We start from the raw sequence: 57671 nt of genomic DNA, 5'->3' as shown, positions 1-57671 counted from the left end.
GTGATGCGGTTCAACCAGTCGCTGCGCGGCCTGTCTGTCGGCGCTCCCGTCGACCTTCGAGGCATCGCGCTGGGGCAGGTGACGGACATCGGTATCGAATATAACGAAAAGGAGAAGAGTTTCAGCATGAAGGTATCGATGGCGCTGTATCCCGACCGGCTCAGCCGGCGCTCCAACGAAGCGCTACCGGCTCCGAACTCGCAGGGTGGTCATGAGTTGCTGGAAAACCTCGTCATGGAGGGAATGCGCGGTCAGTTGCGAACCGGCAACCTGCTGACAGGCCAGCTATTCGTGGCGCTCGACATGTTTCCGAAAGCGCCTCGGGCGAGCGTCGATGTTCATCGCAATCCTATTGAACTGCCGACTGTGCCTAACACCCTCGACGAACTTCAGGTGCAGATTGCCGATATTGCGAGGAAGCTGAATCAGGTGCCGTTCGACAAGATCGGAGCCAATCTTAACGGCGCACTTGAAAACGCCAACAAGCTGTTCGGGCACATGGACACAGAGATCGTTCCGCAAGCCCGCGACACACTGGCGGCCGCGCAGAAAACCTTCAGTACCGCCGAAACGACGCTCCGGCAGACCGCGCCCCTGCAGTCGGACATCCAGGATGCGATGCAGGAAATGACACGCACCCTGCAATCCCTCAATGCGCTCGCCGATTATCTGGAACGTCATCCCCAGGCGCTCCTGTTCGGCAAGAAAGGAGACCAACGGTGAAACTGATCCAATCCCGCGCGCGGCGCGCGATCGCCCGTATTGCGACCGTCATGGGTCTGGCCGCGCTGAGCGCCTGTGCTTCCCCGCCGGCCCGCTTCTATACCCTCGGCACTGACAGCGAACCGACGCGTGCAAACGTTACGGTCAGTCCGGCCTTCCGGATCGACATGCGCACAGTGAAGGTGCCGGTTTCAGTCGCAAGGAGCCAGTTGGTCGTACACGTCGATGCGGCGCGCGTCAGGATTCTGGAAAACGAGCGCTGGGCATCGCCGCTTGCAGACGAGATCCGCAATGCGCTGCTCGCGGCCGCGACTCGACAGGCGGGCGGCCCCGACACGGACCAGTCTGGTCACGCCGAGGACGCTCGCACGTATCAGGTCTCCGTCGACGTGCAGCGTTTTGAATCGTGGCCGGGCTCACACGCGCTGCTTGACGTCACCTGGAGTGTACGCAAGTCGAACGACTCACGAACATTGACGTGCCGCAGCATAGTCAGCCAGCCCGTATCGGCCGGCTACGATGCACTCGTCAACGGCCATCGAGTCGCAGTGAGAAGGATAGGCACTCAAATTGGCGAAGTCGTCCGGGAATTTTCGGCGGCGCCGTTCGAGTCCGCCGTTGCACCGGCGCGCATCCCTGCGAGTACGAGAAGTTCGGCGTTGTTATGCCCGGCTCTAGCAGGCTGAACCGATACAGGAATTGGTGCCTCACGCCGACAAGGAGCGCCAGCTGATTGCTAGCGTCGAGGCTTTAGCAGGTGATTGAGTTTAATCGCTAGCGGCCCGAGCGGGCTTCTCCGCCGGGCCGCACCCGGCTGACTTCAGGCCGATCAGACCGATGGCGCCGGACCTCTTGATTCAATCGGCGTCGACAGTCTCCTCCACGACCGGCAGCGGACGCGCTGCAATCTTCTCCGCCTCCGCGCGCTTGAGTCCGAGTGTCTGCAGCAGCATTGCTGCAGTACGCTCAGGGAAGTTCTCCCCGCTAAAGCCAAGCTCCTTGAGTACGCTTGCCGCGGGCGCGCCCGGTGCGACGAAGTTCAGCTCGGCGGCGATTGCACAGAGGACCGTACCGGCCACCGCAAGAAATCCGATGAACGGGTCGGCGACCACAAAGCGCTTCGCGGCAATGCCATTCACCATGTCGCGCAGCAGCCGCTGGCCCAGTCCGCGGCTCATCGCATGCGTCGGAATAAACCCTTCACGTACCAGGAAACGTCCCCACACGGGGTCTTGCTGCGCACGCAGGACCGTATGACGCACGGAGACAGCGATCACCTCGGCCGGGTCGGAAAGGCCAGCGGCGAGGCGATCCATCATGTTAGCGAAATCCTCGAACACCTCGTCGACAAGCGTCGCGTAAATCGCCTCCTTCGATTCAAAGTGGTTGTAGAACGAGCCAAAGCCGACATCAGCGGCTTCGGTGATTTCATTGATCGCCACGCCCTCCATGCCTTTTTCGGCCATCAGCCTGAGGGCGGCGTCGAGCAGACGGGCACGCGTCTCGCGCTTGCGACGCGCACCGCGCGGCTCGCGTTGTTCGGGAATGGCAACCGGGGCGATTGGCGCCGCACGGGTAGGACGCTTTGTAGTGTTCGGCATGATGGATCCAAGCTTTGGTTATGCCTAAGTATAGATCGTAATGTCTAGGTTGACAAAACGCTCACGAATGACTTTAATGTCATTAAAGGCGACCCGAAGGCCGGCCTTACATACAAGTACAACAGACAACATCTGGAGTGACTGTGGAGACAGCAGCAAAGGACGGCGCCGCGCCGTCGAGCCGGCATGAACAGGTTCGTCCGCCGATTGGCGCATTACCGTCGGTGGTTGACGTCTTACTGGTGGGTTGCGGACCCGTCGGTGCAACGATTGCCAATCTACTGGCGCGCTACGGCGTGCATGTATTGATTGTCGACAAGTCAACCGAGGTTTCCATCGCGCGCCAGGCAATCGAGCTAGATAACGACGCGCTGCGCATCCTTCAGCTTGCGGGCATTGGGGAGCACGATCTCGAGACCAGCACAATTCCATATGTGCGGATGAGAACGCCCATGCTGGGGCAGGTCGGCCAAATCAGTTCGGCGAGCCGCCTGGATGGCTATCCGAAGCCCGTCACGTTGTACCAGCACGAACTCGAGCGGTGCCTGCGGGCCCGGCTCGAGAAATACGACTGTGTGCATATCGCGCCAGGTGTCGAACTGGGGAGCTTCACGGAAGAAGGCGACCATGTGCTCGCGTCGCTGGAGCTTGATCGCGGCCGCTCTCACATCGTCCGGGCGCGCTACGTGGTCGGTGCAGACGGGCCGTATTCGCTGGTTCGGCAGACTATGGGGCCGCACTTCTGGGGTAAGACATTTGCCGAGAAATGGCTCGTTGCCGCTGCGCGGCATCTTTCGCGCCCAGCCGAAGATATCGAGTTCATCTCCGATCACCGTCGGCCAAACCGATACATGGTCGCGCGCAGCGGGCGTGAGCGCTGGAAGTTCATGCTGCAGCCGGACGAGCGCCACGAGAACATGAAAGCCGAGGTCCGCATACGCGAGATTGCCGCTCCATCGGGCAACCCGGAAGACACGATGATCGAGCGCAAGGCGGTGTATCGCTTCCGAACGCGAACCCTTAATGCATTCAGCCGGGGGCGTGTGTTCTTCGCGGGCGACGCCGCGCACATTAGGCCTCCATCCGTCGGCCGAGGGTTGGCCGCGGGACTGCGAGATGCCGCCAATCTGTGCTGGAAGCTTGCATGGGTGGTGCAGGGGCGAGCGGATTCACGCATTCTCGACACTTACGACGAGGAGAGGCGGCCCCACGAGAAGGCGATAACAAAGCTCGCAAGATTCATGAGAAAGCTCGTCACGCCGCGCAATGGCGGCATTGACTCGTGGGCTCATGGGCTAATGCAATTCTCGCCACCGGTGCTCCCGCTGCATGCGCAGCCCGAGGAATCGCAGATCCAGCCGAAAAAAACAACTAGAAGAGGTGTGTTTGTCAAAGGCCGCTCGCCGACGAAGCTTGTGCGCGGCGCAGTCATTGGGCAGGGGCGGGTACGTGGTTCGGATGGCAAGGCGCGTCCGAGCGACGAGGTGTTCGGGCAGGGCCTGGTGCTGATTGGATTTGGCACAGACGCCCGAGCCTCGCTTGATTCTTCTGAGGCAGCAGCCTTCGCGCGTGCCGGCGGAAGCACTGTGCAGATCGCACACCGTGGAGAGCGGCCGCATCTCGCTCGGCATGACAGCTGGGAGGACCTCGACGGTGTGTTCCTTCCGCGTCTCGTACCGGTTGGTTGGGCCGCCGTGGTGCGGCCCGACAAGACCGTCGTTCACGATGGCCCGGCGACCGATGCGTCGCGGCTCGTGCGCGAGAGTCTTTCCTTGCTCGGTCAGCACTGCTGGGTCATGCAGTGATCGCGAGGCCGCATGCCATCTCGAAACCCCATTCACACCGTGTGATTTCTTATCGCCATGAACCTGACCACTGTACAACCAGCCCGTCACCCCGATCCTACGACGAAAGCGTCGGCATTGGCCTATCTGATATTCGACCGGCCGGATCTCGAGAAAGCCGAGCAATTTCTCAATGACTTCGGGCTCCGAACGGTATCGCGCGGTGAAGCGCTCCTGCTGCTGCGGGGAACGGGTGCTTCACACTTCTGCTATGTCGTCCGGAAGGCCTCGAAATCCCGGTTCGTTGGTTTTGGGCTACAGGTCGACAACAGGGCCGAGCTTGATGCACTTGCAAAACTGCCGGGCGCCTCGGACGTCGAACGCTCGCCCCTGCCCGGCGGCGGCTATACGGTACGGCTGACCGATCCTTCAGGCTTTCGCGTCGACGCGATATGGGGCCAGCAGCCAGCTTCGACGTTGTCTCATCGGCCACCCTTGCCGTTCAACTCCGTGGATGCGACGGTCCGGATCAACGGCACGCAGCGACCGCCCGAAGGCGCGCCGGAAATTATCCGGCTCGGACACGTCGTGCTCGAACTCGTTGACTATCAGGAAACCTGCGCGTGGTATACGCGGCATTTCGGCTTCATCCCCAGCGATGTGCAGGTGCTTCCCGATGGTTCGCCCGCCGTCGCGTTCATGCGGCTCGATCTCGGCGACAAGCCAGCCGATCACCATACGCTCGCGCTTGCACAAGGCTTCGTGCCCACCTACAGCCATAGCGCGTACGAAGTCGTTGACGCCGACGCGATTGGCATGGGCCAACGCATTCTGCGCGACCAAGGTTGGACGCACGCGTGGGGGATCGGCCGACATATCCTGGGCAGCCAGGTGTTCGACTACTGGCAAGACCCATGGGGCGACAAGCACGAGCACTATTGCGACGGCGACCTCTTTACGGCGGACGCGCCGACGGGTGTCCATGCCGTGAGCCGCGAAGCGATGGCCCAATGGGGACCGACGATGCCACGCAGCTTCACGAAGCCCAGGTTCACACCCGCGAGCGTCGTGGCACTTTTCAGAAACCTGCGCCGCAGCCCCGACCTGACGTTGAGCAAGCTGCGCACGTTGGCGAAGCTTTTCGCCTGAACCACCCCACTTTCATAGAATCCGGAGATCGATAAATGGCACTTCACGTTCTGCATTACCTTCATGATGGCCGCGCCCAGTGGGGCGTAGTCGCCAATGGCGCCATCACGCCGATTCATGGCGAATTCAAGTCGACCGCCGAGTTTATTGAAGCCAATCCCGTCGAACGGCTGGCGGTACTGGACGGTTCTCCGATTCCCGAATCGGATGTGCAATGGTTGTCGCCCGTGACCGCCAACCAGCAGTTCATCTGCCAGGGCGCGAATTATCGCCAGCATATGATCGACTCGGGCGTGGACCCGGACGTGAAGAAATTCAACATGATCTTCACGAAGGCGACGAGCTGCATCGTTCCTGCCGACTCGCCCCTCGTGAAGCCCAGGGAGGTGCAGTTCCTCGACTACGAGATCGAACTCGGTCTTGTGCTCAAACGCGACGTCACCTCCCGCGAAACGGTCACCGACGAGAACCTGCATGAGTACATTGCCGGCGCCGTGATCGTCAACGACTACTCCGCGCGTGATATCCAGATTCCGCAGATGCAGTTCTACAAGGGCAAGAGCTACCGCACGTTTGGCCCTGTCGGCCCTTACCTTTGCCTCCTTGAGAAACATGATATTCCGAAGTTGAAGGAGCTCGTGCTGACACTGACGGTCAATGGAACCGTCCGCCAGAACGACACGACTGCGGGTCTCGTCTATGGGCCGGCAGAGACCTTGACGGAGCTTTCCGGCGTGCATGATCTGCGCATCGGTGACCTGCTCGCGACCGGCACGCCATCTGGCTGTGCACTGAGCATTCCATCGCCCGAAAAGCAACGCGCCGCGGCGCAGCTGCCTGAAGCGGAAAAATGGCGTCTTTTCCTGAAGATGCAGGCGGACAGGCCGCAGTACCTGAAGGTGGGGGACGTCGTGGAGGCGCATATCGTCAGCCACGATCGCTCGATCAATCTGGGCGTGCAGCATAACGTCGTTGTGGAAGAGGCAGCATGAAAGGCATCGCAAACGTAGACGAAGTCCTTGCCATCGAAACGCAAGGGCTGCCGGCGGATCTCCCGTCGAGCACCTACGAGATGATCTGCCGGGGCGCGGCGATTAATCCATCGGCACCGGCACTTTCGTTCTTTGCAACGGCCGACGACTATCGGAACGCCGAGTGCTGGACGTATAGTGAACTCGTCCGAGATATCACGCGCACCGCGAACATGTTCTCGCGCCTCGGAGTACAACGCGACTCAGTCATCGCATATGTTCTGCCCAACCTCCCTGAAACGCACTTCGTGATCTGGGGTGGGGAGGCCGCCGGAATTGTCTGCGCGATCAATCCATTGCTTGAGCAGGAAGCCATCGGCCAACTCCTCAACGCTGCAGGCGCCAGCGTGCTGGTAACGCTGGCGCCGTTTCCCGGAACTGATCTTTGGCAAAAGGTACAAGCGGTGCTGCACAAGGTTTCTTCGCTGAAGGATCTGGTGCTCGTGAATCCGGCCGAACGTGTGACGGGTTCAAAACAGTCCGCGACGCGGATGCTGCAGCGTAACGAGTGTTCAAGGCTGCACGGCGAGGGCGGCGTGCGGGGCGCGGTTCCTGCGCATATCGAGATCCACGACTTCGGCGTTGCCATCGCGCAGGAGTCGGGAACGGCACTTCAAGGCGCGCGGCACATTGGCGCCGACGACGTGTCGTCGTACTTCTGTACGGGCGGGACGACCGGCCTGCCGAAAATTGCGATGCGCCGCCACGGCAATGAGGTGGCGAATGCCTGGAGCACGGGTCAATTCTTCGGCGACAGCGTCGGGCCAGGCAAGACGCTTTTCTGCGGACTGCCACTCTTCCACGTGAATGCCGTCATGGCAACGGGTCTCCTGCCTTTTTCCAAAGGCGCCCAGGTCGTGCTCGGCACGCCACAAGGCTATCGCGGCGATGGCGTTGTCAAACGTTTCTGGGAAATCGTCGAGCATCACCGCATCAATTTCTTCAGCGGTGTCCCGACGCTTTATGCGGCGTTACTCGATATTCCTGTCGGCGAGCACGATGTGAGTTCGCTGGAGTACGGACTGTGCGGTGCGGCTCCCATGCCGGTCGAAGTTTTCCGGACCTTTCAGGAAAGGACGCGCATCCGGATTCTCGAGGGCTATGGCCTGACCGAGGGGACCTGCGTGAGCAGCGTCAACCCGCCGCTGGGGCAGCGCAGGCTGGGCTCAATCGGGCTGCGCATTCCGGGCCAGGCGATGAAAGCCGTCATCGTCGACGCTGACGGGCGATATGTACGGGATTGCGAGATCGATGAGGTCGGCCTGCTGACTATTTCCGGCCCGAACATTTTCCTCGGGTATATCGTGCCCGAGCAGAACAAGGGACTGTGGCTGGACCTCGGCGATGGCAGGTGCTGGCTCAATACCGGCGACCTCGGTCGATGCGATGTCGATGGTTATTTCTGGCTTACTGGTCGAAAAAAGGAAGTGATCATTCGTGGCGGTCACAACATCGATCCGGCAGCGATCGAGGAACCGCTCTATCGCCATCCCGCCGTCAAGATCGCGGCGGCGGTCGGTCGTCCCGATGCACACGCCGGGGAGTTGCCGATTGCCTATGTCCAGCTCAAACCGGGTGCAACCGCGACTGAGGACGAACTCGCCGAGTTCGTGCGACTCGAGATAGGCGAGCGCGCGGCACTGCCTAAACGGATCAGAATCCTGGATGCGATGCCGTTGACAGGCGTGGGCAAGATTTTCAAGCCGGGGCTGAAACAGCGCGAAACGGTAGACGCGTTACAGTCGGCACTCGTGGAGGCTGGCGTCGAGGGAGCAACCGTTAGGATCATTGAAGATACTTCGCGCGGGCTTTCGCTTCACGTCGAACTTCCCGACCCCGCGCTCGAAGCATTGGCGACTTCCGCGCTCGGGCGCTTTCCGTTCGCATTTTCGCTTTCGGTTGCCGCGAGGCCATCGCGGAGCGAGCAATGTTGATGTACCAGCGGCGATAGAGAGTTAAACGCTCGCGTCGGTTTAGAGGAAAGAGGATGAATACTGCTTCAGAAAGGTCCTTGCGTTCGCTTGTTGAAAAATGGCTTGGGCCAATATCGGGGACTGCGGTTCGGATTACCCGGTTCGGTCGTGCGGGCACAAACCAGAGACCCTATGTGCGTATCGAGCTACTGCTGCCGACAGGGCCGGTTGGGTTATTTTTCTTCCGGCACCGCGACGGTGCGTGGTGCGTATTCCCGCCCGAGACTGAACGTTTGGCGATGCGCGCTTACTAGCGTGCTGGGCGATGGAGGCATGCTGTACCAGCAACTATTCCAAAGGCAGAGAACGAATAATTGGACGGTTTAAAGTCTCGACACCAGGAGGTACGAAGAATAGAAAGGGTGATAAGGATAACGCGAAAGCGTATTTCCACATAACGTGTACGAGGCAGTAGCGGTGTTCTAAACATTCGTGCCTGTTTCATGTCATTTAGTAAAACGACCTAATCAGACATAACCGGCGGACCTGATAAGCGGTCGAAGCCTATGAGGAACGACGCAACGACCCCAGACGGAGCGCCGCATCGGTTCCACAGGAAGCACCACGGGTTCACAAAAATGCCCGGGCAACAAGACAGGAGAAGACACGTGAGGAATTACAGACGAATGATCAGCTCTGCCGGCATGGCGGCTTGCCTCTGCTCGGCTGCGCTGACCGACAATGCAAACGCCCAGTCAGCGGGAAGCATTACGCTGTCCACAGGATGGCTTCACATCGCGCCACAGGGCGACGCAACGCCACTCATTGTGGAGAGTATTGGCGGCGAAACGGTGAATCGCCAACTAGCCGGTAGCGGGGCGCATGCGACGTCAACGAATACGGTGGGAATTACCACCGAGTACTACGTCACGGACAACATTGGCGTCGCGATGCTTCTGGGACTGCCATTGACAGTAAATCTGGTTGGCGATGGGACGCTGGAGAAGTATGGCAACCTCGGCTCGACGAGGCCAATGCCGCCCGCCATCGAACTTCGATACCACCTGTTTTCGGCCGGCTCGAAATTCCGTCCATTCATCGGTTTGGGTGTGAACTATACGTGGTTCACCCAGGTTCGGACAACCAATAGCCAGTTTGTCACTGATAGCGTTGGTCCAGGTGGTTCGGCACACGCAACACTTAGTTCATCGTGGAATCCGGTATTCGAGATCGGGGCAAGTTACGCCATTACAAAACACTGGTCTGTCGGAACCTCTGTGAACTATATGCCGGTGAAGACCAACCTGACGTTAGACGGACACACCGCGACTGGAACGCAGATCGTTTCCAAATCGACGCTCCGGCTCGATCCCCTGAGCGTCTTCCTGAACGTCGCCTACACGTTCTAGCGCGTACGACTCGTTAATGCACCGATCGAGATTTGAATGCCCATCGAAGACATCGACTACGTTATTTTTCGCGCCCCGGGCCTGGCTGCGGTCCGCGACGTCATGCCACCGCTAGCGCACCCCGCTTCCCTTTGGATCGAATAATGAAACGACAGGTCCTCAAGACTATTCTTTTTGCTTTGCCCAAGGTTCTTGACCTGACGGCACGCCGCTTTCCCGCTTATCGTGATCGCCTGAAGGAGCGCGATCTCGTGGCCTGGATCGGACTCGCGGATCAAAGCATCGGTCGCGTCATCAAGTTCAGGAACGGACGCGTCCGTTCTAGCGCCGGCAGGCATCCGCGGCCCGACGTGCGCATGGTCTTCAAGGATGTCGCCACCGCCCTGAAGTTTCTTTCTCCCAATCAGGACCAGGGCGAAATCATCCACGCTGCCAAGAACTTCAAGGTGGTCACCGAGGGCGAGGACGAACTGCTGGTTTGGCTCATGCAGACCCTGAGCATGATGCGGACCGTCGGCCTGCCGATGGGCACGCCTTTGCGCGACGGCACCCGCCGCTTCACCACCTGCACCAACGGCGGGCCTCTGTTCGTCTACGTCAAGGATGGCCGCGTCGTTCGGGTGACGCCCATCGAGCTGGACAGCACGGATGCGCCAAGTTATGTGATCGAGGCGCGCGGCCGCCGTTTCAGCCCGCCACGGCGTGGCCTGGTCGCGCCCCACGCGTTGACGCTCAAGTCGCTGGTCTATTCCGACAAGCGCATCCTTCATCCCATGAAGCGGGTCGACTTCGACCCTGACGGCGAACGCAATCCCCAGAACCGGGGCAAATCCGGCTATGTGCGTATCAGTTGGGACGAGGCCCTGGACATTGTCGCCAGGGAAATCAACCGGCAGAAGCGCGTTCACGGTCCCGGTTCCATCACCTTCCCGATGTCGTCCCATCACCAGTGGGGCAACGTGGGTTACTACCTCAGTGCGCTGACGCGCTTTGCCAACCTGATCGGCTTTACCCGGGTTGCGGCCAATCCGGATAGCTGGGAAGGCTGGTACTGGGGTGCCATGCATCATTTCGGCAACTCGATGCGCGTCGGCGTGCCATCCGGCTATGGTGGCGTCGAGGATTGCCTGAAGGAAGCCGACATGATCGTCTTCTGGTCCTGCGACCCCGAAAGTACCAACGGGGCCTATGCGGGATTCGAGGGGACTCCGCGGCGCCTGTGGGCCAAGGAACTCGGCATTGAGTTCGTTCATATCGACCCGCACTGCAACCCGACCGCGCAGTTGCTGGGCGGGCGCTGGATTCCGGTCCGACCGCAAACCGATGCTGCTCTCGCCACCGCCATCATGTACGTGTGGGCCGTGGAGGGCTTGTACGACGAGGATTACATCGCCACCCGCACGACCGGTTTCGACGAGTGGAGGGCCTATCTTCTGGGCGAATCCGACGGCGTTCCCAAGACGCCCGAGTGGCAGGAGGGCGAAACCGGCGTGCCCGCCAAGGACGTCCGTGCGCTTGCGCGCCGATGGGGGAACAGGAAGGTCCATCTCGCGGTCGGGATGACCGGCGCGGGATTCGGCGGCGCGGGCCGCGGTGCGACCGGAGCGCAATGGGCGCGCTGCATGATCATGATGATGGCGATGCAGGGCTGGGGTAAGCCGGGGGTCAATTTCGGCTGCCTTGAAGCCGGGGTGCCCCACGACCTCCATTTCTATTTTCCCGGCTACGCGGACGGCGGCATATCCGGCGACCTGGCGTGGACCGCCAATGCGGTGAACAATTACCAGCGCATGCCGCACATTCTGTCCATGAATCCGGTCAAGCAAATGGTCCCGCGGCAGCAACTGCCCGACGCCATCATCAACGGCCATGCGACGGGCTACCTCTGGGACGGCATGTCCCAGGAAGCCCAGTTCGCGCCGTTCAGCTACCCCATGCCCGGATATTCGCCGATCCACATGATCTACCGCTACGGCGGGTCCGCCTTCAGCACAGTGACGAATTCCGGACGCTGGGCTGAAGCCTACCGGCACCCGAGCATCGAGTTCGTGGTCAACCAGTCGATCTGGATGGAGGGCGAGGCCCAGTTCGCCGACGTCATCCTGCCGGCGTGCACCGCGCTGGAGCGCTGGGACATCGGCGAATGGGCGAATTCCGGCGGCTACGCCCATCATGGGTTTAGCACGGTCAATCATCGCGTGATGACGCTGCAGCACAAGTGCATCGAGCCTTTGGGCGAGTCCCGTTCCGACTACGACATCTTCACTGCCATCCTGACCCGGCTGGGCCTTGGCGGGGTGTTCACCGAGGGATGCAGCGAGCTGGACTGGGTCAAGCGGGTCTTCGACTCGTCGGACCTGCCTGATCACGTTTCGTGGCGCGAGTTCTGCCGCAAGGGCTATTTCGTCGTGCCGCCCGAAAAGCCCGAGTTGCGCCATCCGGTGGACATGCGCTGGTTCGCGGAGGGACGGCGCAAGGACTTGCAGGAACCCCATCCGCTGCCGTCCCAGTTCGCCGAAAAATTCGGCATGGGCCTGCAGACGCCGAGCGGCAAGCTGGAGTTCGTGCCCGAGTTGCTGAAGCGGCACACTGCGGACAATCCCGAGCGACCACCGCTCAACCGATACATCCCGTCCTGGGAGGGGCTGCGCTCGGACCTGGCCCAGCGTTATCCGCTGCAGTTGATCGCCACTCACAGCCGTTACAGCTTCCATACCCATTGTGATGGCAAGAACTCCTCGGTCAACAGCATCGATGACCATCGCGCGCTGATTGGTGGCCATCGCTTCTGGCTGCTGAGACTTAGTCCGACCGATGCGGCCGTTCGAGGCATTGACCATCGCGATCTCGTCAAGGTGTACAACGACCGCGGCGCGGTGATTTGCGCAGCCGACGTCTCGCCGCTGCTTAGCGCGGGAGTGGTCAAGTCGTATGAGGCGAGCGCCGAATTTCAGCTGGTCGAAATAGACGGCGAGTGCGTCGAGATTGGCGGTTGCATGAACATGCTCACCCCCGACCGGCCTCAAACCGCCGGCACGAGCAGCATGAGCCCAAATTCCTGCCTGGTGCAGGTCGAGAAGTGGCAAGGCACCGAAGCGTTCATGCTCGGTCGCGCCGCGTGAGGAATTTCGAATGAGCAAGTGGAACCTGATTATCAAAGTGGGGCGTTGCGAGAACTGCCAGAACTGCGTGATCGCCGCGCGGGACGAGCATGTCGGCAACGACTTCCCCGGTTATGCCGCGCCCGCCGCCGCCAATGCCGACAGCCCGATCCGGATCCTGCGCCGCGTCCAGGGCGACTCGCATATGGTCGAAACCACGTATCTGCCGGTCATGTGCAACCACTGCGACGAAGCGCCTTGCTTGCGGGTGGGCGGCGACGCCATTCGCAAGCGCGCCGACGGCGTCGTCATCATCGATCCGGACAAGGCTCGAGGCCGCAAGGACATCGTGAAGTCCTGCCCGTACAAAGCGATCGTCTGGAACGATGAGCTGCAACTGCCGCAGACCTGGATTTTCGATGCCCATCTGCTCGACCAGGGCTGGCCGCAGCCGCGTTGTCAGCAATCGTGCCCCACCGACGTCTTCGAGACGGTCAAGCTCGATGACGCTGCGATGGCCGAGAAGGCCCAGCGCGAGGGGCTCAAGGTCTTGCGGCCTAACCTGGGCACGAAACCGCGCGTGTGGTACAGCGACCTCGAGCGCTGGGAAACCTGCTTCATCAGCGGAAGCGTCAGCGCGCGGATGGGAGATGTGGTCGAGTGCGTCACGGATGCGGTCGTAGCCCTTTACCTCGGCAATCAGAAGGTGGCGGAGACTGTCTCTGACTGCTTCGGCGATTTCCGCTTCGGTGGTCTCACCAAGGGAAGCGGTCTTTACAGAGTCGAAATCCGTCATGCCCTCGGCAGCGCCTGGCGCAAATGCGAATTGGGCGAAAGCGTTTACCTTGGGGAGCTCAGCCTCGCACAGTCGACAAACGGTATGGAAGTCGCGTGATCGTGGGCACCGCAACGAAGCTGCTTGGCATGAGACGGGCGGACCGCTCACGCTTCGGTATGACGGTTCCGATTTCCTCTCACGTGCCAGATTTCGTCAACTTTATTGACAACAAAATCAGATATGAGTGTAATGTCACATAAACCGCGAGACGGCCTGATCGGGCGTCGACGGATCATTGCGAAACCCGTCATCTGAGAAGCATGCCGATCTGGCGGCACCGCAGATGTCGGCCTGACCGGTACTTTATGCCATGAAGCGGGAACGCCTGACACGGGCACAGCGCAGAGAGCAGACGCGCGAATGCCTGCTTGAGGCGGCGCGGAAGATGTTCGTTAAAAAGGGATTCGCCGCGACAAGCGTGGAGGACATCGCTGAGGCGGCTGGCTATACGCGCGGCGCGTTCTACTCAAACTTCGGCGGCAAGCCGGATCTGCTGATCAGGTTGTTGCGCCGCGACGACGATAGGGCGCGGACGAATCTCCTGGCGATGATGGAGAAGGGCGGCACGCCCGATGAAATGAAGGACCGCGCCATCGCGTACTACAGCCAATCTATTGTTGAACACGATTGCTTTCCGCTTTGGGTCGAGGCCCAGTTGCTCGCGTGCCGGGACACCCCGTTTCGGGAGCGCATCAACGCCTTCCGGCAGGAGAAGCTGGAACAGATCAGCGTGTACATCCGCATGCTTTCGGAGCGCAACGGCAGGCCGTTGCCCCTGCAGGCCGAGGCTCTCGCGGTTGGCCTGGTGAGCCTGTGCGAGGGCGTACAGTTCTTCAGGATGTGCAGTCCGCAAACGGTGAGCGACAAGGTGCTTCAGACAGTGCTTGCCGGATTTTTTTCGTGCGTGTTGTCGCGACAGCCGGAAGAAACAGACTACGACAATCATCGCCCGGACGTACCCATGGGCGCACCGTAGCGACTCATATGACTGAATGGACTGGCACAGCCCAATTCCCGCGGCAGCCCCTTCCGGGTGAACGCGGCATGGCGGCGCCGAGTTGTCGCCAAGGCGACGCAACCGCTCGATAAGTTACCGCGGGCATCAGTCGGAGGCATCGACAGGTGTCACTCCACCCCCGCTCGCCACAACAGCACATTGGCGCACCCCAAGCACCATCGGCTGTCGATCGAGACGACCCGAAAGGCACGGCGTCAAGGCTTGCTGTAGCCGGCTAGACGTACCGCTACCTCCATTTTCAGGCAGCGCGCAGCATTTCAATTCCCGACGTGCAAGAAAGAACCGGATGAGTTCGGGGCCAACCCGCCGTTCGTGTTTTTTGCATCTGTCACTCATATCTGACATGCAAACCATATATGATTGCATTGTCAGTAGTGACGTGAAAGCGTACAATCCACGCGTCGATGAAACGTGCGATCCGAAAGTCGTTATGACTGACGGCGCGCGGGTCGTCAACGCTACTCGTGATGGGCGCGGAGGTCTCGATACGTGGGTGAATCAGTGAAGGATATAGTCTCCGGACAGGCGCTCGGGTTGCGCCAGATGTTCGCCAAAAGTGCTGCGCGTGTGGTCGCTGTCACAGGCGGCTCGAAAGGAGTCGGCCGTACGGCTGCCGTTGTCAACCTCGCGATGGCGCTGACCAGACAGGGTATGGACGTGCTGGTGGTGGACGAATGTCCTGGCGCGCGGTCGGCGAGCACAATGCTTCAAGACATTCACGCCGCAGGCGTGTTCGCTCCCGCGATCCATCGCAACTTGCCGCGCGTGCTGGCCGTTGACCGTGGTCGACGTCAGTTCCACTCGACTGGCACCGGCCATACGGATCATGAAAACTTCGCTGGCCTGCAGTACGACGCGGTGCTCACGAGCCCGCCCGACATCGTGCTGATTGATGCCGCGCTTGCTGGCAACGGCGCGTTTTCACCACTTGCGTTGCAAGCCCACCACGTCATCGTCGTCATGCACCTGTCGGCCGCTGCAGTAGCAGACACTTACGTTTGCATGAAGCGCCTGCGTCTCGCACAGGGCATCGAGGAATTCCGCATCATTGTGAATCTGTTCGATGGTGAAGCGGACACTCACGCGCTGCTGGAAAGTCTCGGAGCCATTGCCCGCGATTATCTGGCTGTCTCGGTTCTCAAGGCAGGCTGCATCTCGATCGATCCGTGTATCGCGCAAGCGGCAGAGCTTTCGCGCTGTGTCGTCGATGCATTTCCTGGGTCCCCGGCGGCGAGCGATTTTGCACGCGTTGCTGCCGATATGCAGTCCTGGTCGAGGCGGCCCGCAGCGTCCTGGCTGCTACCTGCGACAACGCACATGGCGGCACGGGGGCAGCGCACGCATAGGACTTTGGGCCCGGCAGCAGCATACCGGTAAAGCCTCGAAGAACGATCTCCCCGACCCAGGGGACTTGCCGACGCAATCGGACCGGTAATTTTCGACGCAAGAGAGCAGCTATGGTGGGCAGCGCTCACGCGAAGCGCAAGCGTTCGAGCTTGCACAGAGGGAGCCAGGTGATGAATCGCGCTGTTGATCCGTGGAGTATGACCGTCACAAGGCTTGGCGATTGGAAACTTAACGAACGAGCCACTGCGCACGGATCTGCCTTGAACGGTTCCTCTGTTCGACAGTCGATCGCTTCGACCGGTAAGCCAATCATACGGGTACTCGACCAACCGACCGCGCAAACACTGATCGTTTCATGGTGCGATGCGCGCTCCGGACACTATGGATACCAGACATGGTGCGGAGGCGCCGCGCGGGTGCCAGGCATCTGTGCGCTGACCGGTCGGCTAATCGAAGTCGGAGATGCCATCTACAGGCCGCGCCTCACTGGGCCCACACCGGCTAATGCTCACGCAATGATCTGTGCGAGAAGCGTTAGCCTGATAGAACAGCCGATCTGATGCGATTCGGTTCTCTGGTGTCTTTACGGCAGAATGCTCAGCGCTTTCATGTGCGGCAGTGACACCAGGCGCATCCACGCGCGCGAGGCGTGACCGGACAGTACCCCTGGTCGCGGTTGCACGGCATTGGACTATGTTCCACAGCGTGCGGTGCGGTACAGGTCCACGAACAGGACTGGTATCCAAAGGATATCTACACAAGTCGTCAGATAGCAGATGGGACGTTAACCATGGAATACATTGAAAGCTTGCGCCTGTTCCGGAGTATCGTCGAAGTCAAACACTTCAGACGTGCCGGGGAAATGATGGATCTCTCGCCATCGGTCGTTTCGCGGGCGATCGCATCGCTGGAAGAGCGCCTGGGCACGCGACTCTTCCATCGCTCGACCCGACAGTTTTCGCTGACGGAAGCCGCGGAGCGTTTTTACGATGGATGTTGTCGCATCCTGGATGACCTCGATTGCCTGGAAGCCAGTGCGGCGGGCCACGGTCGAGTGCCGGCGGGCATGCTGCGACTGGTCGCACATACGACCACCGCATTGACGTGGCTCGCACCGCTGATTGCGTCCTTTAAACGCAAGCATCCGAACGTCACCCTGGATATCACATTGACCGAGCGGCCCGTGGACCTGACGGCCGACGGTTACGATCTGGGTATCGTCCTGCCTTTCATGCTGGCGACGGATCTGGCTGTGACGCGGCTGCTCCAGCGGTTGCCGCTGGTCGTTGTCACAACGGAAGCTTATCTGGGCAGGCGTCCTCGGCCCCGGCATCCGGCTGAGCTGGCCGACCATGTGTTCGTCACGGTCCCTCCTTCGATGCACAAACCCTGCGTCACCTTTCGAATGGAACAGGAAAACATCGCGGTCCCGATCAGCTACGAAATTGCGTCGAACAATCCCATATTCAATCGCGACATCGTACTCGAAGGATTCGGTGTTGGTCTGCTTCCACTCGCCCTTGTTGAGCAGGACATAAAGGCCGGACGGCTCGTTCGTCTGCTGGAAGACTTCGAGATCGCCGATACTGCGGCCGAGGTCCGCCTGGCATACATCGGACGCGCACTGTTGCCCGCGAAAGTCAGGGCGTTTATCGACCATACCGCGGAGTTCTTCGAACAGGGCATGGGACCGTCCGCTGCTGGTTAGGTGGCGCACGCGGGTGAAGTCCGCGGCTTGCGACGCAGCACACACGCGGCGCGCACGAGCTCATCCGAGACGTTGGCGCGCTGCGCGATCGCGGCGAGCTTCTCATCGAGCACGCCGGCGAACGCGAGCAGGTCATCGCGCTGGTTCTGCAGCGCGATGCGCACCGGGCGGATGCGGCGCGCATCCAGCGCTTCGCGCACGCCCAATTCCTCGACGATGCAAGCTTCTCTGCAACCAGGCAACGGAATGAGCAGTTGTGCCGGGTTAAGTCGCTTCGCTTAAGGAGATTCATGAGATGGACCAGGTTACCCAACTGACACGCAATCACGAGATCGCATTGAAAATCCTGCGGCTGTTGCACAATCGCCTGGAAGAGGCCCGGCAACGGTTCGGGCAGAGGACGAGCGACGCAATCAAGGGGGGCGACGGTACGTCCGCTCTCACTATTCCCAACCTAGCGCAGTTCACACCATGGGGTGCCTGGCACTATACGGCCGATTTCGCGCAGCGCTCCGTCCTGTTCTGGGATGCCTTGCGTCAACGCGGCAACGAGTTCATCGAGCGCCACAAGGCCGGGATCAAGCCTGCGTTGCATTTCGACTATGACATGGTGCTCGACGCGAGGCACTTCGAGCGGCCCGTCAACTACGCTCTGCTGTCGATACGGCCGCCGGAGGGAGTCGTGGTCGACGTGAAGAAGCGCCCGTATCTGATCATCGATCCGCGCGCCGGGCACGGTCCCGGCATCGGGGGCTTCAAGGACGATTCGCAGGTCGGCGTTGCCCTGCGCGCCGGTCATCCCGTCTATTTCGTCGTGTTCTCCCAGGAGCCAGAGCCCGGCCAGACCCTGCTCGACGTGTGCGCGGCCGAGCAGCAGTTCGTACGGAAGGTGCGCGAACTGCATTCAGACAGCCCAAAGCCCGCGATCGTCGGAAATTGCCAGGGCGGCTGGGCCGCGATGATGCTTGCCAGTTCGTCGCCGGAAGACACCGGTCCCATCCTGGTCAACGGCGCGCCCATGTCTTACTGGAGCGGGGCGTGGAGCGAGGGCGAGGTGCCCAATCCAATGCGTTATGCCGGAGGCATTCTGGGCGGCACGTGGCTCTCGTCCCTGGCGGCCGATCTTGGCAACGGCAAGTTCGACGGCGCGCATCTCGTGAACAACTTCGAGTATTTGAACCCCGCCAACACGTTCTGGGACAAGTACTACAACGTGTTCGCCAACATCGATACGGAACCGGCGCGCTTTATCGAGTTCGAGCGGTGGTGGGGCAGCTACTACCTGATGAACCGGGAAGAGATCGAGTGGATCACCCGTAACCTCTTCATCGGCAACAAGCTGTGGTCCGGCGAAGTGTCCGGCCCGTCGGGCAAATCCTTCGATCTGCGTGCCATCCGCTCGCCCATCATCCTTTTCGCATCGATGGGCGACAACATCACGCCGCCGCAACAGGCGTTCAACTGGGTCGCTGACATATACAGCAGCACCGAGGAGATCAAGGCGCGCGGCCAGGTCATCGTCGCCCTGATGCACGAGGACGTCGGCCATCTCGGCATCTTTGTTTCCGGCAAGGTGGCGAAGAAGGAATACACGCAAATCTTCAACGTGCTCGAGACAATCGAGACGCTCGCGCCGGGCCTCTACGGCATGTCGATCAAGGAGGGAAAGGGCGCAGACGGCAAAACGGAATACGAGGTCTCGCTCACCGAACACCGGCTGGAAGAAGCCGTCGAGCATTTCAACGAGTTGCGGCGCGAGGACGAAAAGCCGTTCAAGGCCGTGGCGGTGGTGTCGGAGTTCAACCAGCGAGCCTACGAGCTGTTCGTTCAACCCTTCGTGCAGCATGCGTCGAACGAGATGACCGCGCGGTTGCTGCGCGATTTTCATCCGTTGCGTCTGCAGCGCTGGGCATTCTCGGACCTGAATCCGTGGGTGGCCGCGCTGCGTCCGATGGCCGATGCTGTCAAAGCCAGCCGGCAGCCCTCGAGCGACCTCGAACCGTGGCGCAAGGTGGAGCAGCGCGGCTCAGAACTGATCAGCGCCTCGCTCGACCAGTTCCGGGCGGTAAGAGACGCCAGCATCGAAGCACTGTTCTTCTCTATCTACGCGAATCTTTTCGCAATGTACGACCCGGACCGCCTCGGCGAGCATGGCGCCGGCACGTCCGCCGCCGCCGATCCTCGCAGCCTGCCGTTCGTCCAGGCGGCGCTCGCCTCGCTGAGGCAGGGCGGCTACAACGAGGCGGTCGCGCGCACCGCGTTCCTGCTCGCGCCAAAGGGCGAGCCGCTGCCGCTATCGCGCATCGAGACAGTCAAGCAACTGGTCGATGAATATGCCGACGACCTGCCGCATTTGCCTCCTGCCGACTGGCGGCGCATTCGCGGGGAGCAGGAACTCATCGCGACTTTTGAGCCGCAACAGGCTATCCAGACGTTGCCCGATCTGCTCGCCAGCCCGGAAGACCGAAACCGGCTCCTGAGCTTGCTCGACAAGCTGCTGGCCGACCGGCGGGTGCTGCGCATCCCGCCGACACCCGCGCAGGAAGAGGCGCTGCGCGCCATCCGGTCAGTGCTCGGCGCGACAACCGCGCTCGAGTCGCAGCCCCAAAAGGCCCGCGCACCGCGGGTTCGGGCCACGGCTTCGTGAGTGCCGCCAACCCGTCAGTGAGGGAACCCGCCATGGAATCCAGACACGTCAAGTACCACGAGGCAGATCCCTTTCGCGTTCAGGCAGCGCCGCCCCAAAGCTACCATCGCGAGTTTCCGAAAACCGTCATTCCCGTCACGACAGCGCACGCGCCGGGCGCCCGGCGAGGGCAACCTCGATGTCGAGTCGAAGTCAGCATGCAAGTGCCTTCACAACCTCGAACAACTGACCGAGGCCGCCTTGCTTCGTCAGTCGCAGCGGCCGATAGAACTGGCGTCAATCGGAAGGCCTTGGTCGAAAATCGTGGACCTCGATCGCGACGAGAGTCGGAGCTGGCAATGGAGCATTGCCAACCGGCAGCGGCTTTACCGTCCGGCGAGTCGGTACCAGGAATCCATCGAATTCGCGAAAGTCCTCGCAGATGTGAGCGGCCCGCGCCCAGCGTCCGATAACCATGGCGGTGTAATCGATCCTGCAAAGGCGATGTTGCCTATCGAAATAGAAATCCTGGACCCGGCTGTGCGTTGGAATGTCGCTGGGAAAGGTCGCCCGGATTCTTGGCCATATCCCGGCCGAAGTCGCCAGTGGCGGAAGTTCTTTGAACGTAAAGCCGCCGCGCAAGAATAAGAAAGGTGCTGTCAGATAGTTCCAGAACGCGTAGGCGCCGAAATAGACAAAGTCGAGGTCGTCCCAGTAGATTTGCCGTCGCCAGCCACGAAATGCTGTTCGCGGTCCGTCGCGGCGAGCCAGGATAGCCCCGTCTCGCCCGACGACGCGAACAAGTTCTTCTCCTTGAAGTTCACTCGTTTCGCCAACCTGCGGAAAATCGTTGAAAGCGAAACGAGGCTCGTGTGTCGACGCGCGAACCTGCACCTGTCGCAGTATTGGCCGTCGCTTTGCGGTGAACAGAAGGCCGCAGGCGGAAACCGTCGCCTCGATCTCCGCCAGTTCGGCCCATCGCGCTGCACCGCCGTGCGCCTCAATCGCTGCCCGGATCGAATCCGGCAATGCGTTGCTCTGTTCCATGTCGATGCTCCTCCATTACCGCGTTGCCTGCGCGCCTACCGGTGAGTCCAGGAAACGATGGTTTGATAGATGCCAATTAGTCGGGAGCCCGATATCGCGGGAAGCCTTGTAAAAAGCATCCAAGAGCAGCTTCCATCCTTCAACGTCCCACTATACCGAACGTTTCTCGCACAAACTGGATAGCGCACGCCGATGCTCAAGCGGCCGCCATCGCACATCAGCGGGCCACGCGCTGACCGTGCACCACCTTTCATATTTGCCGTATCGATCATATATGATATGATAATCATGTATGATTCATTAGCTTCCTCTCCTACCGCAGTGCGGCTCCCTCATTTCACGCCCGGCCGCGACCGAATGCAACACCGCTTACCTAGGTATCGCGTGCATGAGCCAGATCTCTCAAATGCATACTCTTCGCCGCGCTTGCGCCGCGCGACAAATAGTTGCAGTCATTTTTCACCTTATCGCGCTGACGATGTTCAGCCTGATTCCGGTTGCCTCCAACGCAGCGACGCTGCCACCCCTTAGCATAGATGCTCCTGCTGATTCTTCGCCATCCATGGGCGCGGGCTCCGAGGCATTACCAAGGCTCGGTGCGCTTCAGGAAAAACAGGACCAGATCCGGCAGCGTGCTTCGACGGCAACAAGCGACGCGCAGCTGTCCGAGCTGGACGCATTGAGCCGGCGCGTCGCCGAAGACGTCGACAGGCTGATCACCACGTCGCTGGAGCCCGATCGCGCGAAAACGCATGCCCAGCTCGACGTACTCGGAACAGTACCCGCTTCCGAATCCGCCGCGGAAACTCCCGCGGTCGCCGAACAGCGCAGCGTTCTCGCTGCTCAGCAATTGCAACTCGATGCCGAACTCAAGCAGGCGGCAACGATCAAGGAGAACCTTGCCAACCTGAGCGCCCAGATCACGCGACTGCTGCAAAACCATCTGAAAGATCAACTGGCCCTTCGTTCCGACAGCGTAGTCAGCGCCGCGTTCTGGGCGTCGGCGCTCCACCCGGACACGGCTGACTATCAACGTCTGCGAGACTTCAAGGCGCAGATCGACAGGCAGATTCAAACGACATGGCAACCGGGGCAGCGGGTTGCAACCGCCCTGCTTGTGCTGCTCGCCCTGGCCGTCGCAACGATTGGAACGCGGCTTCTTGACAGAGCATCAGAGCGGTTCTGCCTACGCCGCCTTCCGGAAGGCCGGATACGGCGCAGCGCGATGGCGATCTCGACCGTGTTCGCGTCTTTGGTGACCACCATATGTGCCGTTGATCTGCTCTACTTCGCGTTGACCCGTCAGCAGGCGCTGCCTCCTGCGCTGCAAGGCTTCGCCAGCGAAATCATCAAACATGTTGTGACCTGCGCGCTGGTCGCTTCTCTCGGCCGGGCATTGCTTTGCACACGACATCCGTCATGGCGGTTGCCGGCCATCGCGGATCCCGTCGCTCGCGCGCTACGCCCTTTCCCACGGACACTGGCCGCACTGCTGCTGTTTTCAGGAGCCGTCGAACAGATCAACCGGGCCGTCGATACCAGCGTGCAACTTACGCTCTTTACTCGCGGCGTGGTGGCGTTGGTGGTCGCTGTGACCATCGGGATGTCGCTTTTACGCGCAAACCGGGTACTCACTGCGCTCGCCGCTGCCCGAGAATCGCCTGAGGCGCGTTCTACCCTCGCTGGCATTATTCATGCCGCCGTCAGCCTTGCCGTCGGAGCTTCTCTGATTGCATTGCTCTGTGGTTATGTTTCGTTCGCGCGGTTCCTGACTTACGAACTGGTCTGGTTCGATCTCGTACTGAGCAGCGTTTATCTGCTGACGAAGCTCGCTCATGATGTTTGCGAAACCGTATTTTCGCCATGCCACGCCAGCGGCAAAACAATCAGGCATCTATTCGGGCTGCAAGACGTTCATCTCGAACAGGTGGCAACGGTACTCTCCGCCATTCTTCGCAGCGCATTGATGCTCGCCGCAGTCATCGCACTGCTAACGGGCGGCCTCGGGACAACGCCCCGAGATCTGGTCGATAGCATTCTCGACGTACTCGGTGGCGAGCGATTACATGCGCTCAATATCGTTCCCGCCCATATCTTCAGCGCTATCTTTACCTGTGCAGTGTGCCTGTATCTGGTTGGGCTCATGCGCAAATGGCTGGACGCCGAGTTTCTGCCCAAGACGCAAATGAGTTCGGGTATGCGCGCGTCGCTGGTGACGGTCTTCGCCAACGTCTGCTATGTCCTCGTCGCGCTGCAAACCTTGTCCGTACTCGGCGTGAAATGGCATAACCTGGCGTGGATCGTCAGCGCGCTGTCGGTAGGCATCGGCTTTGGTCTGCAGGAAATCGTTAAAAACTTCATTTCCGGGCTGATATTGCTTGCTGAACGGCCGGTCAAAGTAGGCGACATGATCAGTATCACCGGCATTGAAGGCGATATCCGGCGCATCAGTGTACGTGCGACCGAAATACAGCTCGCAGACAGATCAACGGTGATCGTTCCGAATTCGCACCTGATTTCTCAGAATGTGCGCAACGTGACAATGGGAAACAAAACGCAGGGGGTTGTCACACTGGCCCTTACTTTTGCGCTGGACGTCGATCCGGAGCAGGTGCGCGATGTTCTTCTGCAAGCTTACCTGGATCACCCATCGGTTCTCGATCGTCCCGCGCCATCGGTGATCTTTAGCCAGTTGACGCCTGACGGTATGACATTGACTGTTACCGGCTATGTCGGTAGCCCGAGAATCGCCGGGGATACCAGAAGCGATCTGCTATTTGCAATCCTGAAGCGACTACGTGCTGCGGAAATACCGCTGTCGATCTCTCGAACCGTCGTGGTCCGAAGTACGAGCGATATCATCTCGAACCAGGAACCCACCGATCGCAATTCCGGTCCGGCAGAGCTCCGTGTCCTGTCTGCAATCAGCGAGAATAGATAGTCGTCGAAGTGATTTCTCGCGCTCATGGGACTGGTAAAAGCCGTTATCGGTGGCGCGCTGGCCCTCGTTACACCGGTGCTCGCAGCTCTACGCTATCGCCCACGCGGAACCGCTTTCCGCCGGGCGAATCCAGCGAAACGCGTTTCTTGGTGTAGGTTCCGTTCGCTTGCAGGCATTCCGAGTAACTGATAACTGTCATCCAGTCATAGACTTTTCCGTCCTGGGTCAGTGCAGCGATGCGCTCTGCCATGCCACGCGGCGCACGAGCAGTCTGCTGCAGTACACCGTAATAACGGCACTTGCTGTCCGCTGACCGTAGCGCGACGAAGCCGCCGACCTGATTCGTACCTGCGACGTTTTCAACCGTTGCGTTCATCGAGGAATCGCCGGCTGCATGCGAACTCGCCGCGAATGAAATCAGCAGCGCGGCAAACCACTTTTGCATTAAAGACTCCTATGGGTTAAAGGAAGAATAGCGGCTGCTTTTGCGCCGACGGCATCGGTGGCGCGACCGGGAGCGTGAGTGTCGATTGCTGCCGGACCTATACCAATCAGTGCATCAGTGTAAATAACGGAGCCGGTATCCACCGCAAAACCGAGCACATGCTGCGTCAGATGTGGGTTGCAGTATAACGACAGTGCGTCGTTATTCGACGCGCGCAATTGTGAGTTGCCATTTCATGAACATGGAGGTTGGGTGGCTCGCGAATCGTTGACCTGCCCTGTCGTTTCGCGACCGCTGCGCGCGGATAGATGCCTCTCGACGTTGCAAGCACGGAAACAATGTATTGAAGAGAGCTATTTCTAATTAAACGATAAGAAGATGACGGACCTCAACGGAACGGGCACACGGGCTTCAAGGACCTTGCCTGGTCGTTGTTTCGCTAACCCGGCGCCTGTTGTTCCTGGCGCCCGAGACTGGAAGCTTCATCATGGCTAAAGCGTTCATGCCCGTTCTCACTGTCGTGTCAGTCATCGCTCTCCCCACGGGCACCTCTGCTCAGGGCAACGGTCCTCTGACGCGTGAGCTAGTGCACGAAGAAGTCATCCGACTGCAGCTAGCGGGCTCTGACCACCCCAACGGTGACGCACACTATCCGGCGAACATCCACGCGGCTCTGGCGAGCGTGGCGGCTCAACAGCAGGCGTTTAGTGGGCACGGTGGCGTGAAACTGGGCTCCGCAGTTTCGGGGGTACCGGCAATGGCTCAGTTGGCCTCGTATCGTTCTATCTACAACGAAAGTTGATTGGACATCACGACGGGGCAAGCCGCAGCCTTGTCTGGCTTTCCATGGCGACGTCGGCGTACCCCCTCCGGACGCGAGGTTCAGCGCAAGGCGTAGATCTCGGGAATCTGCATTCGGGGTCGGCCGGCCCCGGAATCACCAGGTTCGGCCACGCGGGATTCACTTCAACCAGCACGAACGAGATCCCTTTTTTGTCGCGCAGCGGAATTCGCCAGGTTGAACCCGTTCGGTTTTTTGCGCCATGGCCTTACCGTTTTGCGCCGGGTCGCGGCAGGCCCGCTTCATCGAATAGGAGAAAGTTTGTGAGATCCAGGATAGTTTTGCTTGCGCTGATCGCGACTACGGCCGTATGCCTGAATAGCACCGCGCAAGCGCATGTGAGAGTCGGTGTCCTTGTGGGCATCCCGCCCCCCATAATCATGGCGCCCCCCGCCGTCGTCTACGCCGCGCCCGCCCCACTCGTCGTCCAGTCGGTCCAGCCAACCCCGACCACCGTCTACGTCGAAAAAACGCAGACGAGTCCGCCGTCGGGTACCTGGTGGTATTGCCCGGTGACAAAAAAGTATTACCCGTACGTGAAGGGGTGTTCGAGCGGCTGGGTGGAAGTGCCGGTGAGGCCAACCGGGCCGAAATGACATGAGCAAAATGAATTCTCTTTCTCTGGCAATGCGAACGAAACGGGGCGTATCCGCGCTAGTCACCGCCGCGGTCAGCCTGAGCTGCATCATCGCGCTCGACGGCTGTGCAAGCATGCCGATGGGTCCCACAGTGATGGCCCTGCCCGGCACCGGCAAGTCCTTCGATCAATTCCGCGCCGACGACGCGACATGCCAGCAATTTGCTTCCCAGCAGACCGGCGGCGTGAGCACCCAACAGGCCACAGCGACGGGCGCCCTGGGCGGTATGGCCGTCGGTACCGCGCTCGGCGCGGCGGCCGGTGCGGCGTTCAACGGCCGCCGCGGCGCAGCGGTCGGCGCAGGCGCAGGTCTGCTCGGCGGCAGCATGATCGGCGCCGGCATGGCGCAGAGCTCCTCCATCAGCCTTCAACATCGCTACGACCAGGCGTACGTTCAGTGCATGTATGGCAATGGCCACCGGGTGCCTGTGCCGCGCAGCGCCGCCGATGCGTACCGGACGCACGACGAAGCGACGCCTCCACCGCCGGCCTACGATACGGCGCCTCCGCCAGGTTACTGAACCAGGCACGCCGACCACGCTCGCGTTGTCGACGGGGAGCGAGCGCTTGAGCGCTTACTCCCGTCAGCTGGCCTGTGGAAAAGCCGACAGTTGTTCTCTCATCCTGTACGACGACTCTTGCAGTACGAGCTTTCCGCTCAACCAGAGTCGGTCTGACACGGCAGAAGGGCAGGGCCGTCGTTCACGCCGCGGTCGCCTGTTGTGGTTTAAGACCGCTACCGCCATTTTGCAGGCGGGATCGCGCGAGACGAACTGGGTTGCAACGGTTCGCATAATTCTGCACTTTTCCTACCGGCCGTGGTGGCCGGTAAGGAGAAGATCATGGCGGGCTTCAGTAAAGAGGCGAGCGAGCCGTCTCGTTCTTCGCGTCGGCTCGTATCTGCATGGCCGCTCTGGCGCCGAGCTTTGAGCAGGGCGCTACATGCCTTGCCGTCAGACGGATTCCGCGGTCGTCCCCGATTGCGGTTCCGCGATGGGCGGCCGTCACTTGCCGCGCCTGCACCGCCCACGTAATGACAGTTCAATCGCGCCAATACCGACGCCAACCGTATTGGACGTTCAATGCGGTTGATACACTCTGAAAATTCCTCCACCGGGCTGCTCGCATCGCCAGGCGCTTGCCTGCCCGCGCCGCAACGCTCTGGCGCGGGCAGGACCGGGAACACTGGTTGCGGCTTGATTACGATGGCCGCGGTTAGCCACGGTCACCCGCAATCTCACGTAGGAGAGCGTCATGACTTCGGACAAGAATTCGAATCGTCAGCCGTCGAATCCGGCGCAGCCCGGCCGCGACAGCGGACAGCAGCAACAGAACCAGACTCCTCCGACGCATCAGGGCGGCCAGCGGCAGCCCTGAGCGCGCTGAGTGACGGCGTGACCAGGCGTCGTCGCTCGAAAAACCGGACCCCCCGACGTAATAGCGCCGCTAACGGCGGATCGTGACTACGAAGGCGAAGTGGAAAAACTACACATCTATCTGTTCGGCGCGCACGATGCGGTTCGGCACGAGCAGGCGCTGATCCGGCTCGACAAGGCCGGCTACATGGTCACGCTCGCGCGGGTCGTGGTCGAAGTTCTGCCGACCTATGCGCAGGCGCGCGACCGCCCCGAGCTGCAGAGTCTGATCCGACGAATCGCGCCGCGCGACACGCTCGTCGTGCTTGAGCTGGCCGCGCTCGGCTGCAACGCGCGCGACCTCCTCGCCACCGTGATGCAGTGCCGGAAGGCCGGCGTGGCGCTGCGTTGCGTCGAAGTCGGCCATACCGATCTGGCCGGGCGCCCCGAGCCCTCGGCGGTGAAGGCATTGCGCGCGCTGGTGCGGCTCGACGCCGCGTGCCGCAGCCTGCGCAGCCGCGACAGTCTCGCGGCCGTTCGCGCGAGCGGCAAGCACACGGGCAGGCCACCGTCGCTTTCCGAGCAGCAGCGTCAACGCGTGCTGCAATCGCTCGGCAGAGGACAGTCGGTCAGCGAGGTCGCGCGGCGCTTCGGCACGTCGCGTCAGACCGTGATGCGCATTCGCGCGGACACGCCAGCCGTGTAGAAATTGCGTGCCGGAGCCGTTTGCGTCACCTTCTTACCGGATCGCTGATCGTGCAGCCCGCGCGGCGCGTTTCGCACGACTAATCGCGTGAAACGCGCCACTCCGTTCTGACATGTGCGCAGATGCCCCTGTCCGTAAAATTGTTACGGTGAGGGGCATCTGCTTTGCTTTGAAAGTTCATACGTCTAACCTCAACGTACAACAACCATTTCAATGCCCGAGATCCGAACCCGAGGCGCGGCGCGCTGCCGTGTGAAAGCCATGAACGTAAAACGTCTGACTGTTTATGCAAGCCCGGGATCACTGCGAGTCGTCGAGGTCTGGAAAAGCCTGATCGAACATCGTGCGCAAGTGTGCGGCTGGTCCGCCCACGTGAACAACGAGGGCGGACGCGAGTCGCTGAGCGTCGATCTGGTCGATTGCCCTGCGGATCGCCTCGCGATTATCTCGGCCGCGTTGAGCTCGGGACCGATGACCGTGCTGGCGACCGACACTGAGTCGACCATCCGTTCCTCCTGAATGCGCAAGACCGCTGCGCCAGAGCTTTACCCTATGCCATAGCGCGCTCGCCCTTCGCGGCACGGCTTTTGAGCGGCCTCCGTGGCACTGCTCTCTAAGCGGCCCTTGTGGCCGCTTCTTTTTTTGCGCGTCACGAGATTTGCAAGGCCGCCCGCTTTCAACGGTATGGGGCGCGCCACGCCTGCTTACGCAAGCGTCGGAAACGAAATGCGTTGAAGGGTAGATGCCTTGCTCGGTCGTCGGCACCTCGATGAAGGAGAAGCCGATGTCCAAGGGGCCGCCGTGATCGCGTGAAGAACGGCGCCGCGACGTCGGCAGCGCTGCGCCGCTGGCTCAATGAAGGCGAGCGGACGTGACTCCGGCGCCGTCCATGCCCGCAGACGGCGGCGTGTGCTGACTCGCCTCGATGCGCGCGCGGAAATAACGCGCGGTGCGCGGCAGCCCTTCGTCAAGCGACGTGCCCGGCTGCCAGCCGAGCAGTTTTGTCGCCAACGAGATGTCCGGCTGTCGATGCCACGGATCGTCGGCCGGCAGCGGCCGTGATTCGAGCGGCGACGCGGAGCTGGTCACCGCGACGATGCGCTGCGCGATCTCGCGCATCGACACTTCGTGCGGATTGCCCAGGTTGACCGGGCCGTCTGGATCGTCGGCGCTGTTCATCAGCAGGATGAACGCGTCGATCATGTCGTCGACATAGCAGAACGAACGCGTCTGCGAGCCGTCGCCATAGACGGTTAGCGGCTCGCCGCGCAACGCCTGCATCATGAAGTTCGACACCACCCGGCCGTCGGCCGGATGCATGCGCGGGCCGTAGGTGTTGAAGATGCGCGCGATGCGGATCGACAGACCATGCTGACGGCGATAGTCCATGAACAGCGTTTCCGCGCAGCGCTTGCCTTCGTCGTAGCACGAGCGCGGACCGATGGGATTCACGTGGCCCCAGTAGTCTTCTTTCTGCGGATGGACGAGCGCGTCGCCATACACCTCGCTCGTCGACGCCTGGAAAATCCGCGCTTTCACGCGTTTGGCGAGCCCGAGCATATTGATCGCGCCATGCACGCTGGTCTTCGTAGTCTGCACCGGATCGTGCTGGTAGTGGATCGGTGACGCGGGGCACGCGAGGTTATAAATTTCATCGACTTCCACATACAACGGGAACGTCACGTCGTGACGCATCAGTTCGAAGTTCGCGCAGTCGAGTAGATGCGCGATGTTGTCCTTCGTACCGGTATAGAAGTTGTCGACGCATAGCACGTCGTGTCCCTGCGCGACGAGCCGTTCGCACAGGTGCGAGCCGAGAAAGCCGGCGCCGCCGGTGACCAGAATGCGCTTGCGGGTGAGTTCTTTCATGGTGCGTGATCCTGTGGTTGGACCGCATGAACGTTGAAAATCAGCGTGGCATCACGCCGTGACGTGCAGCAGCGCGTCGTGCCAGTCCTGCGCGAAACGGTCGATATGAAAGCGTTCGAGCGCCGTGCGCCGCGCGCCGTCGCCGAGCCGCCGCGCTTCGCCGGGATCGCGCAGCAGCCCGAGCATCGCGTCGACGAGTGCATCGACGTCGGTATGCACGAAGCCGTTTTCGCCGTTGCGGATCACGGTGGCGAGCTCGGCTGTCGCGAGACCGACGATCGGCATGCCGATCGTCATCGCCTCGACGATCGCGAGGCCGAGGCTGGTCCAGCGGATCGGATTGAAAAAGAAGCGGTAGCGCGCGCTGAACGCGGCCAGATCGAGGTTGCCGATTTCACCGATGCCGTCTAGCCGCTGTGCGTCCATCCCGACGAGATCGAGCGGCACGCGCGTGCGCGTTTCGCTGAAGACATCCGCGCCGAGCCGCCGGCCGCGCTGCGCGAGATGATTGACGACCACGATGCCGCGCTGCAGTTCGCCGCTGTAGCGCACGCCGTCGGGCACCACGACGCCATGTTCGATCACGCGCGTCGGCGTGACGCCGCTGTCCCACATCAGCCGGTTGAAGTGCGTGACGTGGACCAGCAGCGTGCCGGGATCGTCGACCCAATGCCATTGCTCGAACGGGTTTTCCTGCGGCGGGTCGTGCTCGACATAGACGCGTGGCAGACGTTGCTGCGCGGCGCTCAGCACGTGCTGGCGGTCATGGTCCCAGTGGGTGCGATGCTGGTACAGCACCACGTCGAACTCGTGGTTGGGCACGTCCTCGATTGCGATCTCGTGCACGTTGTCGCCCCACGGCAATACGCCGACCTTGCCGGCATAGCCGGGCGGATGACCGGGTTTCGTCACCAGATAGAAATCGTGTGGCGTCTGGCTCAGGTAATACATGTAGTTGCCGTGCACGTGCCAGGTCAGCACGCGCAGCCGGCGGCAATTACGCAACATGGTGCAGATCCTCGAAAGACAGCGAAACGGTTCCCTCATGCAGGCTGCCGGGCGCGCCTGGTTGCGCGCCGGGCGCGCGCGCAAGCTGCTCGCGGGCGGTCTCGACCACCTGTTCGACCTGCACGTTCAGCGCGCACGGATGACCATACGGGCAGTCGCGGAACATGCACGGCCGGCACGGCGGATAGTCGGCCAGCACGCGATGCCGCGCATGATCGAGCGGCGCCCAGCGTCGCGTGTCGCTGCCGCATGCGATCACGACCGACGCGCTCGCCATCGCCGCGGCGATGTGCGAGATGCCGGTGTCGTTGCAGACCACGAGCCGCGCATGCGCGACCAGCGCGGCGAGTCCGCCGAGCGACGTCGCCCCCGCCAGATGCAGCGCGGGCGCGCTCATCGCGCCGAGCACCGCGCAGGTCAGCGGCGCTTCGGCGGCCGTGCCGGTGATCGCGATCTGCCAGCCGTCGGCGGCGAGGTGGTCGGCGACGGCCGCGAAGCGCTCGGCGGGCCAGCGGCGCGACGGCAATTGCGAACCGGGGTGAACCAGCACGAGCCGCTCGTCTTCGATGCCGTGATACGTGCGCAGCGCGGTGTACTCGTCGAGGTCGAGCTCAGTGAGCGGGAACGTCAGACGCCGGTCGTGCGCCGGCGCGCCGAGCGCGCTCATCAGCGCGAGATAGCGCTCGGGCTCCGGCAGCCCGTCGGGCCAATCGATGAAGCAACCCTCGCGCGGTACCTCGTCGGGCTGCCCGAAGCCTGCGTCGGCACATGCGCCGAGTTGATGCAGCAGATCGTTGGCGATGCCGCCGCTGCCGTGCAGCTGGATCGCCAGATCGAAACGCCGCTCGCGCATCCGCGCGAAGAACGCGGGCAAGCCATGGTTCGATTCGGGCTGCTCGGGAAAACCGACCGCGCCCGGAAACACGATCAGCTCGTCGACGAGGGCCGCGTAGCGCTCGACGAACGCGCGTGCCCACGGCAGTCCGATCAGCGCGATATGCGCATCCGGCGCGGCCGCGCGCAGTGCGCGCAAGGCGGGCACCGCGCACAGCATGTCGCCGAGCTGCAGCGCGCGAAATACGGCGATACGGCGCGGCGCGAGCGCCGCCAGCAGCGAGGGTGGGGTCATGGAAAGAACACCTTGAAACGGATGGCGCCATAGAGCCGCCAGTAGATCGATAGAAACGGAATGGGGATCGACGTCCAGAGCATTTCGGCGACGTGGCGCCAGCCGTGGTTGCGCCCGCGCAGCCGCCGCGCGCAGAAATAGCCGGTCAACCCGCACCACGCGATCAAACCCGCGCCCGCGAGCATCGGCTGATCCGCGAACGAACCGCCGATCGCCAGCAACGCGGCGCAGAGAATCGCGTAGTACAGCAGCGGCGGCCGCGAGCGGATGCGGGTTCGAAACAGTTCGGGATGCTTGCGATAAAGCAGCGCATCGAACTGGCTCTTTTTCTGCTGCGCGATGCTGACGCCCCAGCGCGCGGGCCGCACCGGATGCACGACCACCGCGTCGCGGGCGCGCACGATCTGGCCGCCCGCGGTAAGCAGCGTGAACTGCAAGTCCGAATCCTCGCGCCACGCCGACGTGAACCGTTCGTCGAAGCCGCCGGTCGCGACGAGCGCCGCACGCGTGACGAACGCGTTCGCGGTCGCGAATTCGGCGCGCGCGAGGCCGCTCGCGTCGGCTTCGTAATCGGTCGGCAGATCGGGCGGCGAGGGCAGCGGCACGACGATCGTGCCGGCGGCCGCCGTCGCGCCTTGCGCGAGCGCCGCGACGCCAGCCGTCAGCCAGTGCGGATCGGGCAGCGTGTCGTCGTCGGTGAAGGCGATCAGCGAAGCGCGCGCATACTGCCAGCCCGCGTTGCGCGCGCCGGCCGGCCCCTGGGTGCGCGTGACCGGCAGGTAGTGCAGTTCCAGCCCGCGCGGCGCCATCTCGCGCGCGAATCGTTCGACGCAGGCGCGCGTGGCGTCGTCGGGACCGTCGTCGCAGACCACGATCTCGTAGCGGTGCGGCGCGAACTGTTGCGCGCATAGCGCGGCAAGGCAGTTCGCGAGCATCGCGGGACGGCGGTAGGTGGGCACCACCACCGACACGTCGGGCCACGACTGCGTGCGCAACGTGCGGCCGGTTTCGTCGGCATCTTCGCTGCTGTAGCGCGCGGCCACGCCGCCATGCAGGGGCGACGGACACATGACCGAGGCGTTCATGAGCGGCCCCCCGCCTTGTCGACGAGGAACGGGCCGATCACGAGCGCGTCGAGCGGCGAGGTCCAGAACGACTCGACCGCGTCGCGCGGCGAATTCACCATCGGCTCGCCGCGCGTGTTGAACGACGTATTGACGAGAATCGGCACGCCCGTGCGCTGCTTGAACGCCGCCAGCAAGTCGTAGTACAGCGGGTGCTGCGCGCGGTTGATGGTCTGCACGCGCGCGGTGCCGTCCACATGCCGCACGGCCGGAATACGCGCGGCCTTGTCGGCGCGCACGTCGAACACGAACAGCATGAACGGCGCGGTTTGGCCGTTCACGAACCATTCGTTGGCTTCCTCTTCCATCACGACCGGCGCGACCGGGCGAAAGTCCTCGCGATCCTTGATCTCGTTGAGCTTCGCCTGCATCCGCGGATCGACCGGCGACGCGAGGATCGAGCGCGCGCCGAGCGCGCGCGGCCCGAATTCGGTGCGCCCCTGATACCAGCCGATCACCTTGCCCTGCGCGAGCAGATCGGCGGTCTCGCCGGCGATATCGGCGAGTCGCCGGTACGGTACTTTCGACCAGCGCAGGAACTGCTTGATTTCCGCTTCGCTGTATTCGGGCCCGAGATACGCATGATCCATTCTCCAGTGACGTTCGCGGTCGCCGCGCGCGGCACGCTCGCGATAGTCGGTCCACAGTGCCGCGCCAAGCGCGGTGCCAGCGTCGCCGGCCGCCGGTTGCACCCACACTTCGCTGAACGGCCCAGCGTCGCGCACCTTCGAGTTCATCACGCAGTTCAGCGCGACGCCGCCCGCCATGCAGAGCCGGCTCAAGCCGGTCTGCCGATGCAGCCAGTGCGCGAGTTCCAGCACGGTCTCCTCGAGTACGCGCTGCAACGAATTGGCGATATCGAAGTGGCGTTGTTCGAGCGGCCCGCCGCGTTCGCGCGCGGGACCGAAGCGTTCGGTCAGCCGCGGGGCGTCGACGGTATAGCTGCCGTCGTGCCGATAGCGGACGATCTCGCGGAACACCTCGACATAAGCCGGCTTGCCGTACGACGCGAGCGCCATCACCTTGTACTCGTCCGACGAGTGCAGGAAGCCGAGCCAGTCGGTGACCTCTTCGTAGAGCAGCCCGAGCGAGTGCGGCAGCTCGACCTGTTTCAGACGCTGGTACTCGCCGCCGACGAATTGCCCCATGCTGGTCGTCACGCCCTCGCCGCGGCCGTCCATCGTCAGCACGGCGGTGTCGTCGAACGGCGCGGCGAGAAACGCGCTCGCCTCGTGCGCGAGATGGTGCTCGACGAAGTGCCATGCGAAGCCGTGCTCGCGATCCACGCCCTGGAAGCGCTTGCGCAGATGATGCGGCGCGCCGTCGAGCAGCTGGCCCTTCGCGTTGGCGATATAGCTGAGGAACAGCGGGTCCCACGGCGACGCGGACGGGTTGTCCGGGCGCGTGCCGGCCGGATCGAACGGCAGCTCGATCGTCGCGCCCGGCCTCTTCGGCATGCCGCCGAAGAGCGCGGGGTCGTACGAGTAAGCGACGTGATCGATCGCGGCGAGCGTAATGCCGGCGGCCTTCAGGCAATAGTCGATCGCATCGAACGGGAGCTGCCAGGTCGAGAACGGCACCGGACGTTTCGCATGCTTGACGTGCGTGAAGCGTTCGTCTTCGGCGGCGGCGAGTACCACACCGTCGCGCAGCAGCGCGGCGGCGCTGTCGTGATAGACCGCATTGATTCCGAGTGTGTACATGGCATTGGCAGTGGAAGTGGGTTCAGGGGACGGTTGGCTGATCGATCAGCGACGGCGTGCTCGTGTCATCGGCGCGACCGGCGCGCTCCGATACACCACGACGCGGCGCATGCGCATGCGCTTGCCGCAATTCGAGTGCCGCGTGCACGACCTCGTCGGTCGGAACGCCGAGCAGGCAGGCGTGATGCCCGTGCGGACACACGCTGCGATAGCACCAGCGGCATTCGACGTCGCGATACAGCACGCGTTGCGGTGTTTGCCACGGCGTGTGCTGCGGGTTGGTCAGCGCGTAAAGATCGACGACCGGCGTGCCGAGCGCGGACGCGACATGCACGGGGCCGCTGTTGTTGGACACGAGCACGCTCGCGCGTTCGAGCAGCGCGGCGAGTTCGGCGAGCGTCAGCGCACCGCTCAGGTCGTATAGCTGCGCGCGCGCGCCGGGCGCAGCCGTGCGCATCACGGTCTCGACGAGCGCCCGCTCGCTCGCGCCGCCGGTCACGAGCACCGAGGCGCCGGTCTCGCGCGCGAGCTGCGAGGCGACCTCGCCGAAGCGCTCGGGCGGATAGCGGCGCGACGCAGCGGTCGCACCTGGATGCAGCACGATGCACTCGGTGTGGCGGCAGATGCCGAGCGTCCTCAGTTTCGCGTCGAGCGACTGGCGCGCGGCCGGCGGCACGCGAAAGCGCATGCCGGTGTCGCCCGTCTGCGCGCCGACGTGATGCACCAGATCGAGCTGGCGTTGCACCTCGTGCCGTGTGCGCTGCTGCGGCTCCGGCTCGCGCAGCCAGTCGGTCAACAGCGCGTACGGATTTTCACGGCAATGCGCGAGGCGGCGCGGAATCCCCGCGAGATAGCACAGCATCGCGGCCGGCAACGGGCTCTGGCTATAGACGGTGAAAATCACCGCCGCGTCGAAGCCGCCGCGCCGCAGCCGCTGCTGCATGCGGTGATCGTCGAGCAGATCGCGCGTCACGGTCGACGCGGGCGCGACCCACGGCGCGTCGTATTCGATCACATCGTCGACGTCGTCGAGAAACGGCGCGAGCGCGACGCCGCTGCGCGACGCCAGCAGCGTGAGCTGGCGGTCTTCGGCGGACTCGCGCAGCGCGTGCAGCGCGGGCGTGGTCATCAGCACGTCGCCGAGATTGTCGAGGCGCACGCACAGAATCCGTTTGACCTCGCCGCCCCAGCACACCGGCTGCGACGTATCGGGCGCGGGCGCGTGAGCCAGCTTGGGCGGCGCAAGTGGCAGAGGTGCGTTCACCGCGGCGCCTCCTTGCGGCGCGCCGCGGTGCCCGGCGGCAGGCCGTGCAATACGACGCGTTGCGCGGCCTCGTGCAGACCGGCGGCGCGCTCGCTCGGCGTGCGCTGCGGGCCGGTTCGCCATTCGGTTTCGTGGCCATTGTCGAGCAGGATCGTGCGGCAGCCGGCGCGATTGCCCGCTTCGACGTCGTCGAGAATGTCGCCGATGAACCAGCTGTTGGCGAGATCGAGCTCATGCTCTTCGGCCGCGCGCAGCAGCATGCCGGGCGCGGGCTTGCGGCAGTCGCAGACGATCGCGTAACGCGCGACGCTGCCCTCGGGATGATGCGGACACCAGTACGCGCCGGCGAGCGTGGCACCGCTCTCGGCGAACATCTGCCGCAGCCGGCGTTCTACGTCGAACAGCGCTCTGTCTTCGAACTTGCCGAGCGCGATGCCGGACTGATTGCTGATCACGAACAGCGCGTACGGGTACGCGGCGAGCAGCGCGAGCGCTTCGCGCGCGCCCGGCGCGAAACGCATCAGCGCGGGATCGGCGTTGTAGGGCACGTCTTCGAGCAGCGTGCCGTCCTTGTCGATGAACACGGCGGGTAGCGTCATGATGGTTCGTGGTATGCGCGAGCTTCGGTCAAAAGTACGAAAAAGGCGCGCCGCAGCCGCTGGACCGGCCGCGGCGTGCGCCGTCGTCAACGGGACGACGCTCCGGCTGCTGCTCGCAGCGGTAGCTGCGCCGGCTCGGACGCGGTGTCGAGCGATGTTTTGGTCGGTGCGAGCCTTGCCGCGCGTGCATAGATTTGCGCGAGCGCATCGCTGACGCCGCGCCAGGTGAAGCCGGTCCGCGCCCGGTCGAGACCCGCTTCGCCCATCCGGCGCGCGAGCGCGGGGTCGCGCCGCAAGCGGTCGAGCCGCGCGGCGAGCGCGAGCGGATCGCGCGGCGGCACGAGAAAGCCGGTCACGCCATCGAGGATCGAGTAGCGGATGCCGCCGACATCGGCGCCGATCACCGGCGTCGCGCAGGCCATCGCCTCGATCGGCGTGATGCCGAACGGCTCGTACCAGGGCGTCGTCACGAACACGTCGGCGGCGCTATAGAAGTAGCGCAGCCGCGTGCGACCACGCCGGCCGACGAAGCTCGTCTGCTCCGCGACGCCGCATTCGCGGGCGATCTCGCGCAGGCGCGCGATCTCCGGCGTCGCGATTTCGTTGGGCGCGTCCGAATTGCCGCCGACTATGTACAACTGCGCCGCCGCGTTGAACGTGTGCTTCAGCACGCCGACGCCGCGCACCACGTTGTCGATGCCTTTGCGCGGCACGAGCCGGCCCAGTTGCAGCACGATGAAGTCGTGCTGGCGCCAGCCGAGCGCATCGCGGGCGGCTTCGCGCTCGACGGGCATGAACTCCTCGGCATCGAAACCGCACGGCACGATCTGGATGCGCGCCGGATCGGCGCGATAGTGTTCGAGCAGGTCGGCTTGGTCCTGCGGACATTCGGCGACGAGCACGTCCGAGCTTGCGACCAGTTCGTCTTCGATCGCGAAGCGCTCGTCGGGGAAGCCGTCATCCGTTCCCTGATGGATACGCCGCACGCGGCCGAGCGCGTGAAAGGTCGTGACCAGCGGCACGCCGAGCGCAGCCTTCACTTGCAGCGCGGCGAGGCCGGACATGAAGAAGTTCGCGTGCATCACGTCGTAGGACTGCGGTTCGCGGCGAAAGAACGCGCTCAGAAACGCGGCAAACTCGTCCATGAACGGCAGCAGTCGTTCCTTTGGCAATTGCCGCGGCGGTCCCGCGGGCACATGAATCACGCGCACGCCGTCCATGTCGACGCGCTCGGGCAGCAGTGCGCGATCGCGGCGCGTGAACACGTCGACCTGATGGCCCATTTCCACCAGTTGACGCGCGACGTTCGCGACGTAGATGTTCTGTCCGCCGCTGTCGACGCCACCGGCGACAGCAAGTGGCGACGCGTGTTCGCTGATCAGGGCGATCTTCATTGGCATTCCTTCCTGCGATGAGCGGCTATTGATGTTGACTTTGGTAAGCGGCGCACAGCATGTGGTGTGCCATTCGCATCCTGCGGTGCGGACAAACGACGCAAACGTCGCGCGGAACCGTACGAAGCGCTGTAGCGTGCCCTTTCTCGTAGGAAGAGAAGCGCTGTGGCGTTCCCTGTTTCTACATACGGTCATGTAACTTCGAACCGCTTGCGCCGCGCCGGTACTAGGATGGGCGAAGGACCCCGCCCAATTAATAAGTAAGAAGTGCGCGGAAAAGGGCTGGAGCCAGCGCCTTTTTTGCTTGCGCCCGGGCGCGCCGCTTGCGCGACGCCACACTTGTGCGACGTTTCTTCCGGGTGCCCTCACCACGACCTCATGCCGAATTCCGCCCCGCCGCCTCGCTCCGAACTGACGCGCCGAATCGTCGGCGATCTCGCGCATGCGGTATGGCGTTATCGCTGGCAGACCAGCGGGGCGCTCGCGCTGATGATCGCCGCGCGGCTCGCGACCGTGCTGATGCCGCTCACGCTGAAGCACATCGTCGACGAACTGAGCCATCCGCTCGCGCAGGTGGCGTTTCCAGTGTTCCTCGTGCTCGCCTATGCGCTGCTACGATTTTTCGGCGACGCGCTGAACGAGGCGCGCGACGTCGTGTTCAGCATCGTCGTGCAACGCACGGTCGCGGCGCTGACCGAGCGGACCTTCGCGCATCTGCATCGGTTGAGCGCGCGCTTTCATGCGCGGCGCGAGACTGGCGCGATCGTGCGCGACGTGCAGAAAGGCGCCGACGGCATCGGCTTTCTGCTCGGCACGGCGCTGTTTACGATCGTGCCGACCTTCTTCGAGATCGCGGTGATCGTCGCGATCATGGTGCATAGCTACGCGCGCGAATTCATGCTCGCGATCGTCGTGACCTTCGTGCTGTATGCGGGCTATACGTTCGTGTTCACGCGGCGGCGCGTCGCATTCCAGCGCGCGGTCAATCTGCTCGAAGCGCAATCGGACGGGCGGCTCGTCGACAGTCTGCTGAACTACGACACGGTCAAATACTTCGCGACCGAAGAGAGCGAGACGCAACGGCTCGGCAACGTGCTGGAGAAGTGGGTGCACGCGCGCATCGCTAACCAGAACGCGTTGACCGCCTTGCACGTGGGACAGAGCGCGGTGATCGCGCTCGGGGTAGCGGCGGTCATGCTGCTCGCCGCGCAGCACGTGGTGGCCGGCAGCATGAGCGTCGGCGATCTGATTCTGGTGAACGCCTACCTGATCCAGATCTGCATGCCGCTGAACACGCTCGGCTTCGTGTTTCGAGAGACCAACGACGCGCTCGTCAACGTCGAGCGCATGTTCGTGATTCTGGCGGCGCGCGGCCGCGTCGGCGAGGATATCGATGCGCGCGACGCGCAGCCGCTGAAGGTCGGCGCGGGACTGATCGAGTTCGAACACGTCGATTTCGGCTACGACACGGCGCGGCAGGTGCTGCGCGATGTCGACTTTCACGCGTATCCGGGCAAGACGCTCGCGGTGGTCGGCGGCAGCGGCTCGGGCAAATCGACGCTCGTGAAGCTGCTGTTTCGCCTCTATCGGCCCGAGCGCGGCATGATCCGCATCGACGGGCAAGACATCAGCATGCTCACGCAGCGCAGTCTGCGCGAGGCCATCGGCATCGTGCCGCAGGACACCGTGCTGTTCAATGAAACGATCGCCTACAACATTGCCTATGGACGTCCGTCGGCGACGCGCGCGGACGTCGTGCGGGCGGCGCGGGCCGCGCAGCTCGACGAGTTCATCGAGCGCTTGCCCGACCATTACGACACGCGCGTCGGCGAGCGGGGCGTGCGGCTATCGGGCGGCGAGCGGCAGCGTATCGCGATTGCGCGCGCGATTCTGAAGGACCCGCGCATCATCGTGTTCGACGAGGCGACCTCGGCGCTCGACACGCGCTCCGAGCGCGCGATCCAGACCGAGCTGACGCGCCTCGCGCAAGGCCGCACGTCGATCGTGATCGCGCATCGACTTTCTACCGTCGTCGACGCGGACTGGATTCTGGTGATGGAGCACGGCCAGGTGGTCGAGCAGGGCACGCATCGGGAACTGCTCGCGCGCGAGGGCGTGTACGCGAAGATGTGGTCGCTGCAATGGCAGCAGGGTGAACTCGAACACGCGCAGCGCCGGCTGACCGCGCGATCGGTCAGCGTCAGCGCATTGACGGCGGGTGTGATCGATGCCTTGCACGACGAGATCGCCGGGCAGCGCGTCGTCGTCTACGCGGAGCCGTCCGACCACGAGCTGCGGGTGACCGGCGATCCGAGCGTGCTGCAACCGTTGATCGCCGAGTTGTGCCGCAATGAGATCGCGCAGGCGAGCCCGGGGCAGCGCATCGCGTTGCGCGCGCAGCGGCACGGCAATCATGTGTGGTTCAGCGTGCTCGGCATGGGCGACAAGCCGGCCGAGCTATCGCAGGCGGCGGCGCGGCAGATGGAAAGCGCGCTGGCGGCCGCGGGCGGCAGCTTCACGCTGACGCCGCTGAACGGGCGGCTTGCCTATGTGGCGATGCTGCCGCTATGGCCGGTCGCGGATGCGCAACCGCCACTGGCGTCGGCGCCCACGGCGCCGGATTCGGCGGAGCCCGCTCCGCTCGATGGCGTCTTCGTGCTCGTGGTCGACGACCAGGAAGAAGCGCGCGACGCGCTCGAAGCGGTGCTGAGCACGAGCGGCGCACGCGTACGGCTATGTGCAGCGGGCACCGAAGCGCTGGACTGGCTGCGCGCGGCGGACCCGGCGCAATGGCCGCACGTGCTGCTCTGCGATCTGATGCTGGCCGGCGAAGATGGCTATGACGTGCTGAGCCGTTTGCGCGCACTGGAAGGCGGCCGGCCGTCGATACGCGGCCGCCCACTGCCCGCGATCGCGCTGACCGGCTACACGGACGCACTCGACGAACAGCGTGCGCGCACCGCGGGTTTCGACGCGCACTTGCACAAGCCCGTGGCGCCCGCAGAACTGATCGCCGCGATCCGGCGGCTCGCGCAGGCGCCGTCGCGCACGGACACGGCGTTGCCGCGATAATGATGCGCGCGATTCAGGTCCGAGCGAGGTCTCAGATCGGCGCGTCGAACTTGCCACCAACAGTCGTTGTTGCGGACGCATCGAGATTGCGCTCGGCCGCGCGCACGCGGTCGCGCATCGCGAGGATCGACCGGGGGACCACCCGGCGTTCTCGCACGGTCCACGCCAGCCCGGCCAGTAATTCGGTGCCGTCGCGCATCAGCGTGCCTTCCCACGCGAATACGTCGAGGGCGCGCACAGTCGCGCTCAACGCTTCGCCCAACGGCAGACGCAGCCACGCGACGCACGCGGCGTTGCGCGCGAGCATGCGACGGCGCAACGCGCTGTCGCGCACCGGCGACGGATGGTGATGGAGCGTCAACTGCTCGCAGTAGACGATCGCATGTCCCGACGCGAGCACGTCGAGCGAAACGAGTGCTTCCTCACCGCCGATGAAAAGACGCGGCTCATAGCCGCCGATCTCGCGATACAGCGCCGCGCGAAACACGCACGCGCCCGCCATCAAGCCGATCAAGGAGGGCCCCGGCAGACCGACACGGCCGAGCGGGCTTGCGCGCATCAACGCGCAGGTCGGATCCGTCGTGTTGTCCGCGCCGACCGCGACACGCGCATTCAGCACACCGACGCGCGGCCATGCATCGAGCAATTGCACCGCGCGTTCGAGCGAGCCCGGGCTCCACCAGGTGTCGTCATCGCAGAACGCGACATAGTCGGTCTCGACGCACGCGACCGCGTGGTTGCGCCCTGCCGCGCCGAGATTGCCGTTGCATTCGACGACGCGAACGCTCGGATAGCGCGCTTCGACGAGTGCGACCGTGTTGTCGGTGGAACCGTTGTCGGCGACGATGATCGGCGGGTTTTCGGGTAACGCGAGCAGACGTTCCAGGGTAGTGAGCAATTCGCCCGCGCGGTTATACGTGAGAACGACGACCGAAATACGCGGGTGGGGGGCTTTGGTTTGCATGCTGTGCAATCGTTCAACGTTGGACTGCGACGACGCAGCAAACCTCGTGCCGTACGTCACGCGTTTTGCGTAGTTGGAGCCGATTCGTCGCAGCCAAGCTGCCAACAGCGTTCAGGCGAAAAGAGGTTCGCCTGTCCTTCGGGACCGAATGCGCGCAGTTGGCTGCGGTAGGCGTCGATTGCCGCACGCTTCATGCGCTCGTGTTGCATGGTGCCGGGCGCATCGAACGCGTGCGGTGGCTGGGCGGCGTAGCCGCGTTTCGCGAGGTCGCACAGGCGCGCTTGCACGACGCCGGACATACGCCGGTAGGGCACGTCTTCATACGCGACGAACTGCGTGGCTGGCTGACGCCGCATCAGGGCGAGACAGGCATTGGACACGAGAACGTGATCCGAATGGAACAGGCCCAACGGCATCACGATCAGCGTGGGTTTTGTTTCGGAAACAGCGTGGTTCAACGCGGTGATCAGCTCGTCCGCATCAGGCGATGCGTGGTATTGCGCGTCGCGAAACAGCAGATGCACGGGAATCGCCGACAACAACCCCAGCGCCTCCCGGTCTTCCGCCTGACGCGCCCGCATCGCTTCGAACGCGTCGGCGAAACCGGCCGCGCGGTCCCAATCGGTCGTCATGTTCTCGGCGGGCGGCGCGGTGAAAACCGTGCAGACGACCGTGCGGGGATGCGCGGCGATCAGAAGTCCGCAGCTGAGGACCGCATCGTCGAGATGCGGTGAGATGACGAGCAAGCGCTGGTCCGATTCCATACCGGCGAGTAGCAAGCTGCATTCCGCCGGCGCGGTGCGCGAAGGGTCGGTGCGGGAATAGCACTTGCTCCCATTGCGGTTCTACTACCGCTTGCCACTTCAACTATGAGCCCCCCTGCAAAACCGCCCGACCACGCGCACGCGCGCCGTTGAAGAACTCGCGGCGCTGATCGAAGGCGATCCGGTGCTGCGCATGGATATGACGCGGGCCATCATTCAGGCGCAAGAGGCGGGCTACGTGCTCGGCTATGCATCGATCGACGAACTGATGACGATCGTCGACTACCTGATGACCTACGCACCGCCGTTCAGCGAATCCGATCTGATTCACTGTCCGCTGAACGCGGTGCTCGACTGGCCGATGTGCATGCCGTCCGGCTACGCGCTGTTTCGCGACCCGGCGCTCAACGCGCAACTCAAGCACGTGCAGAACTGCTGGTATGGCTTCCTGAGCGGCCCGCATTCACGCGCGCATTTAAATACGTCGTCGCCCCACGGCTGGTTCAGCCCTGAGGCCGACAAACGGATCGGCCTCGCGCAACGCGTCGTCGTCGCAAAGCAACGGATAGATGCGTTGCGCCCCGTCAAGCCGCTAGTTCAGCCGCGCAGCCGCGCGAAAATGCTCAGCAGGTCTTCGAGAACCACCGGCTTTTTCAGGTGCGCGTCGAAGCCCGCGTGTTCGGCCGCACTGACGTCCGCCTGCTGTCCAAAGCCGCTGACCGCGACGCAGATCACAGACTTCATCGTCGGCATGCCGCGCAGCTTGCCGATGAACTCCATACCGTTCATGCCCGGCATGCCGATGTCGGACAGGATGATATCGGGCGCGTTGCCGTTGATCATCGTCAACGCTTCCTCGCCGCTCGTCGCGGTCCGCACTTCGGCGCCCTCGCTTTCCAGCAGCAGCTTGAAGGTTTCGACGGTCGCGGCGTCGTCGTCGACCATCAGGATGCGCGTGCCTTTCAACGGCTCGGCGGTGACTTCGATATCCGCGCTCGTGCGGGTGGCGAGCCGGTGGGTGGGCAGGGTCACCGTGAAAGTCGCGCCGCGGCCGACGCCGTCCGACTCCGCACGCACCGCGCCGCCGTGCAGGTTGACCAGATCACGCACCAGCGCGAGGCCGATGCCGAGGCCCCCGCGGCGCAAGCCCGGATCGCGGCTCTGCTGGAACATCTCGAAGATATGCGGCAGCAGCGACGCCTCGATGCCGATGCCGGTATCGCTGACGCGCAGCACGGCCTCGGCGTGATCGTTGACCTGCAACGACACCTGAATCGAACCGCGCTGCGTGAACTTCAGCGCATTGCTGATCAGATTCCACACGATCTGCTCGATCCGCGTGAGGTCCGCGTGAATGATCACAGGCGCATCGGTGATGTCGACGCTCAACGCGACGCCGCGCTGCGCCGTATCGTCCTGCACCGCGCTGCACACGCGCTGCACGATCTCGCGCATGTCGACCACGGTGCGCACGACCGACAGCTTGCCCGTGCGCACGCGCGAAATGTCGAGCAGATCGTCGATGATTTGCGCCTGGCCCAACACGGTGCGGCGGATCGTATCGGTCGCGCGCGACACGTTCAGGTTCTGCCGCGTTTCCGGCGCGCGCGCGATCAGCTCGGCGCTGGCCGAAATCAGGTTCAGCGGATGCTTGAGCTCGTGCGACACGACCGCGAGAAATTCGTCGCGGCGCCGCTGCGCGTCGCGCTCGCTTGCCGCGCGCAGCGATTCGACATGGGTGCCGCGTCCCGAGGTCGGTTCATTCACATATTCGCCGAGATCGCGCGTGATCTGCGCAAAGCCGCTGATGCCCGGTTCGTCGAGACGGGACAGCACGCCGCTCGCGAAAAAGCGCGTGCCGTCCTTGCGCAAATGCCAGCGCTCCTCTTCGGCGCGGCCATTCAGACGCGCTTCGGCGAACTCGCGTTGCGCGACGTTGTCGGCGCGGTCCTCTTCGGTGTACAGGATGTCGGCGGACTGGCCGATCATATCGGCTTCCGTATAGCCGAAAATCCGTTCCGCGCCCGCGTTCCAGCTGTTGATCACGCCGTTGTCGTCGAACGTGATGATCGCGTAGTCGCGCGTGCTTTCCGCGACGATGCGCATGCGCCGCTCGCCTTCGCGCAGCCGGTCTTCCGCCTGACGCCGCCCGGTGATGTCGATGAACGACAGCACCGCGCCGTCGATGCGGTCCTCGGTCGTGCGGTAAGGCACGAAGCGCGCGAGATACCAGCGCCCGTCGTTGCTCTTCAGCTCGCGTTCGATCAGGCGCAACGAGTCGAATGCCTCGGCCGCGTCGTCGGCGAGCTTGTCGTATTCGAGGCGGTGCGTGATGTCGAGCAGCGAGCGGCCGATGTCCGACGGAATGATGCTGAAGACGTCGGTTGCGCGCGGCGTATAGCGCTTGATGCAGATGTTGCGGTCGACGAAGATCGTGCCGATGTCGTTCGCGGCGATCAGGTTGTGCAAGTCGTCGTTGATCTTGCCGGTTTCCTCGACCTTCGACTTCAGCTCCGCGTTGACCGTGGTCAACTCCTCGTTGATCGATTGCAGCTCTTCCTTGCTGGTTTCGAGTTCCTCGGTCGCCGAGCGCAGTTCCTCGTTGATCGCCTGCAATTCCTCGTTCGATGCCTTCAGCTCCTCGGTTGAGGTTTCCGACTGCTCGATCGTGGACTGCAACTGTTCCTTCGTGCGTTGCAGTTCCCGTTCGAGCTGAGTGATGATCGGGTCTTTCTGCACGTCGGCCGGCGCCGTTTCGGCGTTCGCCACGCTGTCCTCGACCTCGTCGAACAGCACCAGCACGAAGTCCGCGTTCGCTTCCGGATCGTGCACGGGCCGCGCGGTCATGTTGACGAAGTACGACCGGCCATCGCGCTCGATGCGCACGCGGCGCGCTTCGACGCTGCGGTTCGTGTGCAAGGCCTGATAGATCGCGGTGCGCAGTTCCAGCCGCAGTTCCGGACGCACGACGGCCACGATGTTGTGCGACGGCTCGCCGCCGGAATACTGCAGAAAACGCCCGGCGCGATCGGACAGATGAACGATTTCGGATTCGCGGCTCACCAGCACGCTGGGCGGCGCATATTGCTCGACGAGCCGCTGATGCAGATCGCCGAACGAAAAGCGCCGGCGCCCCGGCGGCTGCACCGTGGTCACGACAGGCCGCGAGCTCATGGTGCCGGAAATCGCGATCGGCAGCGGCGTGTCACTGCGTACCGCCATGTTCGCGCGATAGATGCGGTTGCGCTTGTCGACCACGGTGAACATCGAGCTCACGCCGTCGGCCGACTCCGAGCTGCCGAGGAACAGCATGCCGCCGGGCCGCAGCGCGAAGTGGAACATCTTCAGGATTTCGATCTGCGCTTCGCGGTCGAGGTAGATCAGCAGGTTGCGGCAGCAGATCATGTCGAGCCGCGAGAACGGCGGGTCGCTCAGCACGTTGTGGTGGGCGAACAGCATGTGCTCGCGCAGCTCTTTCTTGATCCGGAAATGCGCGGCGTCCCTCGTGAAGAACTGGCGGATGCGCGCCGGCGTCAGGTCGGCGGAGATCGAGTCCGGGTACACACCGGCGCGCGCGAGGGAAATGGCGCGCTCGTCGATGTCGGTCGCGAATACCTGAAAAGACACGCCCTCGGGCGACTTCAGCGAGCGTTCCTGCAGCAGCATCGCCAGCGAATAGGCTTCTTCGCCCGTCGCGCAGCCCACCGACCACACGCGGATGCGGTCCTGTTCGCCGCGGTTTTCGAACAGGGGCGGCAATACTTCACGTTCGAGCACGTCGAACGCTTCCTTGTCGCGGAAGAAATTGGTGACGCTGATCAGCATGTCCTGCAACAGCGCCTGGGTTTCTTCAGGGTGCAGATGCAGATAATCGCGATACACCTGCAGGTCGGTAATGCCGTTGACTTGCAGCCGGCGTTCGATACGCCGCAGAACCGTAGCCCGTTTGTAATGTCGGAAATCGTGTGCGGTGCGGGTGCGCAGAATCACCATGATTTCGCGCAGCGCGCGCTCGGCCGACTCGTTGACCGTGTCTTCCTCGGGCTCGTCCGCCTCCGCGGCCGGCAGATGGATTTCCCGCGCGGTGGACCACAGATCGAGCAGCCGTTGCGGCATCTCGGCCGCGGTCATCACGAAGTCGGCCATGCCGGTCGCGATTGCGCTGCGCGGCATGCTGTCGTATTCGGCCTCGGAAGGGTCCTGCACGAGCGTGATGCCGCCCATTTCCTTGATGCGCGACAAGCCGACCGAGCCGTCCGAGCCCGCTCCCGACATCACGATGCCTATCGCGCGTTCGCGGTGCGCCTCGGCGAGCGTGCGGAAAAACAGATCGATGCTCGCGCGGCGTCCTTCCTCGGGCAGCTTGCGCGTGACGCGCAGGTAGCCGTCGACCATGATCATCTCGAACGAGGGCGCGACCAGATAGACGTGGTCCGATTCGATCGGCGTGGGGCCGGTGACCTGCTGCACGGACATGCTGGTGACTTTCTGCAGCAGTGAGGCCAGATTGCTTTCGTGATCCGGCAACAGGTGAACGACCACGACGAAGGCCATCGACGTGTGCGCGGGCAGCGCCTCGAAGAACTCCGTCAGCGCGTTAAGCCCCCCCGCCGATGCGCCGATACCGACGATCGGATAGAGTGCCTGGCTAGGCAGAGTTTGCCCTCGCTTCTTTGACATGGCTGCGTGTCCCTTCTTGGAAAGGATAGTGTTCAGCGGTGGATTTTTATAGGGCGACGAGCCCATTTCCTGCTGGCTCGGACGGTTATTATCCCGCATTGCACTCATTTTTCCATCAGCATCGACTGCAGCAGTTCGGCCGCGTGCCTCGCGCGCAGCACATTATCCTCCTCGCGCTGTTGGGCGGCGGTATCTCCGGTTTTGGCGAAATGGTCGCGCAACTCGCGGCTGAACATTTCGCGCTCGCGCAGCGCACGCAGCGCTTTGCGCAATGAGTCCTCGGCATCCGTCATGCGGCCGTCGCCGAGCGACGCGGCCGAATACGCATGACCGGTATGACAGCGATAACGCATCACCCGTGATCCGGTCATGCGCCACAGCGTGCCGTTGCATTCGGGGCATGTGAAAGTCGAGGGCGTCGCGAGTCCCCTGATTGCTTCGAATGCCGTGGTGCCGGCCAGCCACGCGTCTTGTTCGAGAACGATGCGATCGGTCGCCTCGCGCCGCGCACGGCCGTTTTTTCCCGGCGCGCTGGCGTTGCCGCCGGTCAGTTTTACCAAACATTGCCCCATTTGATCGAGCGGCAGCACGTGGTCGGCAAACGGCGATGCATGTCGCGGCATCTCGCTCGCGAACGCGTCGGCCGGATCCTGGACCAGCGTCGCGCCGCCGCACGCCTGGATTGCTTCGAGGCCCGCGGTGCCGTCGTCGAGCAGGCCGGTCAGGATCACGCCGATCGCGCGTGGCCCTATCTGCGTGGCCGCAGTGCGAAAGAGGGGGTCGATCGCCGGGCGCGCGAAGTTCTCTTTCGCGCCGTGCAGAAGCCGCAGCAGCCCATCCTCGACGACGAGGTGCCGATCGGGCGGCGCCACGTAAATTCTGCCGGGCGCGTAATGTTCGCCATCCTGTGCGTGCTTGGCGGGTAGCGGTCCGGCCTGGTTCAGAAGCGCGGGCAGCATGCTGCCATGCGCGCCGATATGCAGCACGACGGCGATGCTGGCGGGCATATCGACGGGAAGCTGCGAGGCAAGCGAACGCAGCGCATCGACCCCTCCCGAGGACGTGCCGATTACGATGAAGTCGCGGTGGGTCAAGGGGGCTCCGGGACGTGGAAGCGGGCGTGAAAGCGGACCTTTCCTGTTAGTCAAACAAACGAGCAAGCCATATGCCGTCGCTGCATTTTTTGGGGCGTTGCCGGTAAAAACGTTCTTTTGGCGACGGCGGTTTTCAGCCTCCGCCACAATCCAGGCACGCGGGCCGAAAGCGCCGCGCGAAGCTCGCACAATGCATATGACGAATGTCGTGCAACATCACACTGCCGCAGCGACGCTCGCGGTGATGCAGAGCCGGACGCCCCGCGAAGCCGAGGTGCGCCGCGCGGGCGGTCCGGTTAACGCAATTACACCGGCGCGGGCTGACTGCCCGTTGCTCGCGGGCGGCCGCTCGTGTCGTGCGCGAGCAGCGCGTCGTAGATCGTCAGATAGTCGTCGGTCATGCGCGCGGCCGTGAAGCGGCGCTCGAACGCGCGGCGGCACGCGCCGCGCTCGATGCTGTCGATGCGCGCAACCGCTTGCACGGCCTCGTCCACGTTATCGACGATCAGGCCGCTCACGCCGTCTTCGATCAATTCGGGCACCGCGCCGCGGCGAAACGCGATCGCCGGCGTGCCGCATGCCATCGCCTCGATCATCACCATGCCGAATGGCTCGTCCCATTCGATCGGCAGCAGCAACGCGCGCGCGTTCTCGATCAATTGCCGGCGCGCGCCGCCGCCGACTTCGCCAAGGTATTCGGTGAACGCGCCGGAGCGGCGCAAGAGCGGATCGATGCGTTCGCGGAAATAGTCGCGTTCGCCGGGATGAATCTTCGCGGCGATCTTCAATGGCAAGCCGCTGCGCCGGGCGATTTCGATCGCGAGATCGGGACGTTTCTCCGGCATCATGCGGCCGAGAAAAAGCAGATAGGAACCGGCCATCGGTTGAAATTCGAACTGGTCGAGCGGCAGTCCGTGATGGACCGTGCCCTGCCAGTTCGCCCACGACACGGGCCCGCGCTGACTCGCGGAAATCGACACCACCGGCACGCGCGCGAATTCGCGAAACAGCGGGCCATGATCGTTCAGCAGCAGACGGCCGTGCAGCGTCGTCAGCGTACGGCATGGCAGGCGCTCGGCCCACGCGAAATGCAGCGGCTCGCCGTGAAAATGGACGACGTCGAAGCGGTCCGCGTCGCGAATCACGCGCGCGAGCTGCCTGACGTGATGGGTTTGCGTGTCCCACACGTTCGCGTCGCGCCAAAGACCGCGCGGGCAGATCGGCACGAGCCGCGCGGCGCTCGTCGAATCGGCGCTCGCATAGAGCGTCACGTCGTGGCCGCGCGCGACCAGCTCTTCGGTCAGATACGACACGACGCGTTCGGTGGCGCCGTACGCGTACGGCGGCACGCTTTCGTAAAGCGGAGCGATCTGGACGATTCTCATCAGTCGTTGAGAAGAGGAAGGAGAGGTTAGCGCGCGACATGCCGCGCCGGACCACCAGCAGCAAGTGACGTACCGCCGCGGGACCGTTGGCGCGGTATGGCGTTTGCTCGATGCGGGCACTTGACCGATTGAAGGAGCCGCCATGAACCGCGCAACGCGAGCCGCTACCGACGACACGCAGCCCACCGCTCGACGCGACACCGCGAGCACGCCCGATGCGCTCGCGCTGCTCGAGGCCGATCACCGCGCCGTGGAAAAACTGTTCGACGCCTTCGGCAAATCGCGCGGCGACGAGCGCGACACGCTCGAAGCCAAAGCCGCGCTGACGCAGCGCGCGTGCGAAGAGCTGACGATGCACACGATCATCGAGGAAGAGCGTGTTGTATCCGGCCGCGCAACAGGCGCTGCCCGACGACGACAAGCTCGATGTCGATGAAGCCTACGTCGAGCATTTTCTGGTGAAAACGCTGATCGCGAAGTTCGAGACGCTGAAGCCGGGCGACAAAGGCTTCGACGCGACGTTCAAGGTCATGTCCGAGCTCGTGCGGCATCACGTCGAGGAGGAGGAACGCGAACTCTTTCCGGCCTTGCGGCGCACCGGCTGCGATCTCGCCGCGCTCGGTGAAAGGATCGCGGCGCGCAAGCGCACGCTGCAGGCCAGGCTGGATCAGGCGGGCAGTCGCGCGGTCGGCGACAAGACCTGATGGGCGCAAGCGCCATCGAACATCGGAGGTGCATGATGGCAGTTGCAGCAGCCGACCGACGCGCTCGTGCGGCTCACGTCGAGCGCGATTTGCGGCACGGAGGGCCTACCGCGAGTTCGACCGGCGCGAGCCGGGTGGATCAAGGTAAAGCTGGAGCCTTGAAATGCGCGCGCCAGTCACGCTGATCCGTTTGAAGCGTCGCCACGACAGGGAAGTCCATAAGTCGACGCTTATGGACGAACGCGCCCTTTTACACCTCCATTAACATCGGTTTCAGAAGGGGCATAACAGGATCGCCTAATGCAGCAGGGAGTGACATGTCCAGGAGAAAGCTGAAACTGATCCAATACTCGCCGGCGGCGATCCTGTCGCGCGACGACTTTTCGATCTTCGTCACCGCGCGACGCAGCGCCGATGGACGATTCTATGCCGACCTACTGGTCAGCCGTAAGGTGGACGGCCGCCGACTGTTCCCTTTCGATGGCGCACCCGCTGTCGGTCCGTTCGACAGTATCGAGGAAGCGCGGCTCGCCGCCGAGGAATACGGCGCGCGGATCGTCGCGGCCGACCTTGCCTGTCCCGAGATGTAAGCGCGCGGCCCGTGCCGCGCTCAGCGATCCGGCCGCGATGGTGACCGGATCGCGTCGATCGTCGACGACACGCCGGCATCGGCGCGCGTGGCGCTATCGCCTGGCGACTGCATCCCCAATTGACGCGTGTGCCAGTCCGCGACCGGCACACCGCGGACCTGCGTGTCCGCCGTATTCCTTCTGACGTCGTCATCGCGGCTCCCCTCGAATGTCCAGAGATGCCAGGATTGGCCACCGGTCGAGCATCGGCCGTTGCTTTGCAGCTGTCGTCGTTGGAACGGCGCTTGCTGTGTGCGCCATGATCTATCTCGCTGGACCTATCGGACCTATGGCTTCTCATCGCATTTCGCTCCTCGCGCGGCGCGGCGTGCGGATACTGCTCGCCTGCGTGGCACGCGGCGCTTGCGCACAGCAACCGCCGCAGGATGCGCTGCATCCGGCCGGCGTGCAGGCCGCGCACATTCTGCGGCTGTGGCACCTGTCGTTGATCGTCTGCGGCGCGGTGTTCGCGGCAGTGCTGTTCGCGACACTGATTGCGCTGGTTCGCCGCACCGATAGGAGCGGCAATACTGGCGACGATGCGCCAAAGTGTCGAGCACGCGTCACTCGCGCAGCCGCGCGAACGCGGAACGCAGCGCGTGGTCGCCGTCGTCAGCGTCGCGTCGGTCGCGCTGCTGTTGGGGCTGATCGTCGCCGACGTATTGACGGATCGCGCGCTGTCACGCTTGCCGGTCGACGACGCGTTGCATCTCGAAGTCACCGGCGAGCAGTGGTGGTGGAAAGTCGACTATCCTGGCGATGCGCAACAGCCGGGCTTCTCGACCGCGAATGAATTTCACGTGCCCGCGGGGCGGCCAGTCGTCATCGCGCTGAAGGCGAGCGATGTGATCCACAGCTTCTGGATGCCCAATCTGCACGGCAAGAAGGACATGCTGCCGGGCATCGATTCGACGATCGAATTCCGCGTCGACAAACCCGGCGTCTATCGCGGCCAGTGCGCCGAATATTGCGGTGCCGAGCACGCATGGATGGCGATGTTCGTGACCGCCGACACGCCCGAACATTACGCGCACTGGCGTATGCAGCAGGCCACGCCCGCCGTGACGGCGGCGCTCAGTCCGACCGACGTGGTCGCTCGACGCGGCCTGCAGATCTTCGAGCAGTCGAGCTGCGCAAACTGCCACACCGTGCGCGGCACGTCGGCGCAGGGCACGCTCGGCCCAGACCTCACGCACCTGATGAGCCGGCAGACGATCGCCGCGGGCGTGCTGCCGAACACGCAGCAGAACCTCGCGGCGTGGATCCGCGATCCGAACGCGCTGAAGCCGGGCACGACGATGCCGACCGTGCCGCTCCCCGCATCCGACCGGCAAGCGCTGGTCGCCTGGCTCGGAACCCTACGATGAGCACGCTCGAACGCCCGCCCGCCTTGCACGTCGACCTCGCGATCAAGGACGGCCCCCACGCGCCCGCCGATACGCGCGCGCTGCTCGCCGACACGTGGCGTGATCCGCCGGGCGTGATTGGCTGCTTGTCCGCAATCAACCACAAGACGATCGCGCGGCGCTTCATCGTCACGACGTTCGTATTCTTCCTGCTCGCGGGGTTGCTCGCGCTCGCGATGCGCACGCAGCTCGCGCGGCCGAACAACCACGTGGTCGGTCCCGACTTCTACGACCAGCTGTTCACGATGCACGGCACGACGATGATGTTCCTGTTCGCCGTGCCGGTGATGCAGGCGGTCGCCGGTTACCTGATTCCGTTAATGATCGGCGCGCGCAGCGTCGCGTTTGCGCGCATGAATGCGTACGCGTACTGGGTGTTCCTGTTCGGCGGACTGACGCTCTACATTGCGTTCGCGATGGGCGCGGGGCCGCGCTCGGGCTGGTTCAGCTACGTGCCGCTGGCCGGCCCGGACTATGCGACGGGCAAAGGCTCCGATATCTGGGCGCAGATGATCACGTTCACCGAGCTGTCCGCGCTGCTCGAAGCGATCGTGCTGATCACGACCATTCTGAAAATGCGCGCGCCCGGCATGTCGCTGAACCGGCTGCCGCTGTTCGCATGGGCGACGCTCGTCACGCAGTTCATGGTGCTGTTCGCGATGCCCGCGGTCATGCTCGCGAGTACCGCGCTGATTCTGGACCGGTTGGTCAGCACGCAGTTTTACAACCCGTCGCTCGGCGGCGACGTGCTGCTGTGGCAACACCTGTTCTGGTTCTTCGGACACCCGGAGGTCTATTTGATCTTCATCCCGGCACTCGGCTTCATGTCGTCGATCATCGAGACCTTTTCGCGCCGGCCGGTGGTCGGCTATCCGGCGATGGTGCTCGCGCTGATCGCGACCGCGTTCCTTGCGTTCGGACTCTGGGTGCATCACATGTTCGCGACCACGGTGCCCGAACTGGGCAAGAGCTTCTTCACGGCGGCAAGCGTGCTGATCGCGGTACCGTCGGCCATTCAGATCTATTGCTGGCTCGCGACGCTGCTGACCGGCAAGCTCAGGCTCCGGACGCCGCTGCTGTTCGTGCTCGCGTTCTTCTTCATCCTGGTGCTGGGCGGCATGACCGGCATCATGCTCGGCTCGGTCGCGCTGGATCTGCAGGTGCATGACACCTACTTCGTGGTCGCGCATCTGCACTACGTGCTGATAGGCGGCGCGGTGTTTCCGCTGTTCGGCGCGTTCTACTACTGGTTTCCGAAGATCACCGGACGCATGCTCGGCGAGCGCCTCGGGCGCTGGCATTTCTGGCTGTTCTTCATCGGCTTCAACGTGACGTTCTTCCCGATGCACTGGCTCGGCCTGCATGGCATGACGCGGCGCATCTGGACTTATCCCGCCGGGCTCGGCTGGGGGCCGCTGAATTTGAGTGCGACACTCGGCGCGTATCTGATGGGCATCGGCGTCTTGCTGTTCCTCGTCAATGTGGCGCGCAGCCGCCGGCGGGGCGCTGCTGCGTCGGCCGATCCGTGGGGCGGCGGCACGCTCGAATGGAGCATGCCGAGCCCGCCGCCGCCGCACAATTTCGACGTGCTGCCGATCGTGCATGGCCGCCATCCGCTGTGGGAGCCGTCGCGGCAGCCGGCGTCGGTGTCGGGTCTCACGGCCGGCGCGCGCGAGGTGCTGACGACGAGCGCGCTCGATGCGATCGCCGAAACCCGCCCGCTGTTTCCGACGCCGTCGATCTGGCCGTTTGTGAGCGCTGTCGCGACGACGATCTTCTTTATCGGTTCGATCTTCACGCCGACGGCCGTATGGTGGGGCACCGTGCCGGTCGCCGCGGCGATGATCGCGTGGTTCTGGCCAACCCGCGCGAGCAATGCGCTGGCGCGCGCGCTCGAACGCTGGCCGTCGCCACGCGGCGGTACGGCGCAGCACGAAACGCCGCAAATCCGCACGCTTGCCGAGTCCGACGACGCGCCGGCGGGCACCGTCTCGACCCTCGATGTGCGCGCGTTGCCGAGCTTCGACTTCAGCCATCGCAGCCCGATGTGGTGGGCGACCGCCGGTCTGATGGCGATCGAAGGCACTGTGTTCGCGATCGCGGTCGCGATGTACTTTTATCTGCGCGGCGTGAACGCGGCGTGGCCGCTGCACGCGCCACCGCCCGCTTTGCTGTGGGGCACGCTGAACACGGCCATCCTGCTGCTGAGCCTCGCGCCGAACCAGTTCGCGAAGCGCGCGGCGGAGCGTGGCGAGCGCGCTCGCGCGTGCTTGTGGCTCAGCGTGTGCCTCGCGTTCGCGCTGGCATTCCTCGTGGTGCGCGGCTTCGAGTTCACGGCGCTGAACGTGATGTGGTACGCGAATGCATATGGCTCGATCGTGTGGCTGCTGCTCGGGCTGCATACCACGCACCTCGTGACCGATACCGTCGATACAGCCGTGCTCGCGCTACTGCTGAAGACCGGTCCGTTCGAGGGCAAACGGCTGCTCGACACCAGCGAAAACGCGATCTACTGGTACTTCGTCGTGCTGAGCTGGCTGCCGATCTATGCGGTGCTGTACGTTGCGCCGCGCATGCATGGGTGATTCGTGAGGTGCCGATGGATATCTGGCTAGGATTGCTCGCGGCACCCACGGCGGTGCTCGCCACCCAGAGCATCGACTATGCGCTGATCCGGCTCGCCTGCGCGAGCGGCGCCGCATGGCCGATGCACGCGGTCAGCGCGGCGGCGTTCGCGTTCTGCGCGTTTGCCGCGTGGCTCGCATACGGACGCTGGCGTGCCGAACGCTCGCCCGGCGAGCCCGCCTATGCGCGACGCGACGCGCGCGCCGGCTTTTTCGCGCTGATGGCGATGATCGTCGGTGCGCTGTCCGCGCTCGTGCAACTCGCGATGTGGTTCCCGCAATGGCTGCTGCCCGCTTGCCGATGACACGGCACATCCATTGGGCCGCATGCCTGGCCTGGCTGCCCAGCACGACGGCCGCCGCGCATGTGCTGTCCGACGCCGATCGCGCGACCTTGTCGTTCGGCTGGAGCTTCGAGCCGTGGGTCGTCGCGTTGCTGGCGCTCAGCATCGGCGCGTATCTGATCGGCTATGCGCGGCTGCGGCGCCGCTCGCGCGCGCGGCGGCGCGGGGTCGGCGCGCGCACGCTGCATCTGCTGGCCTTCGCCGGCGGTTGGAGCGCGCTCGTGCTCGCGTTGATGTCCCCGCTCGATACGTTGTCCGGGGCGCTGTTTTCCGCGCACATGGTGCAGCACGAATCGATGATGCTGATCGCGGCGCCGCTGTGCGTGGCGGGGCGTCCGCTTGCCGTATGGATGTGGGCGCTGCCGCGGCGCGCGCGTCTGGCGGTCGGTCGGGCGGTGCGCGCTCGCCCGTTCGCGCGCGCGTGGCGCTGGCTGACCGCGCCGCTGGTCGCGTGGGTGCTGCACGCCGCCGCTCTATGGGCGTGGCATGCGCCGACGTTGTTCGAGGCCGCGCTTGCGCATCCGACCGTGCATACATTGCAGCACGCCAGCTTTTTGCTGAGTGCGCTGATTTTCTGGTGGACCGTGACAGGCGACGGCGCCCGCCGCGGCAACGGCGGCCACGCGATGCTGTCGCTGTTCACGACGATGGTTCACACGAGTGCGCTCGGCGCGCTGATCACGCTTGCGCCGGGCCTCTGGTATCCGTCGTATATCGAGCCGTGCGCGGCGTTGGGCATCAATCCCCTGCAGGATCAGCAACTGGGCGGACTGATCATGTGGGTGCCGGGCGCGATGGCCTATCTGGCTGGCGGGCTGCTCGTTGCGGCGCGCTGGCTGAGCCGCGCGGACCGGCAGCCGGCATTCACGTACGACGCGGCGCGGGCCCGCGGGGAGGGCGCGCCATGATGCGAAGGCATGCCGCGGCGCGAGCGGCGGCAGCGGGTGCGTTGCTGGCGCTGTGCGTCGGGTTGTCGGCGAGCGCATTCATCGGTGGATCGATCGCGGCGGATGCGTCGGCGGCGAGCACTGACGCGCAGGCTTCGGGCGACGCGGCGAGCATCGAGCCGTCCCAGTTCGCGCGTGGCGAGTACCTGGCGAAAGCCGCCGATTGCGCCGGCTGCCACACCGCGCCGCAGGGCGGTGCGCCGTTTGCGGGCGGCCTTGGCATGGGTTCGCCGTTCGGCACGATCATGTCGAGCAATATCACGCCGGACCCGCAGTACGGCATCGGCCGCTACACGTACCAGGACTTCGAGCGCGCGCTGCGCGAAGGTGTCGCACGCGGCGGCAAGCGGCTCTATCCGGCGATGCCATACGTGTCGTTCTCGAAGCTCAGCGACGAGGACGTGCACGCGCTTTACCTATACATGCTGCACGGCATCGCGCCGGTCGCGAAACCCACGCCGCGCTCGGACGTCGCGTTTCCGTTCAACCAGCGCTGGGCGCTGCGCTTCTGGCAGATGGTCTTCGTGCCGTCGCAGCCATACGTGCCGCGTCCGCAAAGCGACGCGATATGGAATCGCGGCGCGTATCTGGTGCAAGGCCCGGGACATTGCGGCGCGTGTCATACGCCGCGCGGCAAGTTCTACCAGGAAAAAGGCCTCGACGAGTCGTCGAGCGACTATCTGGTGGGCGGCGTCAACGATCACTGGTTCGCGCCGAACCTGACCGGCGACATGGGCTCAGGACTCGG

The 57671-nt window shown here is 63.6% G+C and carries 45 protein-coding genes and 2 pseudogenes (2 of these 47 cut by a window edge); 30 read left to right on the top strand and 17 right to left on the bottom strand.

What is annotated here, in order from left to right; genetic code table 11:
* Both OKW27_RS03375 and OKW27_RS03370 read left to right on the top strand, forming a co-directional pair.
* A protein-coding gene (locus OKW27_RS03375; protein WP_429332543.1) for an intermembrane transport protein PqiB crosses the window boundary here: on the top strand, positions 1 to 723 show its final stretch. 873 nt of this gene lie to the left of the window's left edge; the window shows 723 of its 1596 coding nt (coding positions 874–1596); its start codon lies off the left edge, out of view; it ends in the stop codon at positions 721 to 723.
* A complete protein-coding gene (locus OKW27_RS03370) occupies positions 720 to 1409 on the top strand; it encodes a PqiC family protein (protein ID WP_429332542.1) in 690 nt (229 codons plus the stop codon). Before OKW27_RS03375 ends, OKW27_RS03370 begins: the two co-directional genes overlap by 4 nt.
* 171 nt (positions 1410 to 1580) lie before the next feature.
* Here OKW27_RS03370 and OKW27_RS03365 read toward each other — a convergent pair whose 3' ends face one another.
* Positions 1581 to 2324, bottom strand: a complete 744-nt coding sequence (locus OKW27_RS03365; protein WP_429332541.1) for a TetR/AcrR family transcriptional regulator — start codon at positions 2322 to 2324, stop codon at positions 1581 to 1583.
* A 143-nt stretch (positions 2325 to 2467) separates the two neighbouring features.
* Here OKW27_RS03365 and OKW27_RS03360 point away from each other — a divergent pair, with 143 nt between their 5' ends.
* The 11 genes from OKW27_RS03360 (at position 2468) to OKW27_RS03310 (ending at position 17622) form a co-directional block, all read left to right on the top strand.
* Positions 2468 to 4129: an FAD-dependent monooxygenase gene (locus OKW27_RS03360; RefSeq protein WP_429332540.1), complete on the top strand. Its 1662-nt coding sequence runs from the start codon at positions 2468 to 2470 to the stop codon at positions 4127 to 4129.
* 57 nt (positions 4130 to 4186) lie between these two features.
* Complete coding sequence (locus OKW27_RS03355) at positions 4187 to 5257, top strand: VOC family protein (RefSeq protein ID WP_429332539.1); 1071 nt, start codon at positions 4187 to 4189, stop codon at positions 5255 to 5257.
* A 35-nt stretch (positions 5258 to 5292) separates the two neighbouring features.
* Positions 5293 to 6249, top strand: a complete 957-nt coding sequence (locus OKW27_RS03350) for a fumarylacetoacetate hydrolase family protein (protein ID WP_429332538.1) — start codon at positions 5293 to 5295, stop codon at positions 6247 to 6249.
* Positions 6246 to 8222, top strand: coding sequence for an acyl-CoA synthetase (locus OKW27_RS03345; protein ID WP_429332537.1), 1977 nt, complete (start codon positions 6246 to 6248; stop codon positions 8220 to 8222). The genes OKW27_RS03350 and OKW27_RS03345 overlap by 4 nt, the downstream gene beginning before the upstream one ends.
* 665 nt (positions 8223 to 8887) lie before the next feature.
* Positions 8888 to 9610, top strand: a complete 723-nt coding sequence (locus tag OKW27_RS03340; RefSeq protein ID WP_187613638.1) for an OmpW/AlkL family protein — start codon at positions 8888 to 8890, stop codon at positions 9608 to 9610.
* Between the two features lie 143 nt (positions 9611 to 9753).
* On the top strand, positions 9754 to 12732 hold the full coding sequence (locus tag OKW27_RS03335; RefSeq protein WP_429332536.1) for a molybdopterin-dependent oxidoreductase: 2979 nt from the start codon (positions 9754 to 9756) through the stop codon (positions 12730 to 12732).
* Positions 12733 to 12742: 10 nt separating this feature from the next.
* Positions 12743 to 13606, top strand: coding sequence for a 4Fe-4S dicluster domain-containing protein (locus OKW27_RS03330; RefSeq protein ID WP_090811768.1), 864 nt, complete (start codon positions 12743 to 12745; stop codon positions 13604 to 13606).
* 253 nt (positions 13607 to 13859) lie between these two features.
* A complete protein-coding gene (locus tag OKW27_RS03325; protein ID WP_187613640.1) occupies positions 13860 to 14525 on the top strand; it encodes a TetR/AcrR family transcriptional regulator in 666 nt (221 codons plus the stop codon).
* A gap of 531 nt (positions 14526 to 15056) precedes the next feature.
* A complete protein-coding gene (locus OKW27_RS03320; RefSeq protein ID WP_429332535.1) occupies positions 15057 to 15944 on the top strand; it encodes a MinD/ParA family protein in 888 nt (295 codons plus the stop codon).
* 80 nt (positions 15945 to 16024) lie between these two features.
* Positions 16025 to 16474, top strand: a complete 450-nt coding sequence (locus OKW27_RS03315) for a DUF3331 domain-containing protein (RefSeq protein ID WP_429332534.1) — start codon at positions 16025 to 16027, stop codon at positions 16472 to 16474.
* A 230-nt stretch (positions 16475 to 16704) separates the two neighbouring features.
* Positions 16705 to 17622, top strand: coding sequence for a LysR family transcriptional regulator (locus tag OKW27_RS03310; RefSeq protein ID WP_090811762.1), 918 nt, complete (start codon positions 16705 to 16707; stop codon positions 17620 to 17622).
* Here OKW27_RS03310 and OKW27_RS03305 read toward each other — a convergent pair.
* On the bottom strand, positions 17619 to 17822 hold the full coding sequence (locus OKW27_RS03305) for a hypothetical protein (RefSeq protein WP_143037313.1): 204 nt from the start codon (positions 17820 to 17822) through the stop codon (positions 17619 to 17621). The genes OKW27_RS03310 and OKW27_RS03305 overlap by 4 nt on opposite strands.
* Before the next feature lie 95 nt (positions 17823 to 17917).
* On the opposite strand from OKW27_RS03305, the gene OKW27_RS03300 reads away from it, so the two are divergent.
* The gene (locus OKW27_RS03300; RefSeq protein ID WP_429332533.1) at positions 17918 to 20269 is read left to right on the top strand and encodes a DUF3141 domain-containing protein; all 2352 of its coding nucleotides are present in this window, start codon (positions 17918 to 17920) and stop codon (positions 20267 to 20269) included.
* 276 nt (positions 20270 to 20545) lie between these two features.
* On the opposite strand, the gene OKW27_RS03295 is transcribed toward OKW27_RS03300, so the two are convergent.
* Positions 20546 to 21295 carry a hypothetical protein gene (locus OKW27_RS03295; protein WP_090811756.1) on the bottom strand — a complete coding sequence of 250 codons (750 nt, stop codon included), beginning with the start codon at positions 21293 to 21295 and terminating at the stop codon, positions 20546 to 20548.
* Positions 21296 to 21683: 388 nt separating this feature from the next.
* On the opposite strand from OKW27_RS03295, the gene OKW27_RS03290 reads away from it, so the two are divergent.
* Positions 21684 to 24236 (top strand): DUF3772 domain-containing protein, encoded by a 2553-nt coding sequence (locus OKW27_RS03290; RefSeq protein WP_429332532.1) that lies wholly within the window; start codon positions 21684 to 21686, stop codon positions 24234 to 24236.
* Positions 24237 to 24303: 67 nt separating this feature from the next.
* Here OKW27_RS03290 and OKW27_RS03285 read toward each other — a convergent pair whose 3' ends face one another.
* Positions 24304 to 24681: a hypothetical protein gene (locus OKW27_RS03285; RefSeq protein WP_429332531.1), complete on the bottom strand. Its 378-nt coding sequence runs from the start codon at positions 24679 to 24681 to the stop codon at positions 24304 to 24306.
* A 487-nt stretch (positions 24682 to 25168) separates the two neighbouring features.
* On the opposite strand from OKW27_RS03285, the gene OKW27_RS03280 reads away from it, so the two are divergent.
* From OKW27_RS03280 to OKW27_RS03255, 6 genes are all read left to right on the top strand, one after another.
* Positions 25169 to 25483 (top strand): DUF4148 domain-containing protein, encoded by a 315-nt coding sequence (locus OKW27_RS03280; RefSeq protein WP_143037312.1) that lies wholly within the window; start codon positions 25169 to 25171, stop codon positions 25481 to 25483.
* A gap of 419 nt (positions 25484 to 25902) precedes the next feature.
* Positions 25903 to 26118, top strand: a complete 216-nt coding sequence (locus OKW27_RS03275; protein WP_429332530.1) for a hypothetical protein — start codon at positions 25903 to 25905, stop codon at positions 26116 to 26118.
* A 1-nt stretch (position 26119) separates the two neighbouring features.
* Positions 26120 to 26680 (top strand): YMGG-like glycine zipper-containing protein, encoded by a 561-nt coding sequence (locus tag OKW27_RS03270; protein ID WP_167368784.1) that lies wholly within the window; start codon positions 26120 to 26122, stop codon positions 26678 to 26680.
* Between the two features lie 733 nt (positions 26681 to 27413).
* Positions 27414 to 27536 carry a hypothetical protein gene (locus OKW27_RS03265; RefSeq protein WP_013094087.1) on the top strand — a complete coding sequence of 41 codons (123 nt, stop codon included), beginning with the start codon at positions 27414 to 27416 and terminating at the stop codon, positions 27534 to 27536.
* 99 nt (positions 27537 to 27635) lie between these two features.
* Positions 27636 to 28220: a recombinase family protein gene (locus tag OKW27_RS03260; protein WP_429332529.1), complete on the top strand. Its 585-nt coding sequence runs from the start codon at positions 27636 to 27638 to the stop codon at positions 28218 to 28220.
* Between the two features lie 261 nt (positions 28221 to 28481).
* Complete coding sequence (locus OKW27_RS03255; RefSeq protein WP_429332528.1) at positions 28482 to 28739, top strand: hypothetical protein; 258 nt, start codon at positions 28482 to 28484, stop codon at positions 28737 to 28739.
* 333 nt (positions 28740 to 29072) lie between these two features.
* Here OKW27_RS03255 and OKW27_RS03250 read toward each other — a convergent pair whose 3' ends face one another.
* The 8 genes from OKW27_RS03250 to OKW27_RS03215 all read right to left on the bottom strand — a co-directional run bounded on the left by OKW27_RS03250 (position 29073) and on the right by OKW27_RS03215 (position 38310).
* The gene (locus OKW27_RS03250; protein ID WP_429332527.1) at positions 29073 to 30089 is read right to left on the bottom strand and encodes a UDP-glucuronic acid decarboxylase family protein; all 1017 of its coding nucleotides are present in this window, start codon (positions 30087 to 30089) and stop codon (positions 29073 to 29075) included.
* Between the two features lie 51 nt (positions 30090 to 30140).
* Entirely contained in the window at positions 30141 to 31097 is a 957-nt protein-coding gene (locus tag OKW27_RS03245) for a glycosyltransferase family 4 protein (RefSeq protein WP_429332526.1), read from the bottom strand.
* Positions 31087 to 32226 carry a glycosyltransferase family 9 protein gene (locus OKW27_RS03240; RefSeq protein WP_429332525.1) on the bottom strand — a complete coding sequence of 380 codons (1140 nt, stop codon included), beginning with the start codon at positions 32224 to 32226 and terminating at the stop codon, positions 31087 to 31089. The genes OKW27_RS03245 and OKW27_RS03240 overlap by 11 nt, the downstream gene beginning before the upstream one ends.
* Positions 32223 to 33311: a glycosyltransferase gene (locus tag OKW27_RS03235; protein ID WP_429332524.1), complete on the bottom strand. Its 1089-nt coding sequence runs from the start codon at positions 33309 to 33311 to the stop codon at positions 32223 to 32225. The genes OKW27_RS03240 and OKW27_RS03235 overlap by 4 nt, the downstream gene beginning before the upstream one ends.
* Positions 33308 to 35053, bottom strand: coding sequence for a carbamoyltransferase family protein (locus OKW27_RS03230; protein ID WP_429332523.1), 1746 nt, complete (start codon positions 35051 to 35053; stop codon positions 33308 to 33310). Before OKW27_RS03230 ends, OKW27_RS03235 begins: the two co-directional genes overlap by 4 nt.
* A gap of 22 nt (positions 35054 to 35075) precedes the next feature.
* Positions 35076 to 36317: a lipopolysaccharide heptosyltransferase II gene (gene waaF / locus OKW27_RS03225; protein ID WP_429332522.1), complete on the bottom strand. Its 1242-nt coding sequence runs from the start codon at positions 36315 to 36317 to the stop codon at positions 35076 to 35078.
* Complete coding sequence (locus tag OKW27_RS03220) at positions 36314 to 36916, bottom strand: D-glycero-alpha-D-manno-heptose-1,7-bisphosphate 7-phosphatase (protein ID WP_429332521.1); 603 nt, start codon at positions 36914 to 36916, stop codon at positions 36314 to 36316. Before OKW27_RS03220 ends, waaF begins: the two co-directional genes overlap by 4 nt.
* 86 nt (positions 36917 to 37002) lie before the next feature.
* Positions 37003 to 38310, bottom strand: coding sequence for a glycosyltransferase family 4 protein (locus OKW27_RS03215; RefSeq protein ID WP_429332520.1), 1308 nt, complete (start codon positions 38308 to 38310; stop codon positions 37003 to 37005).
* Positions 38311 to 38688: 378 nt separating this feature from the next.
* Here OKW27_RS03215 and OKW27_RS03210 point away from each other — a divergent pair, with 378 nt between their 5' ends.
* Positions 38689 to 41382, top strand: coding sequence for an ATP-binding cassette domain-containing protein (locus OKW27_RS03210; protein ID WP_429332519.1), 2694 nt, complete (start codon positions 38689 to 38691; stop codon positions 41380 to 41382).
* 31 nt (positions 41383 to 41413) lie between these two features.
* Here the strand turns inward: OKW27_RS03210 and OKW27_RS03205 are convergent, their stop codons facing one another.
* Both OKW27_RS03205 and OKW27_RS03200 read right to left on the bottom strand, forming a co-directional pair.
* Positions 41414 to 42346 (bottom strand): glycosyltransferase family 2 protein, encoded by a 933-nt coding sequence (locus tag OKW27_RS03205; protein WP_429332518.1) that lies wholly within the window; start codon positions 42344 to 42346, stop codon positions 41414 to 41416.
* Positions 42347 to 42402: 56 nt separating this feature from the next.
* On the bottom strand, positions 42403 to 43110 hold the full coding sequence (locus OKW27_RS03200) for a PIG-L deacetylase family protein (protein WP_429332838.1): 708 nt from the start codon (positions 43108 to 43110) through the stop codon (positions 42403 to 42405).
* A gap of 139 nt (positions 43111 to 43249) precedes the next feature.
* Here OKW27_RS03200 and OKW27_RS03195 point away from each other — a divergent pair.
* A pseudogene (locus OKW27_RS03195) lies at positions 43250 to 43651 on the top strand (phophatidylserine decarboxylase associated domain-containing protein); the annotation flags it as partial.
* 56 nt (positions 43652 to 43707) lie between these two features.
* Here the strand turns inward: OKW27_RS03195 and OKW27_RS03190 are convergent.
* The 3 genes from OKW27_RS03190 to OKW27_RS03180 form a co-directional block, all read right to left on the bottom strand.
* Positions 43708 to 47790 carry a CheR family methyltransferase gene (locus tag OKW27_RS03190; protein ID WP_429332517.1) on the bottom strand — a complete coding sequence of 1361 codons (4083 nt, stop codon included), beginning with the start codon at positions 47788 to 47790 and terminating at the stop codon, positions 43708 to 43710.
* A gap of 104 nt (positions 47791 to 47894) precedes the next feature.
* Complete coding sequence (locus tag OKW27_RS03185) at positions 47895 to 48884, bottom strand: chemotaxis protein CheB (RefSeq protein WP_090811729.1); 990 nt, start codon at positions 48882 to 48884, stop codon at positions 47895 to 47897.
* A 305-nt stretch (positions 48885 to 49189) separates the two neighbouring features.
* Positions 49190 to 50269, bottom strand: coding sequence for a glycosyltransferase family 4 protein (locus tag OKW27_RS03180; RefSeq protein ID WP_429332516.1), 1080 nt, complete (start codon positions 50267 to 50269; stop codon positions 49190 to 49192).
* A gap of 142 nt (positions 50270 to 50411) precedes the next feature.
* Between OKW27_RS03180 and OKW27_RS03175 the strand changes: the two are divergent.
* From OKW27_RS03175 to OKW27_RS03145, 7 genes and pseudogenes are all read left to right on the top strand, one after another.
* A pseudogene (locus OKW27_RS03175) lies at positions 50412 to 50973 on the top strand (hemerythrin domain-containing protein).
* 317 nt (positions 50974 to 51290) lie between these two features.
* Positions 51291 to 51563 carry a DUF6723 family protein gene (locus OKW27_RS03170; protein ID WP_090811724.1) on the top strand — a complete coding sequence of 91 codons (273 nt, stop codon included), beginning with the start codon at positions 51291 to 51293 and terminating at the stop codon, positions 51561 to 51563.
* Between the two features lie 578 nt (positions 51564 to 52141).
* The gene (gene coxB / locus OKW27_RS03165; RefSeq protein ID WP_429332515.1) at positions 52142 to 52969 is read left to right on the top strand and encodes a cytochrome c oxidase subunit II; all 828 of its coding nucleotides are present in this window, start codon (positions 52142 to 52144) and stop codon (positions 52967 to 52969) included.
* Positions 52966 to 55593 carry a cytochrome c oxidase subunit I gene (ctaD, locus tag OKW27_RS03160; RefSeq protein WP_429332514.1) on the top strand — a complete coding sequence of 876 codons (2628 nt, stop codon included), beginning with the start codon at positions 52966 to 52968 and terminating at the stop codon, positions 55591 to 55593. Before coxB ends, ctaD begins: the two co-directional genes overlap by 4 nt.
* Positions 55594 to 55607: 14 nt before the next feature.
* Positions 55608 to 55937 (top strand): hypothetical protein, encoded by a 330-nt coding sequence (locus OKW27_RS03155; protein ID WP_429332513.1) that lies wholly within the window; start codon positions 55608 to 55610, stop codon positions 55935 to 55937.
* Positions 55934 to 56884: a cytochrome c oxidase assembly protein gene (locus OKW27_RS03150; protein WP_429332512.1), complete on the top strand. Its 951-nt coding sequence runs from the start codon at positions 55934 to 55936 to the stop codon at positions 56882 to 56884. The genes OKW27_RS03155 and OKW27_RS03150 overlap by 4 nt, the downstream gene beginning before the upstream one ends.
* On the top strand, positions 56881 to 57671 hold the 5' portion of the coding sequence (locus OKW27_RS03145) for a c-type cytochrome (RefSeq protein ID WP_429332511.1). It continues 571 nt past the right edge of the window; only the first 791 of its 1362 coding nucleotides appear in the window; the start codon lies at positions 56881 to 56883; its stop codon lies off the right edge, out of view. Before OKW27_RS03150 ends, OKW27_RS03145 begins: the two co-directional genes overlap by 4 nt.

This window comes from Paraburkholderia sp. 35.1, from assembly GCF_050436525.1.
Lineage (GTDB): Bacteria > Pseudomonadota > Gammaproteobacteria > Burkholderiales > Burkholderiaceae > Paraburkholderia > Paraburkholderia tuberum.
Note: the sequence above shows the minus strand (reverse complement) of the source record. Positions and strands in the feature narration are given on the sequence as shown.

Bases quoted from the DNA above. Each gene is read 5' to 3' on its own strand.
- OKW27_RS03315 (WP_429332534.1), top strand. From the start codon at position 16,025: ATGGTGGGCAGCGCTCACGCGAAGCGCAAGCGTTCGAGCTTGCACAGA.
- OKW27_RS03180 (WP_429332516.1), bottom strand. From the start codon at position 50,269: ATGAGAATCGTCCAGATCGCTCCGCTTTACGAAAGCGTGCCGCCGTAC.
- OKW27_RS03290 (WP_429332532.1), top strand. From the start codon at position 21,684: ATGAGCCAGATCTCTCAAATGCATACTCTTCGCCGCGCTTGCGCCGCG.
- OKW27_RS03265 (WP_013094087.1), top strand. From the start codon at position 27,414: ATGACTTCGGACAAGAATTCGAATCGTCAGCCGTCGAATCCGGCGCAG.
- OKW27_RS03235 (WP_429332524.1), bottom strand. From the start codon at position 33,311: ATGAACGCCTCGGTCATGTGTCCGTCGCCCCTGCATGGCGGCGTGGCC.
- OKW27_RS03350 (WP_429332538.1), top strand. From the start codon at position 5,293: ATGGCACTTCACGTTCTGCATTACCTTCATGATGGCCGCGCCCAGTGG.
- OKW27_RS03295 (WP_090811756.1), bottom strand. From the start codon at position 21,295: ATGGAACAGAGCAACGCATTGCCGGATTCGATCCGGGCAGCGATTGAG.
- OKW27_RS03310 (WP_090811762.1), top strand. From the start codon at position 16,705: ATGGAATACATTGAAAGCTTGCGCCTGTTCCGGAGTATCGTCGAAGTC.
- OKW27_RS03250 (WP_429332527.1), bottom strand. From the start codon at position 30,089: ATGAAAGAACTCACCCGCAAGCGCATTCTGGTCACCGGCGGCGCCGGC.
- OKW27_RS03255 (WP_429332528.1), top strand. From the start codon at position 28,482: ATGAACGTAAAACGTCTGACTGTTTATGCAAGCCCGGGATCACTGCGA.
- OKW27_RS03205 (WP_429332518.1), bottom strand. From the start codon at position 42,346: ATGCAAACCAAAGCCCCCCACCCGCGTATTTCGGTCGTCGTTCTCACG.
- OKW27_RS03190 (WP_429332517.1), bottom strand. From the start codon at position 47,790: ATGTCAAAGAAGCGAGGGCAAACTCTGCCTAGCCAGGCACTCTATCCG.
- OKW27_RS03365 (WP_429332541.1), bottom strand. From the start codon at position 2,324: ATGCCGAACACTACAAAGCGTCCTACCCGTGCGGCGCCAATCGCCCCG.
- OKW27_RS03355 (WP_429332539.1), top strand. From the start codon at position 4,187: ATGAACCTGACCACTGTACAACCAGCCCGTCACCCCGATCCTACGACG.
- OKW27_RS03345 (WP_429332537.1), top strand. From the start codon at position 6,246: ATGAAAGGCATCGCAAACGTAGACGAAGTCCTTGCCATCGAAACGCAA.
- OKW27_RS03340 (WP_187613638.1), top strand. From the start codon at position 8,888: ATGATCAGCTCTGCCGGCATGGCGGCTTGCCTCTGCTCGGCTGCGCTG.
- OKW27_RS03215 (WP_429332520.1), bottom strand. From the start codon at position 38,310: ATGAAGATCGCCCTGATCAGCGAACACGCGTCGCCACTTGCTGTCGCC.
- OKW27_RS03285 (WP_429332531.1), bottom strand. From the start codon at position 24,681: ATGCAAAAGTGGTTTGCCGCGCTGCTGATTTCATTCGCGGCGAGTTCG.
- OKW27_RS03240 (WP_429332525.1), bottom strand. From the start codon at position 32,226: ATGACCCCACCCTCGCTGCTGGCGGCGCTCGCGCCGCGCCGTATCGCC.
- coxB (WP_429332515.1), top strand. From the start codon at position 52,142: ATGCGCCAAAGTGTCGAGCACGCGTCACTCGCGCAGCCGCGCGAACGC.
- OKW27_RS03230 (WP_429332523.1), bottom strand. From the start codon at position 35,053: ATGTACACACTCGGAATCAATGCGGTCTATCACGACAGCGCCGCCGCG.
- OKW27_RS03300 (WP_429332533.1), top strand. From the start codon at position 17,918: ATGGACCAGGTTACCCAACTGACACGCAATCACGAGATCGCATTGAAA.
- OKW27_RS03155 (WP_429332513.1), top strand. From the start codon at position 55,608: ATGGATATCTGGCTAGGATTGCTCGCGGCACCCACGGCGGTGCTCGCC.
- OKW27_RS03280 (WP_143037312.1), top strand. From the start codon at position 25,169: ATGGCTAAAGCGTTCATGCCCGTTCTCACTGTCGTGTCAGTCATCGCT.
- OKW27_RS03245 (WP_429332526.1), bottom strand. From the start codon at position 31,097: ATGTTGCGTAATTGCCGCCGGCTGCGCGTGCTGACCTGGCACGTGCAC.
- OKW27_RS03335 (WP_429332536.1), top strand. From the start codon at position 9,754: ATGAAACGACAGGTCCTCAAGACTATTCTTTTTGCTTTGCCCAAGGTT.
- OKW27_RS03325 (WP_187613640.1), top strand. From the start codon at position 13,860: ATGAAGCGGGAACGCCTGACACGGGCACAGCGCAGAGAGCAGACGCGC.
- ctaD (WP_429332514.1), top strand. From the start codon at position 52,966: ATGAGCACGCTCGAACGCCCGCCCGCCTTGCACGTCGACCTCGCGATC.
- OKW27_RS03220 (WP_429332521.1), bottom strand. From the start codon at position 36,916: ATGACGCTACCCGCCGTGTTCATCGACAAGGACGGCACGCTGCTCGAA.
- OKW27_RS03270 (WP_167368784.1), top strand. From the start codon at position 26,120: ATGAGCAAAATGAATTCTCTTTCTCTGGCAATGCGAACGAAACGGGGC.
- OKW27_RS03210 (WP_429332519.1), top strand. From the start codon at position 38,689: ATGCCGAATTCCGCCCCGCCGCCTCGCTCCGAACTGACGCGCCGAATC.
- OKW27_RS03150 (WP_429332512.1), top strand. From the start codon at position 55,934: ATGACACGGCACATCCATTGGGCCGCATGCCTGGCCTGGCTGCCCAGC.
- OKW27_RS03330 (WP_090811768.1), top strand. From the start codon at position 12,743: ATGAGCAAGTGGAACCTGATTATCAAAGTGGGGCGTTGCGAGAACTGC.
- OKW27_RS03200 (WP_429332838.1), bottom strand. From the start codon at position 43,110: ATGGAATCGGACCAGCGCTTGCTCGTCATCTCACCGCATCTCGACGAT.
- OKW27_RS03170 (WP_090811724.1), top strand. From the start codon at position 51,291: ATGTCCAGGAGAAAGCTGAAACTGATCCAATACTCGCCGGCGGCGATC.
- OKW27_RS03275 (WP_429332530.1), top strand. From the start codon at position 25,903: ATGGCGCCCCCCGCCGTCGTCTACGCCGCGCCCGCCCCACTCGTCGTC.